We start from the raw sequence: 57671 nt of genomic DNA, 5'->3' as shown, positions 1-57671 counted from the left end.
GGCCCCGGCCATGCCATCCGCGTGCGCTCGCTGCACCCTGGCGTGAGCCTGGAGCAAGTGCAGACGGCCACGGGCTTTGCGCTGGCGAACACGCCGGGCGAGGCCTTGCCAGAGACGGCGCCGCCGACACTGGAAGAGCTGCGGCTGATCGCCCAGCTTGATCCGCACAACCTGCGCGCGGCAATCGTGCGCGGCAATCCTTCCGGACGCGTGTGAGGCCGACATGACAACGCCAGCTATCGAAGCCATCAGCCTTGGCCCCAATGCCGAAGTGCTCTACCAGGTCGCGGACGGCATCGCCACCGTGACCATGAACCGGCCGCAATTCCACAACGCGCAGAACTCAAAGATGACCTACGCGCTGGACGAGGCCTACCGGCGCGCCGCCGCGGACGATGCGGTCAAGGTGATCGTGCTGCGCGGGGCCGGCAAGCATTTCTCGGCCGGGCACGACATCGGCACGCCGGGGCGCGATATCAATGAAACGTTCGAGCGCGCCTCGCTCTGGTATGACCACGTCAACAAGCCCGGCGGCGAGTTCCTCTATGCCCGCGAGCAGGAGGTCTACCTGGGCATGTGCCGCCGCTGGCGCGAACTGCCCAAGCCGATCATTGCCATGGTGCACGGCGCCTGCATTGCCGGCGGGCTGATGCTGGCCTGGGTGTGCGATCTGATCGTGGCGTCGGACGATGCGTTCTTCGCCGATCCGGTGGTGCGCATGGGCATCCCGGGCGTGGAGTACTTCGCGCATGCCTACGAGCTGAACCCGCGCATCGCCAAGGAATTCCTGTTCCTGGGCGAGCGCATGGGTGCCGAGCGCGCCGAGCGCATGGGCATGGTCAACCGCGTGGTGCCGCGCGACGCGCTGGAAGACACCGTCTACGGCATGGCCGCCAAGGTGGCGCAGATGCCGCGGCTGGGCCTGACGCTGACCAAGCAAGCGGTCAACCATGTGGAGGACCTGCAGGGCAAGCGCACGGCGATGGATGCCGTCTTTGCCTGGCACCACTTCGCCCACGCGCACAACGAACTGGTCAGCGGCGACAAGCTCGGCGGCTATGACGCGCGCGCCATGGCCGCGTCGCAACGCACCGGCAGCGAGGACAAGGCATGAGCGCCGCGAGCCTGCACACCGTGCTGTGCGACCTGCTGGGCTGCCGCTACCCCATCGTGCAGACGGCGATGGGCTGGGTGGCGGACGCGAAGCTGGTCGCGGCCAGCGGCAATGCCGGGGCGTTTGGCTTCCTGGCCGGCGCGACGATCCCGCCGGGCGAGGTCGAGCGCGAGATCCTGCGCGTGAAGGCGCTTAGCGACCGACCCTTCGGCATCAACTTCCATATGTTCCAGCCCAACGCGGACGAAGTGATCGAGATGGCGATCCGCCACCGCCTGCGCGCCGTCAGCTATGGGCGCGGTCCCGACGCGAAGATGATCGGCAAGCTCAAGGCGGCCGGCGTGGTCTGCATGCCGACCGTCGGCGCGGCCAAGCACGCGGCCAAGGCCGTGGAACTGGGCGCGGACGTGGTCACCGTGCAGGGCGGCGAGGGCGGCGGCCATACCGGCGGCACGCCGACCACGCTGCTGCTGCCGCAGGTGCTGGACAGCGTCAGCGTGCCGGTGGTGGCGGCGGGCGGCTTCTACGACGGCCGCGGACTGGCGGCGGCGCTGGCTTACGGCGCGGCCGGCGTGGCCATGGGCACGCGTTTCCTGATGTCGGCCGAATCGCCGGTGCCGGCGCCAACGCTGGAGCGCTACGTCAAGGTGCGCGACCCGGCGCAGATCCGCGTGTCGCTGGCCATCGACGGCCTGCCGCAGAGAATGATCGACAACGACCTGCTGCTGGCGCTGGAGAAGGCCGGTCCGCTGCGGCGCACCTGGCTGGCGCTGGCGGCCGCGCGCAAATGGCAGGCGCGTACCGGCATGCGCAGCGCGCAGATGCTGGCCACCGCCTGGCGCGCGATGCGTGAGCAGGACTACAGCGCCGCCCAGACCCTGATGGCCGCCAACGCGCCGGTGCTGATCCAGCGCGCGATGGTGGAGGGATGCCCCGATGACGGCGTGCTGCCCAGCGGGCAGGCGGCCGCCGCGATCGGCGCCATCGAATCGTGCGAGCAGATCGTGGCCGGCATGGCCGCGCAGGCGCAGGCGCGGCTTGCGGCGCTGGCTGGCGCCGGACTGGCTGCAGCGGCCTGATCCACAGACAGAGGAAACCATGCAAATGAACCACAAGACCGCGCCGTTCCGCATCGACATTGCCGACGGCATCGCCGAACTGGTGATCGACCATCCGCCCGTCAACGCGCTCGACAACGCCGGCTGGCATGCGCTGGCCGCAGCCATCGACCAACTGGGCACCGATCCCGCGGTGCGCGTGATCGTACTGCGCGGCGAGGGCCGCGGCTTCTGCGCCGGCGTCGATATCAAGGAGCTGGCCGCGCACCCGCAGCGCATCGTCGATGTCAACGCCGGCAACTACGCCACCTTCCGCGCCGTGCACCGCAATCCCAAGCCGGTCATCGTGGCCGTGCACGGCTTCGTGCTGGGCGGCGGCATCGGCATCTGCGGTGCGGCCGACATCATCGTGGCCGCCGATTGCGCGCGCTTTGGCGTGCCCGAGATCGACCGCGGCGCCATGGGCGGCGGCGCCCACCTGCAGCGCATGTTCGGGGTGCAGAAGGTCAGGGCGATGTACTTCACCGGCGAGATGATCGATGCCGCCGAGGCATACCGCCTGGGCGCGGTCGAGCGCGTGGTGCCGCGCAGTGAATTGCGCGACGCCGCCATGGCGCTGGCCGGCCAGATCGCTGCCAAGAGCCCGGCCATGCTGCAGCTGGCCAAGGAGGCGCTCAACGGCGTGGAAGACGGCAACCTCGAGGACAAGTACCGCTGGGAGCAGGGCTTCACGCTGCAGGCCTATATGAGCGCCGATTCCGGCGAGGCGCGCGCGGCCTTTGTCGAAGGCCGCGAAGCCCGCTTTGCACCGGGGGAACGCGATGCAGCTTGAGTACACCAGCGCCCAGCGCGCCTTCCGCGCCGAAGTGCGCGACTGGATGGCCGCGCACGTGCCGCGCACGCCGCTGGCCAGCTTCGATACCGAAGAGGGCTTTGCCCAGCATCGCGCCTGGGAAGCCACGCTCAACCAAGGCCGCTGGAGCATGGTCACGTGGCCGGCCGAACTGGGCGGGCGCGGCTGCGACCTGATCGAGTGGCTGATCTTCGAGGAAGAGTACTGGCGTGCCGGCGCGCCGATGCGCGTCAACCAGAACGGCATCTTCCTGCTCGGGCCCACGCTGATGGAATTCGGCACCGAGGCACAGAAGGCGCGCTTCCTGCCGCGCATGGCCTCGGGTGAGCACATCTGGGCGCAGGGCTGGTCCGAGCCGAATGCCGGCTCCGACATGGCCGCGATCCGCTGCAGCGCGATCCGGCAGGGCGATGACTATGTGATCAACGGCCAGAAGATCTGGTCGACGCGGGCGGTGTGGGCGGACTGGCTGTTCGGCCTGTTCCGCACCGACCCGGCCTCGACGCGCCACCATGGGCTGACTTTCGTCCTGGTGCCGCTGGACACGCCCGGCATCACCGTGCGCCCGATCCGCCAGCTCAACGGCCAGACCGGCTTTGCCGAGATCTTCTTCGACGACGTGCGCGTGCCGGTGCAGAACCGCCTGGCCGCTGAAGGCGCCGGCTGGCAGGTGGCCATGGCCACCGCCGGCTTCGAGCGCGGCCTGATGTTGCGCTCGCCGGCGCGCTTCCAGGAAACCGCCCGCGCGCTGGTCAGGCTGTACCAGGCCAACCGCGAGGCGGCGGACCGCGACCCCTCGCTGCGCGAGGCGGTGCTGCGCGCCTGGATGGACGCCGAGGCCTACACGCTGTCCACCTACGCCACCGCGAGCCGCCTGGTGCGCGGCGGCCATATCGGCGCGGAGTCGAGCACGAACAAGGTGTTCTGGTCTGAGCTGGACATCCATATGCACGATACCGCGCTGGCCATCCTCGGCCAGGCAGCCGAAATCGCGCCCGCCGGCCAGCCGCCGGGCTCGCTCGGCCACTGGCTGGACGGCTTCCTGTTCTCGCAGGCCGGGCCGATCTATGCCGGCACCAACGAGATCCAGCGCAACATCGTCGCCGAGCGCCTGCTCGGCATGCCGCGCGCATGACGGCACCCGGGGAAAACACCATGGATTTCGCATTGACCGAAGAGCAGGAACAGTTCGCCGAGGCGATCCGGCGCTTCCTGATGACCGAGATGACGCCCGAACTGACGCGCGAACTGTGGGCCACTGAATCTGGCCGCTCCGACGCGCTGTGGCGCCAGCTTGCCGACCAGGGGCTGACCGCGGTGATGGTGCCGCAGGAGCAGGGCGGGCTGGGGCTGGGCGAGGTCGAATGGGCACCGCTGGCGCAGGCCTGCGGCTACTTTGCGCTGCCCGAACCTTTGCTCGACACCGCGCTGGTGGCGGTGGGGCTGCTGCGCGATGCGCTCGCGGCGGTGCCGAACGTCTCGGTGCGCGAGCGCTGCGCAACGCTGCTGGAGCGCATCGCCGCCGGCGAAGCCCGCGTGGCGGTGGCACATCCGCAAGAGCGGCTGGTCGCCGACGCCCATGTCGCCGACGCCATCCTGTGCGCGCACGAAGGCGCCGTGCACCTGCTGCGGCCCGACCAGGCCGCGCTGACGGCGCGCACCGGGCTCGATCCTTCGCGCCGCCTGTTCGAACTGGCGTGGACGCCGGCCGCGGCTACCGAGCTGATTCCTGCCGGCAGCGACCTGTGGGACAGCGCGCTGAACCGTGGCGCGCTCGGCGTGGCCGCGCAGCAACTGGGCCTGACGCAGCGCATGCTGGACCTGGCGATCGACTACGGCGCGCAGCGCAAGCAGTTCGGCAAGGCCATCGGCGCCTACCAGGCGGTCAAGCACCTGCTGGCCGACGTGGCGATCCAGCTTGAATTCGCCCGGCCGGTGCTGCTGCGCGCCGCCGCCGCGCTGGCGCATGGCCTGCCCGATGCGGGCCTGCATGTCTCCCACGCCCGCGTGGCCGCCGCGCGCTGCGCGTGGAGCGCGGCGCGCCAGGCCATCCAGGTGCATGGCGCGATGGGCTACACCTGGGAGCTGGACCTGCAGATCTTCACCAAGCGCGCCTGGGCCCTGGCGGGAAGCTGGGGCGACCGGGCCTTCCACAAGGCGCGCATGGGCGCGCACATCCTGGACGGCGCGCATGACATCGGCGCCGGCGCCACCTTCGCCTGAATCCAAAGAGACCAATGACCATGAAAGACGCCTATATCGTTGACGCGCTGCGCACGCCCACCGGGCGCCGCAAGGGCGGACTGTCGCACATGCACGGCGCCGACCTGGGCGGCTTCGTGCTGGCCGAACTGGTGCGCCGCAACGGCATTCCTGCCGAGGACTATGACGACGTGGTGTTCGGCTGCGTCGACACCATCGGCCCGCTGGCCGGCAATATCGCCCGCAGCGCGTGGCTGGCCGCCGGCCTGCCGCTGACGGTGCCGGGCGTGACCGTGGACCGCCAGTGCGGCTCCTCGCAGCAGGCCGTGCACTTTGCCGCGCAAGCGGTGATGAGCGGCACGCAGGACGTGGTGATCGCCGGCGGCGTGCAGACCATGACGCAGATCCCGATCTCGTCGGCCATGCTGGCCGGGCAGGCGCTGGGGTTCGCCGACCCGTTCTCGGGCAGCAAGGGCTGGCAGGCACGCTTTGGCGATGCGCCGGTGTCGCAGTTCCATGCCGCGCAGCGCATTGCCGATCACTGGAAGCTGTCGCGCGAGTCCATGGAGGCCTATGCGCTGGCAAGCCACCAGCGCGCCGCGGCGGCAAAGGAGGACGGCCGCTTCGCGCGGGAGATCGTGCCGTGCGAAGGCGTGATCCATGACGAGACGCCGCGCCCGGATACCACGCTGGCCAGGATGGCCGCGCTGGAGCCGCTGATGCCCGGCGGTGCGCTGACTGCCGCGGTGTCCAGCCAGACCGCCGATGCCGCCGCCGCGCTGCTGATCGTTTCCGAAGACGCGCTCAGGCGCTATCAGCTCACGCCGCGCGCGCGCATTGCGCATATGAGCGTGCTGGGAGACGACCCGCTATGGATGCTGACCGCGCCGATCCCGGCCACCAAACGCGCACTGGAGCGCAGCGGCCTGCGCCTGGCCGATATCGACGTGGTCGAGATCAATGAAGCGTTCGCTTCCGTGGCGATGGCATGGCTGGCCGAGACTGGCTATTCCCCCGAGCGCACCAACCCCAACGGCGGCGCCATCGCCCTGGGCCACCCGCTGGGCGCCACCGGCGCGCGCCTGATGACCACGCTGCTGCACGAACTGGAACGCACCGGCGGCCGCTACGGCCTGCAGACCATGTGCGAAGGCGGCGGCCTGGCCAACGTCACCATCATTGAACGGCTGTAAGGAGAGCGCCATGGGAATCTGCGACGCACGCACCGTCATCATCACCGGCGCCGGCGGCGGGCTGGGCCGCGCCTATGCGCTGGCCTTTGCCGCCGAGGGCGCCAACGTGGTCGTCAACGACATCCGGCGCGAGGCGGCCGAGGCGGTCTGCGCGGAGATCCGCGCGGCCGGCGGCAGTGCGCTGGCCAGCGACGACGACATTACGCAACTGGCCACCGCGCAGCGCATCGTTGATGCCGCGGTCGAGGCCTTCGGCGAGGTTCACGTGCTGGTCAACAATGCCGGCATCTGCCGCGACCGCATGTTCGTCAGCCTGACCGAAGCGGACTGGGACGATGTCATGCGCGTGCACCTGCGCGGCCACTTCTGCCTGGCCAACCTGCTGGCGCGGCGCTGGCGCGATGCCGCCAAGGCTGGCCGCGCCGTTGACGCGCGCATTATCAACACCAGCTCCGGCGCGGGCCTGCAGGGTTCGGTCGGGCAGTCCAACTACGCCACCGCCAAGGCCGGCATTGCCGCGCTCACGCTGGTGCAGGCCGCCGAGCTGGGCCGCTATGGCATCACCGCCAATGCGCTGGCGCCGGCGGCGCGCACCGGTATGACCGAGGACGTGTTCGCCGACATGATGCGGGCGCCGGCCGACGGTTTCGATTACTACGACCCGGCCAACGTCGCGCCGCTGGTGGTATGGCTGGGCAGTGCCGGCTCCGCGCATGTCAACGGGCGCATGTTCGAAGCGGCCGGCGGCATGGTCTCGGTGGCCGACGGCTGGCGCACCGGACCGAAGACCGACAAGGGATCGCGCTGGCAGCCGGCCGAACTGGGCGCAGCCGTGGCGGAACTGCTGGCGCAGGCGCAGCCGCCCCAGCCGGTCTACGGCAGCTGAGCGCGACGGCCATGGACTTTTCCCTTAGCGTCGAACAGCAGATGATCCGCGACAGCGCGCGCGACTACCTCGCCACGCACAGCGATTCGGCGGCGGTGCGGCGTGTGACCGAGGCGGGCCCCGCTCACGATGAAGCGCTGTGGCGCGCGGTCGCGGGCGAACTTGGCTGGTGCGGCATCGCACTGCCCGAAGCCGTGGGCGGTGCCGGACTTGGCGCGCTCGGCCTGGCGCTGCTGCAGGAACAACTGGGTCAGCGCCTGGCCTGCGTGCCGTTCTGGTCCGCCGTATGCGTGGCCGCGCCGTGGCTGCAGGCCAGCCTGGGCCCGCGCGGCAGCGCGCAGTGGCTGGAACGGCTGGCCTGTGGCGAGCTTCGTGCCGCCGCGGCGCTGCCGGACGATGGCGGCTGGCAGTACGACGGCGTCGCGATCAGCGCGCAGGCAAGCACGGATGGCTTCGTGCTGTGGGGCTACGCCGCCCAGGTGGCCGATGCCGTCGGCGCCGACTGGCTGATGGTGCCGGTCCGGCTCGATGACGGCGTGCCGGCGCTGTTCCTGCTGGAACCCGCCGCGCTGGCGCAGGACGCGCGCTTCCAGCTGGAGCCACTCGATACGCTCGACCGCACGCGGCCGCTGGCCGCGCTGCGGCTGGACGGGCTGCCCGTGCCCGCCAGTGTCTGCCTGGCGCGCGCGGACGCGGCGGCGCTGGGCCTGGCACAGGCCTGGTGGCACGGCAAACTGATGCTGGCGGCCGAGCAGCTTGGCGCGGCCCAGCAATGCCTGGACCTGACCGTGGCCCATGCGTCGGAACGGATCCAGTTCGGCCGCGCCATCGCCTCGTTCCAGGCGGTCAAGCACCGCTGCGCGCAGATGATGGTGCTGGTCGAGGCGGCGCGCTCGGCAGTGTATGGCGCGGCGCAGGCGTGGGAATCGGGCGATGTCATGGACGTGGCCGACATCCGTCTCGACATCGCCGCCGCCTCCGTGGCCGCCGACGACGCGCTGCGCTTCAGCGCGCAGGAGGCCATCCAGCTGCATGGCGGCGTCGGCTTCACCTGGGAATACGACCCCCAGCTCTATTTCAAGCGCGCGCAGGCCGCCAGCCACTGGCTGGGCGGTGCCGGCGCAGCGCTGGCGTACCTCGCGGCAAACGGCCCCCACGCCTGGAGGACAGCATGACAGCGAATCAAGAGGCGGCATTCCGCGCCGAGGTGGCGCAGTGGATGGACGCCAACCTGGCCGGCGAGTTCGCCTGCCTGAAGCACCGCGGCGGCCCCGGCGACGAAGAGGCCTATCCCGAACTGCGCAAGGCGTGGGAGCGCCGGCTGGCCGAAGGCGGCTGGACCGGCCTGGGCTGGCCGCGCGCGCATGGCGGGCGCGAGTTGCCGGTCATGCAGCAGGTGATCTTCCATGAGGAATATGCGCGGGCCGGCGGCCCGGGCCGCATGGGCCATATCGGTGAAGGGCTGATCGGCCCCACCCTGGTCGCCTTCGGCACCGAGGACCAGAAGGCGCGCCTGCTGCCCGGCATCCTCAATGGCACCACGTTCTGGTGCCAGGGGTATTCGGAGCCGGGCGCGGGCTCGGACCTGGCCAATGTGCGCACGCGTGCGGAGCGCGATGCGGCCAGCGGCGACTGGCTGGTGAGCGGCCAGAAGGTGTGGACCTCGCTTGCGCACGATTCGGACTGGATCTTCGTGCTGGCGCGCTGCGAGCCTGGCTCGCGCGGCAGCAAGGGCTTGATCTTCCTGATGCTGCCGCTGGATCAGCCCGGCATCGAGATCCGCCCGATCCGGCAGATGGGCGGCGGCGCCGAATTCAATGAGGTGTTCTTCGACGGCGCGCGTGCCGCCGCTGCCGACGTGCTGGGCGCGCCCGGCGATGGCTGGCGCATCGCCATGGCGCTGCTGGGCTTCGAGCGCGGCATCTCCACGCTGGGCCAGCAGATGCAGTTCACGCATGAACTGGAATGGGTGGCGCAGGCGGCGCGCGACAACGGCAGCAGCCGCGACGCGCTGGTGCGCCAGCGCATTGCGCGCGCCTGGGCGGGCCTGCGCGTGATGCGCGCCAATGCGTTGCGCATGCTGGCGGGGGCGGCGCAGGCGGGCCAGGATGGTGGCACCGCGCTGCAGCGCGAGGCGCTGATCTACAAGTACTACTGGTCCAACTGGCACCGCGACCTGGGCCAGCTGGCGCTGGACGTGCTGGGCCCGCTGGCCAATGTGCTCGACGCCGGCGAGACGGGCGACACGCGCCGCACGCGGCTGCAGCAGATGGCGCTGTTCTCGCGCGCCGACACCATCTACGCCGGCACCAACGAAATCCAGCTCAACATCATCGCCGAACGCGGCCTCGGCATGCCGCGCGAAGCCCGAGGACAGTCATGACCCTGAACACCGAAATCCCCAGCGCCCCGGCCTATGTGCCGGGCCATCAACTGCTCGCCGGCAAGAGCGTGCTTATCACCGCCGCGGCCGGCGCCGGCATCGGCTTTGCGGCCGCGCGCCGCTGCGCTGAGGAGGGCTGCCGCGCGCTGATGATCTCCGATATCCACCAGAAGCGGCTGGACGAAGCGGTCGAGCGCCTGCGCGCGGAAACCGGCCTGCAGGCGATCCACGGCCAGCTTTGCGATGTGTCGGATGAAGCGCAGGTGCGCGCGCTCGTGGCCGCCGCCGAAGAAGCACTTGGCGGCGCCGACGTGCTGATCAACAACGCCGGCCTGGGCGGCTCGCGCCGCCTAGTTGATATGGACGATGCCGAGTGGTCGCGCGTGATCGATATTTCCCTCACGGGCACCTTCCGCATGACGCGCGCGATGCTGCCGCACATGCAGGCGCGCCGGCGCGGCGCCATCGTCAACAACGCCTCGGTGCTGGGCTGGCGCGCGCAGAAGGAGCAGTCGCACTACGCCGCGGCCAAGGCCGGGGTGATGGCGCTGACGCGCTGCAGCGCGATGGAGGCCGCCGAATTCGGCGTGCGCATCAATGCGGTGGCGCCCAGCATTGCCCTGCACGACTTCCTGAAGAAGTCGGCGCCGGCCGACCTGCTGCGCCAGCTCAGCGAGCGCGAAGCGTTCGGGCGCGCGGCCGAGGTGTGGGAGGTAGCCAATGTGATGGTGTTCCTGGCCAGCGACTATGCCTCGTACATGACGGGCGAGGTGCTGCCGGTGAGCAGCCAGCGGGCTTGAAGCGAAACAGTTGGGACCGGGAACAACGCAGGAACCAGACATGCCAAGAATCTTCCGTTCTGCCGAAGACATCCACGCCGCCGTCGGCCAGCGCCTTGGTGAAAGCGCCTGGACGCGGATCACCCAGGAGCAGGTCAACCAGTTCGCCAATGCCACCGGCGACCACCAGTGGCTGCACGTGGACCCGGAGCGCGCCGCGCAGGGTCCGTATGGCGCCTGCATTGCGCACGGCTACCTGACGCTGGCGCTGGTCAACCAGTTCCTGCCGGAGCTGGTCACGGTCGAAGGCATGAAATGGGGCGTCAACTACGGCTGCGACAAGGTGCGCTTCCCGGCGCCGGTGCGCGTGGGCGCGCGCGTGCGCGGCGTGGGGGAACTGGTGCGGGCCGAGACCTTGCAGGGCGGCGTGCAGTCGGTGGTGCGCATGACCGTGGAAATCGAAGGCGGGGACAAGCCGGCCTGCGTGGCCGAGACCATCAGCCGCTATTACTTCTGAACAGGAATCCAGCATGAAAGAAGCAGTCATTGTCGCCGTCGCGCGCACACCGATCGGCAAGGCCTTCCGCGGTGCCTTCAACGATACCGAGACCCCCGTGCTGGGAGGCCACGTGGTGCGCGCGGTAGTGGAGCGCGCCGGGGTGGACCCGGCCGAGGTGGACGATGTGCTGATCGGCGCGGCCGCGCAGCAGGGCACCCAGGGCTACAACCTGGGCCGCCTGTGCGCGGTGGCGGCCGGCCTGCCGGACAGTGTGCCCGGCATGACCATGGACCGCATGTGCGGTTCGGGCCTGATGACGATCGCGGCGGGCGCTCGCGCGATCCAGTGCGGCGAGGCGGACATCATCGTGGCCGGCGGCGCGGAGTCGATCTCGCTGACGCAGAACAAACACAAGAACAGCTACCGCGCCCAGTCCGAAGCGGTGCTGGCGCACCAGCCGGCGGCCTATATGGCGATGATCGAGACCGCCGAGGTAGTGGCGCGCCGCTACGGCATCAGCCGCGCCGAGCAGGACGCCTACGCCTGGCGCAGCCAGCAGCGCACCGCCGAAGCGCAGCGGCGCGGCGCCTTCGATGACGAGATCGTGCCGCTGGAAACGCGCCGCGCGCTGTTCGACAAGGCCGGCACGCTGACCGGCCACGAGACCGTGCGGCTAGCGCACGACGAGTGCAATCGGCCCGATACCACGGCCAGCAGCCTGGAGGCCCTCAAGCCTGTCTGGAGCGGCGGGCAGGCGGTGGCAGCTGGCGAACATATCACCGCCGGCAATGCCTCGCAGCTGTCGGACGGCGCCGCCGCGGTGCTGCTGATGAGCGCCGATGAGGCGCGCCGCCGCGGCCTGCGCCCGCTGGGCCGCTACCGCGGCATGGCGGTGGCCGGCTGCGCGCCGGACGAGATGGGGATCGGCCCGGTGTTCGCCGTGCCGAAGCTACTGGCGCGCCATGGCATGACCGTGGCCGACGTAGGCCTGTGGGAGCTGAACGAGGCCTTTGCCTGCCAGGTGCTGTATTGCCAGCAGAAGCTGGGGATTCCGGATGCGCGGCTGAACGTCAACGGCGGCGCGATCTCGATCGGCCATCCGTTCGGCATGTCGGGTGCGCGCATGGCCGCGCATGCGCTGATCGAAGGCCGGCGCCGCGGCGTGCAGCAGGCGGTGGTGACCATGTGCATCGGCGGCGGCATGGGCGCCGCCGCGCTGTTCGACGTTCTGTAATCACAAGCAGCTCCTGCAGGAACCGGCCCGCAACGAGGCTGCCTGCCATCACTCCAACCGGAGGAGACATCATGAAACGACTGATCGGCGTCGCCATGTCGCTGGCCGTGCTGGCCACCGCAGTATGGGCCTTCGCGCCGCGCCCGCTGCCGCCGTTCGCGGCCACGACGCTGCGCCCGGACGGCCTGCAGGTCAACGGCATTGCGCGCGCCGGGGAGCGGCTGGTCGCAGTGGGCGAGCGCGGCCAGATCCTGCTCAGCGATGACCAGGGCCGCAACTGGCGCACGGCCGCCGTGGACCAGCCGCAAGGTGTCACGCTGACCCAGGTGGCCTTCGCCGACGGCCGCCACGGCATGGCGGTCGGCCACGGCGGCTGGATCCTGCGCACTGAAGACGGCGGTGCCCACTGGCAGCAGGTGGCGCTCGACGCGCGCTCGTCCGACCCGCTGCTGGGCGCCTGGGCGCAGGCCGGTGGGCCGTGGTTCGCGGTTGGCAGCTTTGGCCGCTTCCTGGTCTCGCGCGACCAGGGCAGGCACTGGGAAGAAGCCGCTGACAAGTCCATGCAGGACCGCCACCTCAACGGCATTGCCGGCGATGCGCAGGGACGCCTGATGCTGGTGGGCGAAGCCGGCCTGGTGCTGCGCTCGCCCGATGGCGGCGGCCGCTGGGAGGCGATGAAGTCCCCGTACGAGGGCTCTCTCTATGGTCTGCTGCCGCTGCGCGACGGCGCCTGGCTGGCCTTCGGCATGCGCGGCAACGCCTTGCGCAGCGAGGACTTCGGCGCCACCTGGCAGGCCGCCGACACCGGCCGCAAGACTTCGTTCTTCGGCGGCGCCGAGCTGCCCGATGGCCGCATCGTGCTGGCCGGGCAAGGCGGCACGCTGGTGATGTCCGCCGATGGCGGGCGCCACTTCACCGCATTGCCCGCCGGCAGCCCGCAGACCCTGGCCGCGCTGGCCCCTGCCGGCAAGGACACGCTGGCGCTGGGCGGCAATGGCGGCATCGCCGCCGCCACGCTCGCTGCCAACACCCGCTGACCCTGCCTGACCCTGGCTTACCGAATGCGAGAACGATCATGAACCGCCCTCAATCCTCCGGCCGCCTGGGCCGCTTTGTCGATGCCTGCGCCAGTGTGCTGATGCACCGGCGCCGGCTGCTGCTGGTGCTGTGCCTGGCCGTGACCGTCGCGTTGGGCGTCTCGGCCACGCGGCTGCGGCTCGATCCCGGCTTCAACAAGATGATCCCGCTGCAGCACCCGTACATGCAGGTGTTCACCAAGTACGCAAGCACCTTCTCCGGTGCCAATACCGTGCTGGTAAGCCTGCGCTGGAAGGGCGACGGCGATATCTACAATGCGCCGTTCATGGACAAGTTGCGCCGCGCCACCGATGAAGTGTTCTTCATTCCCGGTGTGGACCGTTCGCGCGTGTTCTCGCTGTTCACGCCCAATGTGCGCTACACCGAGGTGACCGAGGCGGGCTTTCGCGGCGACGTGGTGGTGCCGGGACGCTTCTCCGCCACGCCGGCGGAGCTCGACAAGGTGCGGCGCAACGTGGCGCGCTCCGGCCAGATCGGCCGGCTGGTCAGCAATGACCTCAGGTCCGCCCTGATCCGCGCGGAGCTGCGCGAGACCGATCCGGCCACCGGCAAGACCATCGACTACGGCTCGGTCGCGCGCCAGCTGGAGAAGATTCGCGGCGAATTCAGCGGCACCGATGTCGAGGTCAATATCGTCGGCTTTGCCAAGCTGGTGGGCGATGTCGAAGAGGGCATCTCAGGCGTGATGGGCTTTTTCGCGCTGGCCTTCGCCGTGACTGCACTGCTGCTGTGGCTGTACACGCGCTCGCTGCGCATCACGCTGCTGTCGCTGGTGGTGGCGCTGCTGCCCGTGGCCTGGCTGCTGGGCCTGCTGCCGCTGCTGGGCTACGGCATCGACCCGATGTCGATCCTGGTGCCGTTCCTGATCTTCTCGATCGGGGTCTCGCACGCGGTGCAGATGACCAATGCCTGGAAGCAGGAGGTGGTGCAGGGACACAGCGCGCTGGACAGCGCCAGCGCGGCCTTCCGCAAGCTGTTCATTCCCGGCACGGTCGCGCTGCTGACCAACGCGCTGGGGTTCATGGTCATCATGCGGATCCAGATCGACATCGTGCGCGAGCTTGGGATCACGGCCTGCCTGGGCGTGCTGCTGATGATCGTGACCAACAAGGTGTTCCTGCCGATCCTGCTGTCGTACACGCGGCTGGAGCCCTCGGCGCTGGCGTCGGCGCAGGCCCGGCGCGCGCAAGGAGCCGGCGGGCTGTGGCAGAAGTTCGGCGCGCTGGCGCGCCCGGGACCGGCGCTGGGGGTGTTCATGGCGGCGCTGGCGCTGCTGGCGGCCGGCGCCATCGAATCGCGCGGCCTGAAGATCGGCGATGTCGGCAGCGGCGCGCCCGAGCTGCGTGCGGATTCGCGCTATAACCGCGACAGCGCCAGCGTGGTGAGCCAGTACAACATCGGCTCGGATGCGCTCACCGTCGTGGTGGAACCCACCGGCTTCGATGACGGCTGCCTGCACTACCCGGTGATGAGCGCGGTCGAACGCTTCGAGATGCATATGCGCGGCGTGTCCGGCGTGCAGTCGGTGGTGAGCGTATCGTCGCTGGCCAAGGTGGTGATCGGCGCCTACAACGAGGGCAACCCGCGCTGGGAGGCGCTGCCCCGCAGCAGCGAGGGCCTGAGCCAGGGCGCCAAGGCGTTCGACCCGGACAACGGCATGAATACCTCGAACTGCCAGGCCATCCAGGTGCTGATCTACACGGCCAATCACGAAGGCGCGACCATTGCCCACATCATTCGCGAGATCCGCCGCTTCACTGCCGCCGACAAGACGCCCAACGTGGCGTTCCGCCTGGCGGGCGGCAATATCGGCGTGATGGCGGCCACCAATGAGGCGGTCGAGGAAGCCGAAGTGACGATGCTGCTGTCGATCTTCGGCGCGATCACGCTGCTGTGCCTGCTGACGTTCCGCTCGTGGCGCGCGGTGCTGTGCATCATCGTGCCGCTGACGCTGGTGTCGGTGCTGTGCAATGCGCTGATGGCGCGCCTTGGCATCGGGCTGAAGGTGTCGACGCTGCCGGTCATCACGCTTGGCGTGGGCGTTGGCGTAGACTACGGCATCTACCTGTACGAGCGCATCCAGCACCAGATCCGCGAGGAAGGACAGGCCCTGCCGCAGGCCTTTGCCGAGGCCATGCGCCAGCGCGGCTCGGCGGCGCTGTTCACGGCGCTGACGATGTGCATCGGCGTGGGGACCTGGGCCTTTGCCGCGCTCAAGTTCCAGGCAGACATGGGGATCCTGCTGGCCTTCATGTTCCTGGTGAACCTGTTCGGCGCGGTATCGCTGCTGCCGGCGCTGGCTGCGTGGCTGGGGGTGGAGGAAGAAGAGCGTGCCCGCGTGGCTGGTGCCGGTGGTGCCGGTACCGCCGCGCGCGGCGAGACGGTGCCGCCGGCGCACGCCTTGAAATCCGACGTGGTGTAAGGCCGATGGCCCGGAGAGACAGCATGCACGATAGCCAGGTTTCCGCAGCGGCGGCATTCACGCCGGTCCGCATCGGCCCGCTCACGCTGCGCAACCGCCTGATCAAGGCCGGCGCGAACGAAGGCATGACGCCGCAGGGCCTGCCGACGCAGGCGCTGGTCAGGCACCACCGCGAGCTTGCCGCGGGCGGGGTGGGCATGACCACGGTGGCTTATGCGGCGGTGGCTGACGACGGCCTGACCTTTTCGCACCAGCTCAGCATGCGCCCGGAGCAGGTTGCGCCCCTGCGCGTGCTGACCGAGGCCGTGCATCGCGAAGGCGCGGCGGCCTGCCTGCAGATCACCCATGCGGGGTCGTTCACCACCATGCGCCACGGCGGCAGCCGCGCGCCGGGCAGTGCTTCGTCCGGGCTCAATGCCTTCGGCATGCTGCATGGCGTCTATTTCCAGCGTGCCCTGCGCGAAGCGGACATGGCGCGCGTTGCCGGCCAGTTTGCCGCGGCGGCGCGGCTGGCACGCGAAGCCGGCTTCGACGCCGTGGAAATCCACATGGGGCATGGCTACCTGCTCAACCAGTTCCTGTCGCCGCTGAGCAACCGGCGGCGCGATGCGTTCGGCGGCAGCGTGGAGAACCGCACGCGCTTTCCGGCCGCGGTGCTGCGCCAGGTGAAGGATGCCGTCGGCGCCGACCTGGCAGTTTGCTGCAAGCTGAGCGTCAGCGATGGCGTCCCGGGCGGTAACGAACCCGCGGATTCCGCCGTGACCGCGCGCATCCTGGAGGCGGAAGAGGCCGATCTGCTGACCCTCAGCGGTGGCCGCAACGTGGAGAGCCCGTGGGCGCTGTTCGGCAGCCACATGCCCACGGCGCAGATGAAGGCCGCCGCGCCGACCGCGGTGGCGCGCTTCGGCATCACCATGCTGGAAAAGCGCACGCCGCGCGAGCTGGCCTTTCGCGAGCTGTACTTCCTGGAGGCGTCGCGCGTGGTGCGGCGGGCGGTGCGCATGCCACTGGCCTATATCGGCGGCGTCAAATCGATCGGCAACGTGGCGCAGCTGATGGAAGAGGGCTTCGACTGCGTCGCGCTGGCGCGCGCGCTGATCCACGATCCCGCGCTGGTGGCCAACTGGCGCAGCGGCGCGGTGGCGCGTTCGGCCTGCGACAGCTGCAATGGCTGCGTGGCCAGGATCTACGACCCGGCCGGCGTCAGTTGCGTGCATGGCCCGGGCAATGATCCGGCGCTGACACAAATTGCCGCGCTGCAGTAGTCCGATGAGACGATGAGCCGCCGGACAGACGCTCTTATCTTGAAGCTCCCACGGGAATTCAAGGAGACAGACGCCATGACCGCTGACGGCAACCAGACTGGCTACAAGACCGGCTACAAGATCGAATCACGCCCGCCCGAGGCCCGCTACGCGCGCGGCTGGCATTGCCTCGGCATGGCCGACGCCTACCGCGACGGCAAGCCGCATACCCTGAACATCTTCGGACAGCGGCTGGCGGCCTTTGCCGACTCGACCGGCGCCATTCGCGTGATCGACGGCTATTGCCCCCACATGGGCGCCGACCTCAGTACCGGCACCGTGCAGGGCGACAACCTGGTCTGCCCGTTCCACGGCTGGCAGTGGGGCGGCGACGGCGGCTGCAAGTCTATCCCCTACTGCAAGCGCGTGCCCCCCAAGGCACGTGTCGGCGCCTGGCAGACCAGCGAGCAGAATCGGCTGCTCTTCATCTGGCACGATCCCGAAGGCCGTCCGGCGCCTTCCGAGGTGGCGATTCCGCGCATCGAAGCCTGCTTCTCGCCGGAGTGGTCGGACTGGGCCATCGACGAGATGGTGATCAACACCAACTGCCGCGAGCTGGTCGACAACATCTCTGACATGGCGCATTTCGGCACGGTCCACGGCGCCCCGGTGGATTACTTTGCCAACCTGTTCGAAAACCACAAGGCCACGCAGCTGATGATCGGGCGCAGTGCCCGGCTGTCGGGTGATGCGCGCCTGACTGCGCTGTCGACGTATTTCGGGCCCGCTTACCACATTACCGACATGAGCGGCCAGATGGGTGACCAGCGCATCGAGTCGATCCTGCTCAACTGCCATGTGCCGATCGACCTCAACAGCTTCGTGCTGCGCTACGGCGTGCTGGTGAAGAAGATCCCGGGGCTGTCCGACGAACAGAACCGTGCCATGGCGCAAGCCTATGTGGAGCAGGCCAAACAGGCCTTCTACGAGGACGTGGCGATCTGGGACAGCAAGATACGCATCGACAACCCGCTGCTGTGCGAAGGCGACGGGCCCATGTACCAGATGCGCGACTGGTACCAGCAGTTTTATACGGACGTGGAACAGGTGCGGCCGTCCAGCGTGGCGCGGCGCGTGGTCGAGCTGAACCCGGGCGGCATCGAGCCGCCGGCGCTGCGGCATGTGTTCGAGGCCTGACGGAAACCTTCACGGAACCCAACCACATGAAAACCGTAATCATTACCGGTGTCGCGTCGGGCATGGGCGCGGCCGTGCGCCAGCGCATGCTTGCCGACGGCTGCCGGGTCATCGGCATTGACCTGCGCGATGCCGACATCCTTGCCGACCTGTCCAGCCAGCAGGGCCGCGCTGCCGCGATCGACGCCGTCCTGTCGCGGTCGGGCGGCCGCATCGACCAGCTGGTCTGCTGCGCCGGCCTGGGCCCGCATGTCGAACCCGCCACGCTGGTGGCATCGGTCAACTACTTCGGCGTGGTGGCGCTGCTGGATGGTTTGTTCGAGGCACTGCGCCAGGGCTCGGATCCGTGCGCCGTGGTGGTGTCGTCCAACTCGGCCACGCTCCAGTCCTGGGAGGGCAGCCCGCTGCGTGATGCCTACCTTGCCGGCGACGAGTCCGGGGTGCGCGCGATGGTGGACGCCGCCGCGGCGGTGGAAGCCACCCGGGACCAGGCTGGCTATATCGCCTATGCCAGCTCCAAGCATGCGGTGGCGGCGGCCGCGCGGCAACGCGCCGCGGCGTGGGGCCAGGCCGGTGTGCGCCTGAACGTGGTCGCGCCGGGCGCGGTGGAAACGCCGTTGCTGCAGGCCGGCCTGAAGGATCCGCGCTATGGCGACGCCATCCGTGATTTCCTGCCGCCGCTGGGGCGCCGTGCCCAGCCTGAAGAGGTGGCCGCGCTGATCGCCTTCCTGTGCGGGCCGCAGGCGGCCTACATCCATGGCAACGTGGTGTTCATCGACGGCGGCCTGGATGGTGCGCAGCGCCCGCTCGCCTTCTGAGCCGCGCAGCCGCCACGAGACGCGGCGGCCCGCCGGCAACGCCTGCATGCTGCCGTTACTCCCCCTTTGCCGCCTTGAACGGCCCCCCCGAAGCTGGAGACAACTTTGGGGGGCAGTTCACTAGGCTTCCATTACTTCGCCGAAGCGCTGCAGGTGATAGTCGCTGTCGCCCAGCAACTGGTCCAGCATGGTCAGGCGCTTGAAGTAGTCGCCCACCGACAGCTCATCGGTCATGCCCATGCCGCCGTGCAGCTGCACGGCCTGCTGGCCGACAAAGCGCCCGGCGCGGGCCACCGTGACCTTGGCCGCGGACAGCATGCGGCGGCGCGCCGCCGGATCGGATTCGTCCAGCGCCTGGGCGGCCACGTAGGCCATCGACAGCGCCAGCTCCTTCTGCACCAGCATGTCGGCCATGCGGTGCTGCAGGGCCTGGAAGCTGGCCAGCGGCTTGCCGAACTGCTGGCGCGTGCCGAGGTACTCGCCGGTGATCTGGATCAGCTTTTCCATGGCACCGGCGCCTTCGGCGCACAGCGCGGCGATGCCGTGTTCCAGGCCCACGCCCAGCGCAGCCAGGCCGTCGGCGGGCTGGCCCACCAGTGCACTGGCCGGCACGGTAACGTTCTGCAGCGACAGGTCGGCGGCGCGCAGGCCGTCGATGGTGGGATAGGCGGTGACGCCCAGGCCCTTGCTGTCGCGCGGCACCAGGAACAACGCGATCTCGTTGCTGCCGGCCACGCGCGCGGTCAGCAGGTAGGCATCGGCGGCGGCGCCGTGCCAGACCACGCTCTTGATGCCGTTGAGCACATAGCCGTCGCCGCTGCGCTCGGCGCTGGCGCGGGCCGATTCCGGACGGTAGCGGGTGGTGGGCTCCAGGTAGGCCAGCGTGACGATGCGCTCGCCCGAGGCGATCGCGGGCAGCCATTCTTCCTTCTGCGCGGCGCTGCCATGGGCGGCGAGGGTGGCCGCCGCCATCACGCCGCTGGGCGTGACCGGCTCGAGTACCAGGCCGCGGCCCAGTTCGCGCTGCACCACCAGCTGGCTGGCGGGGCCCTCGCCGAAGCCGCCGAAGTCGGCCGGCACGGTCAGGCCCAGCACGCCCATTTCGGCCAGCTTGTTCCACACGCCGCGATCTAGGCTTTCGCCCGCGCGCGCGCTCTTGCGGCGGGCCTCGAAGGTGTATTCGGTATCGATAAAGCGACGCAGGCTGTCCGCCAGCATCTGTTGCTCTTCGCTGTAGGTGAAGTCCATGTCAGCTATCCCTTCAGAAACCCAGGATCATCTTGGAGATGATGTTCTTCTGCACTTCGGTCGCGCCGCCGTAGATCGAGGTCTTGCGCATGTCGTAGTACGTGGAGGCGGCCGGCGCGGCCCATTCGGGGCCGGCCACCGGCTGCGTCGCGCCGGGCTCCAGCCAGTCCGGTGAATACGGCCAGGCGTTGGGGCCGGCCACTTCCATCATCAGCATGCCCAGGTCCTGCTGCACCTCGGAGCCGCGGATCTTGACGATCGAGGCCTCGGGGCCGGGCGTGCCGGCGGACTGCGTGGCCACGCGCAGCAGCAGCATTTCCAGCGCCATGATGTCCATCTCGACGCGGGCAATCTTGTCGCGCATGCGCACGTCTTCGATCAGCGGGCGGCCGGCGCCATCGGTAGCCTGGCTGGCGTAATGCTTGAGCAGGCGCAGTTCGCGGTTGCAATGGCCGATACCAGCGATGCCGGTGCGCTCATGGCCGAGCAGGTACTTGGCGTAGGTCCAGGCGCGGTTTTCTTCGCCGACCAGGTTTTCGACCGGCACTTCCACGTCCTCGAACCAGGTCTCGTTGACGTCATGGCCGCCGTCGAGCGTCTTGATCGGGCGTACCGTCACGCCGGGCGACTTCATGTCGATCAGCAGCATCGAGATGCCTTCCTGCGCCTTGGCCTCGGGATCGGTGCGCACCAGGCAGAAGATCCAGTCGGCGAAGTGGGCCATCGTGGTCCAGGTCTTCTGGCCGTTGACGATGTACTTGTCGCCCTTGCGTACCGCGCGGGTCTTCAGCGAGGCCAGGTCGGAGCCCGAGCCCGGCTCGGAATAGCCCTGGCACCAGAAGTCGTCGATATTGGGGATGCGGGGCAGGAAGCGCTGCTGCATCTCGGGGCTGGCGTACTTCATCAGCACCGGGCCGATCATGGTCAGGCCGAACGGCAGCATGCGCGGCGCGCCGGCGCGGAAGGTCTCGATCTCGAAAATCAGGCGCTGCAGCGCGGTCCAGCCGGTGCCGCCCCATTGCTTCGGCCAGGTCGGCGCGCCCCAGCCGTGCGCGTTCAGAATGCGGTGCCAGCGGACGTAGTCGTCCTTTTCCACGCGCTGGTGGCTGAACACCTTGTTGCGGATGTCTTCCGGCAGGTTGGCCTGCGCGAAAGCGCGGACCTCCTCGCGGAAGGCCTGTTCCTCGGCGGTGAAACGCAAATCCATCTCAATGTCCCCTGTGGTACGCGGGCCGTGCGGCGCTTGCATGCAGCTTGGTTGTGCAGTGCGTCATGGCAGCGGGCCCTCACTGTGCCGGCCGATTGTAGGGGCCGGGTGCGATTCTTTGCTTCTTCAATGATAAAGGCGTCCTTCGTGGAGGCGGAACCACCTGCGCCGGGTGGTGGCGCTGCGAACGGGGGCCAGTGGCGTTGACGAATACGGCCTTAGTGAATTCCAAATGGCTCCGGCGCGGGGCTTGCCGCAAACTGATGCAGCCAGTTTCATGTGGCCGGGTGCATTCCGCCGCATATCCGATTCAGCCCGCATCGAGAGATCCACCAGCGCCATGTCTTCCTTCCGCCCGCAATACATCCACGAGATCCCCCGCCACTGGGCCGCGCAGACGCCGCAGGCCCCGTGCCTGTACGAGAACGGCGCCGTCATCAGCTACGGCGACCTGTGGCGGCGCATTGAAACCGCCCGTGACTGGCTGGCGGCGCAGGGCGTGGGCGAGGGCGACCGCGTCATGGTGGTCGGCGAGAACTGCAACGAGATGGTAGTGACGCTGTTCGCCAGCAGCCTGCTGCATGCGTGGCCGATCCAGGTCAATGCGCGCCTGTCGGCGCGAGAGATCGACAACATCCGCGATCATTCGCAGCCGGCCCTGGTGCTGTTCACCGGGCATGTCTCCGACGTTGCCGCGGCACACGGCGAGCGGCTGGGCGCACAGGCCACCGGCTGCACGGTCTATGACGACGGGATGCGCGTGGCGCGCGCGGCTACCGCGCCGCAACGCGAGCCGGCCGAGCTGGCCCGCCGTGTCGCCACGCTGATCTATACCTCCGGCACCACCGGTGCGCCCAAGGGCGTGATGGTGCCGCACGCGGGCCTGACGCAGTTTGCGCGCATCTCCGCCACCTCACGCGCGATGAGTCCGGCCGACGTGGCCTACGGCGCGCTGCCGATGTCGCATATCTTTGGCATCGCCACCGTGCTGATGGCCACGCTGTACGCCGGCGCCAGCCTGTTCCTGCGCCCGCGCTTCGACGGCAATGAAGTGTTCGAGGCGCTGGCGTCACCCGGCGTCACCATCCTGCAGGGCGTGCCGACCATGTTCACGCGCATCATGGCCGTGGCGCCCACGGTCGGCGTGAAGCCGGGCGCGTATCCGCGCCTGCGCTACCTCTACACCGGCGGCGCCCCGCTCGACCCCACGCTCAAGCGCGACGTCGAGACCCTGTTCGGCCAGCCGCTGCATCATGGCTACGGCATCACCGAATACGCTGGCTCGCTCTTCATCACGCGCATGGACGCGCCGCGCGCCGACTGCTCGGCCGGCTATATCGTCGAAGGCGTGGAGATCGAGATCACCGATGCCGACGGCAAGCCGCTGCCCGCCGGCGAGCGCGGCCAGATCCGGGTGCGCGGCCGGGGCGTGATGCTGGGTTACTACCGCAACGCGGAGCAGACCGCCGAGGCGCTGCTGCCCGGCGGCTGGCTCAACACCGGCGACCTCGGCTACCTGGATGCCGACGGCGCGCTGTTTATCTCCGGCCGCTCCAAGGACCTGATCATCCGCTCCGGCTTCAACGTCTACCCGATCGAAGTCGAGTCAGTGATCAATGCCTTCCCCGGCGTGCGCCAGTCGGCCGTGGTCGGGCGCACCACCGGCGACGGCAACGAGGAAGTGGTGGCCTTCATTGAAATGCAGGACGGCGCTGAACTCGATCGCAAATCGCTGGACACCTACCTGCGCGAGAGCCTGGCCCCGTACAAACGCCCCGCCGAGATCCGCACCATCGACGTGATTCCGACCACGGCGAGCGGCAAGCTGCTCAAGCAGCCGCTGCGCGCCTTACTCGACTAAACGCCCGGCGGGCCTGCCGGCCCCGGGCACTACAGCCATACCTGGAGGAGACAACAATGAAGACATGGACGACACTGGCAGCACTGACTGCTACGCTGCTGCTGCAGGGCGGTGCTTGGGCTGCCGACGCCTACCCGTCGCGGCCGGTCAAGCTGCTGGTGGGCTACGCGCCGGGCGGCCCGGTCGACACCGCCGCGCGCATCTATGCCGAGCAGCTGGGCCGCGTGCTCAAGCAGCCGGTGGTGGTGGACAACCGCGCCGGCGCCAGCGGTGCGATCGCCGCCGACATGACGGCCAAGGCGACGCCGGACGGCTACACGCTGTACTTCGTCGCCAGTCCGACCATGACCATGACCCCGCTGATCCAGCACTCGGTCAACTTCAACCCGGTCAAGGACTTTACCTATATCGGCCTGATCACCGACTACACCAACGTGCTGCTGGTGAACAAGGACTTCCCGGCGAAGACGGTGGGCGAGCTGGTCGACTACGCGCGCAAGCACCCCGAGGGGGTCTCGTTCGGTTCCGCAGGCGTGGGCGCGTCGAACCACCTGTCCGCGGAACTGCTGGCGCAGATGAACAATGTGAAGATGCTGCACGTGCCGTACAAGGGCAACGCGCCGGCCATGGCCGACGTGATGAGCGGCAAGGTCACGTTCATGTTCGACATCACCGGCACGGCGATCGGCCATATCAACGGCGGCAAGGTGCGCGCGCTGGCGGTGACGTCGAAGACCCGCAACCAGGCATTGCCGAACGTGCCGACCATGATCGAATCGGGGCAGAAGGGCTATGACCTGACCGGCTGGTATGCGCTGGTGGGGCCGCAGAAGCTGCCGGCTGATGTGGTGGACAAGCTGGTCAAGGCGCAGAAGGCGGTTGGGGAGGATGCTGGCTTCCGGCAACGGATGACGGCTGGGGGGTATGACGTCAATATCAGCATGCCCAAGGCGCTGGGGGATCGGATTCAGCGGGAGCTGGCGTTGTGGGGTGGGGTGGTGAAGGCGGCGAAGATTCAGGCGGATTGAGGGGGGAGGTGTTGGATGGGGGAGGGGGGCTTGGGGGGGCTTCCTGCTCGTTAGCTTGGGTATGTAGGTCGGGTTTGATGTTGTCGTAGGATTAACCGCCTGGTTCTGCCCTGCTGGGCGGGTCACTTTTTGTCCGAGCGACAAAAAGTAACCAAAAAACGCGTCGCCTCAGGCGGCTGGCCATCAATTTGGTGGTGTTGGTGGTTCGGGCGGTGGTGGTTTCCGTTCGATGGGGTCGGTGGTTCGGGCCTGCTACGCACCCTGTCTGTGCCCACATCGACGGACTATTGGACGAACCCGACTTTAGGCGGTTGGCAGCCTGCTAAGTACCGCGTCGGTGGGACGCCTTCGGCTGCGCTTCGCGCCGGCCCTAACGTGGCAGGCGGACGACCACGTCCCGATTTGCGCTTTTGGCCCGGCAATACGACAGCCCCGTGCGAGCGCAGCGACGCACTCCGTGCCAGTGCCTTCGACCTACGATACTGAGTGCGCGTAGCGCAGCCGAAGGCGTCCTACCGATGACCTCGTTAGCAGGCTGCCAACAGCCTAAAGTCGGGTTCGTCCAATAGTCCGTGGACGTAGGCACCGGACAGGGTGCGTAGCAGGGTCGAACCACCAACCCCATCGAACGGAAATCACCACCGCCCGAACCACCCACACCGTGGAATGGATGGCCAGCCGCCAGAGGCGACGCGTTTTTTGGTTACTTTTTGTCGCTCGGACAAAAAGTGACCCGCCCAGCAGGGCGGAACCAGGCCGTCGACCTACGACAACATCGAACCCGACCTACATAACCAGACCAACGACCAGCAGGCCCGCCGCCTTCGCCGAGTCGTGACCCGAGCCCGCAATAGTCCGCTACATGGAGTTTGGCAGCTTCTGCGATCGACTTGACGTATCGATCCTTCACAATCTGCGCCTTGATTGTGAACGGCAGGGTTCTCTAGACTGGATGGGCTCCTGATACAGCAGGAGCCGGGAGTGAGAACCCGGTCCACGCTACCTCGTCTTCTACACTATGGAGGTCAGCAATGCACCAGTCCAACATCGAACCCGACGCCTTCACCCCACCTCGACTTGATGATTCGCTTTCGCGGTTCAGTCCCGAAACCCGGCGTGCAGCGCGTGAGGACGCGCTGCCTGTTCCTCGGCAACTCTTGCTATTGAATCTGTTGGATCAGGCCGATGCAGTTGCGCGAGGCGCGGCCTGCGTACTGACGTTGGTTACGCACAGCGAATGTGACGCACAGGAAGAGGGGAGCGTAGCCCTGCAGGCGGCTACGTTGGATGCGTTGCGAGGGCTCTGTCGGGCCTCCCTTGGATTGCTGGCCGACAGGGTAGAAGCAGTCGCGGAGGGAATTGAGGACGCGATGGTCGGGTAGCCAATCGCCGCCCATGGGGTCGGGTTGGCGGAAGCAGTTGGCCTTAGTCAGGCCTTCCAAAGGCCCAGAGATGACTGCATGCGACGCATGTCGCATGCAGTTGGCAATCAATGGGAATCCATGCCTCCGACAGATTATCGACGCGGAGGTATCAGGTTAGAACCTGTGGTGTCTGCATGGGTTCCGCTGGCCGCAATTTTGGTATAAAATTTTATACGGATTGTGGGATGGAGAAAGAGATTTGTTGGGTCGGGTCAGCCTACGACGACCTGCTCGCTTTATCGCCAACGCGAGGAAAGGCAAGTCATGAAGATCGACACTGAGATCCGCCACGTAACCAAGCCAGGCGCCAATCTGTTCCTGGAACTGGGGTTTGCGCCCGAGGAAGCCAAGCGGCTGCAGGCGGCGTCGAAAAAGCAGATCAACGACACGAAGCTGCTCAAGGAACAGCTCATGGCCGAACTGGCGGCATGGATTGAGCAACACCACCTGAAACAGGCAGAGGCCGCCGAGATCCTGATGGTGTCTCGTCCGCGCGTGTCGGACGTAGTGAACCGAAAGACGGCCAAATTCACCATCGACACATTGGTTGAAATGTTGAGTCGCATTGGCAAGCCCGTCCGCCTGGCAATCGGCCAGTAAGCCAGGGGCGCGCAGTAGCGGCGCGGCGCAACCCTGGCAAACGTATCCGCGGCCCTTGCCTTTTACCCTTCCACCTCCGCCCACCCCTGCATCGCCTGCCCACCAGCATCATCCCCCGTCCACAGCACCAGCCGCCCAGCCTGTGCCGGATCCGCCGCGCCGCCAACGATGATGGTGTCCTGGTCGAACAGCGGCGCCAGCCCGCGGAAGCCAAAGCGGCGCACGCGCGCCTGCGGTTGCTCGCGCGCCACCAGATCCAGCATCAGCATGGCCTGCATCGGCCCGTGCACCACCAGGCCGGGGTAGCCCTCTACGTCGCGCGTGTACTGGCGGTCATAGTGGATGCGATGCCCGTTGAAGGTCAGCGCCGAATAGCGGAACAGCATCACCGGGTCCGCCTGCAGCGTGCGCTGCCATTGCGCGGTCTGCTCCAGCCGCGGGCGCGGCGGCTGCGGCTTGGTCGGGTCGGGCATGGCGCGGTAGACGATATCGTGCCGCTCGCTGACCGCGGTCTTGCCGTTGACGGTCAGCTCATGGTCGACCGCGACAAACCACAGTTCACCGGTGCGCCCGGTCTTGTACTGCACGTCTTTGATGGTGGAGGTGCGCGTGACGGTATCGCCGATATGCAGCGGATGGCTGAAGGTCAGCTCGCTGCCGGCCCACATGCGGCGCGGCAGCGGCACCGGGGGCATGAAGCCGCCGAGCGTGGGATGGCCGTCGCGGCCGATGTCGCGCTGCGGCGCGCGCGGCAGGAAGTAGAGCCAGTGCCACAGCGGCGGCAGCGGGCCGGCGGCGACGGCCTCGGGGTCGAGGTCGAAGGTGGCGGCGAGCCCGATGACCGGTTCCGGCGACAGCGTTTCGGTGCGCGATTCGCTGCGGCCGATCCAGCCGCGCAGGCGTTCGAGTTCAGGAATGGCGTCAGTCATGGCAGTAAGCCTTGTAATGCGTGAAGGTTGTCGGGCGGCGGGTTATTGCGCCAGCGCCAGCAGCCGGCGGGCCTGTTCGATCACGGGCCGGTCGACCATCTTGCCATCGACCTGCACCGCATGGCTACCGCTGGCGGTGGCGTCCAGCACGCGCCGCGCCCAGTCGAGCTGCTCGGGGCTGGGCAGGAAGCCCGCGCGGACCGCGCCCAACTGCGCCGGGTGGATGCAGAGCTTGCCGGCAAAGCCGAGTTCGCGCGCATAGGCGACGTCGCTGGCCAGCACGGCTTCGTCCTTCAGCGCGGTGGTCACGCCGTCGACCGGTGGCGGCAGACCCGCCACGCGCGACGCCAGGACGATGCGCGCACGCGCAAAGGCGAGCGCGTCGCGCGTATGGCTGCAGCCCAGGTCGACCGCATAGTCGAGCGAGCCGAAGGCAAGGCGCGCCACGCCGGAGGCCGAGGCCACGCCGTCGATCTGGTGCAGGCCGAGCGCGGTCTCGATGATGGCGACCAACTCGCCCCGCGGGTTGATCGCGTGCAGGGCCTGCGCGATGGTGGCCAGTGCCACGGCATCTTCTGCCTTGGGCACCAGCAAGCCGGCCAGCGCGGTGCCCGGCGGCAGCGCGCGCAGCCAGGCCAGGTCGGCGGCAAACGCGGGCGAGGCACTGTCGTTGATGCGGACAAAGGCGTTGGCGGCGGGCCGGCCGGCCAGCCACGCGGCGATGGCTTCGCGCGCGGCGGGCTTGGCCTCCGGATGGACCGCGTCCTCCAGGTCCAGGATCATCACATCGGGGCCGGCGGCCGCGGCCTTGTCGAAGCGTTCCGGCCGGTCGCCCGGCACGAACAGGTAGGTGACTGCAGTGGACATAGCGTGATTCTCAGCGTGCTGCGGGCAGCCAGTCGTTGACGTTGGGGGCCTGCTCCAGCGCCCAGACGCGCTGGATGATGGCGCGCATCTCGGCCTCGGTCGCGCCCTGGCGGAACGCGCCCAGCTGCAGCGCCTTGGCTTCCAGTTCCGGGCGCGACAGCGTGTTGTCGGGATCGCCCTTGGGCACGTCGACGCGGGCAGCCAGCGTGCGGCCGTCGGTGGTCTTGACGGTCACGCGGCCGATCCACTGGCGCGGATAGGCGGCGTTGATCTCGGCATCCAGTTCCATGCCGACCTTGCCGCGGAAGGCGACCACCTTCGGGTCCTGCAGCGCATGCTGCTCGAACTCGCCCAGCCCGGCATGGCCGTGCACGGCCACCAGCCCCAGCACCGTGCCCATCGAGAACTTGGCCTGGTGGATGGTAGTGGGGTTGACCACGGGGCCGAGCACGTCGATGGCGCCCTGGTGCACGTGCGTGGTGACGCTGGCGACCTGGTCGGCGGTGATGCCTTCACGCTGCATCAGCGCCTTGAGCGCATCGGCGGCCGGGTGCGTATGGCGGCACGAGGCGAAGAACTTGAACGAGGTCTCGGCGGTGGCCCAGCGTGTGCCCAGGCCGTCGGTCAGGCAGGCGGGGTTGGCATCGCTCGACATGCCGGCGGCCATGCCCTGCGCGCCTTCGAGGATCTGCTTCGCGCCGGTGAAGCCGGCACGGGCCAGCCAGGCCGACTGCAGGCCGTCGGCCGCGGCCTTGGCGGTGTGTAACTGCTTGGAGTCGGCGGCGTCGCGCAGGAATTCCCACAGGCCGGCGGCCTGCGTGCCGGCCGAGCCCAGCGCCTGGTTGATGCCTTCGGCATCCAGGCCGTACAGCTTGGCCACGGCCGCGGCGGCGGCCAGGGTACCCACCGTGCCGGTGGTGTGGAAGATGCGGTAGTGCGAACGGCCCATGAACTCGCCGATGCGGATACCTGCCTCATAGCCGGCGATCGAAGCCAGCAGCACTTCGGCACCGGTCTTGCCTTCGGCTTGCGCGGCGGCCACCACGGCGGGGAACACCACCGCAGCCGGGTGCAGCACCGAGCCGTTGTGTACGTCGTCCTGCTCGACCACGTGCGAGGAGGCGCCGTTGATCAGTGCGGCAAAGTAGGGCGAGGTGCGGCGGCGGTCGACCAGGACTTCGGCGTCGCCTTGCGTCGGGCCCATAGCCGCGGCGAATTCCTGCAGCTTGCGCACGGCCGGGGCGTCCTTGCCGGCGATGGCCGAGGCGATCCAGTCCAGGAACAGGTCCTTGGTGCGCTCGATCACGGGCGCGGGGACGTCGGCCAGCTTGAAGTTGGCCAGGAAGTCGCAAAGCTGGCGGGTGGGGTAGATGGTGTCTGCGGGTTGGCTCATGCCGGCTCCGGAGATTGAACAGGGACTTGCGGAAAAGGAAAAAGGCGCCCGGTCTTCCCGGGCGCCGGCATTGGGTCAGATGGTCTGCTTGTCCGCCAGCGCGGCGATGTCGCTGTCGGCGTAGCCAAGTTCGGCCAGGATCTGGCGGCTGTGCGCGCCCAGTGCCGGGACGTCGCCCATCACCGGCTCCACGCCCGACAGGTTGGCCGGCGGCAGCAGCGCGCCGATGGTGCCGCCGGGCACCGCGACCTCGCGCCAGCGGTTGCGGGCGGCCAGTTGCGGGTGGTTCCAGACGGCCTCGATATCGTTCATCGGCGCGTTGGCGATCTGGGCGGCGTCCAGCAGCGCCTCCGCTTGCGACACGGTCATCGAGGCGAAACGCTGTTCGATGATTTCGGTCATCGCGGGGCGGTTCTTGACACGGCCGGAGTTGGTGGCGAAGCGCTCGTCCTGCAGCAGTTCGGGCTGCTCCAGCACCTTCTCGCAGAAGGCGCGCCATTCGCGCTCGTTCTGCAGCCCGAAGATCACGCTGCCGCCGTCGCCGGTGCGGTGCACGCCGTATGGGGCGATGGCCGGGTGCGAGGCGCCGAAGCGCGCCGGCGGCGTGCCGCCGTAGTGGCCGAAGTAGAGCGCGTAGCCCATCCATTCGGACAGTGCTTCGAGCATGGTGACTTCCACGCGCACGCCCTCGCCGGTGCGCCCGCGCTGCAGCAGCGCCGACAGGATGCCGGTGTAGGCATACATGCCGGCGGCGATATCGGCAATCGAAATACCCGCGCGCGACGGCTCGTCCGGGCCGCCGGTGATGCCGATCAGGCCGGCGGCGGCCTGGATCAGCAGGTCGTAGGCCTTCTTGTCGCGATAGGGGCCGGCATCGCCATAGCCGGAGATATCGCACACGATCAGCTTGCCGTAGCGCGCGTGCAGGGTGTCGAAGTCCAGGCCCATGCGCGCGGCGGCGCCGGGGGCGAGGTTCTGCACCAGCACGTCGGCATCGGCCAGCAGCTGGTGCAGCACCTTCTGCGCTGCTTCCTGCTTCAGGTCCAGCGTCAGGCTTTGCTTGCCGCGGTTGAGCCAGACGAAGTGCGAGGCCTGGCCGTGCACGGTCTCGTCATAGCCGCGGGCAAAGTCGCCCGCGCCGGGGCGCTCGACCTTGATCACGCGTGCGCCCAGGTCGGCCAGCTGGCGCGTGGCGAAGGGCGCGGCCACGGCGTGCTCGAGCGAGACCACGCGGATGCCGTCGAGCGGACGGATGCCTTTGGGGGATTGGGACATGTAGGGTTCTCAGAACGAACGCGGCAGTTCGAGCACGTGCTCGGCCACGTAGGACAGGATCAGGTTGGTCGAGATCGGCGCCACCTGGTACAGGCGCGTCTCGCGGAACTTGCGCTCGATGTCGTACTCGGCGGCAAAGCCGAAGCCGCCGTGCGTCTGCAGGCAGACGTTGGCCGCTTCCCACGACGCGTCGGCGGCCAGCAGCTTGGCGATATTGGCTTCCTTGCCGCACGGCTTGCCGGCGTCGAACAGCTGCGCGGCCTTGTAGCGCATCAGGCTGGCGGCCTCGACGTTGATGTACGAGCGTGCGATCGGGAACTGCACGGCCTGGTTCTGGCCGATGGGGCGGTCGAACACGATGCGGTCGCGCGCGTAGTTGCTGGCTCGCTCGACAAACCAGTAGCCGTCGCCGATGCATTCGGCGGCGATCAGGATGCGCTCGGCGTTGAGGCCGTCGAGGATGTACTTCAGGCCCTTGCCTTCCTCGCCGATCAGGTTTTCGGCGGGGACTTCGAGGTTGTCGAAGAACAGCTCGTTGGTCTCGTGGTTGACCATGTTGCGGATCGGCTTGACCGTCAGGCCCTTGCCGATGGCATCGCGCAGATCGACCACAAACACCGACAGGCCTTCGGACTTGCGCTTGACCTGGTCCAGCGGCGTGGTGCGCGCCAGCAGCAGCATCAGGTCCGAGTGCTGCACGCGCGAAATCCACACCTTCTGGCCATTGACGATGTACTTGTCGCCCTGGCGCACCGCGGTGGTCTTCAGCTTGGTGGTATCGCTGCCGGTGGTGGGCTCGGTCACGGCCATCGACTGCATGCGCAGATCGCCCGAGGCGATGGCGGGCAGCCAGCGCTGCTTCTGCGCTTCCGAGCCGTGGCGCAGCAGGCAGCCCATCACGTACATCTGGCCGTGGCAGGCGCCGGAATTGCCGCCGCTGCGGTTGATTTCTTCCATGATGACCGAGGCCGCGGTCAGCGACAGGCCCGAACCGCCATAGGCTTCCGGGATCAGCGCCGACAGCCAGCCGGCCTGGGTCAGCGCCTGGACAAAGGTTTCAGGAAAGGCGTTCTGTTCTTCCACCCGTTGCCAGTACGCCGAATCGAAGCCGGCGCAGAGATCGCGCACCGCTTCGCGAATTTCGGGGTAGAGCTGGTCTGGATCCTGTTCTGCGTGCATGGGGTAGCCCCGGGTCAATTTGAACTGGGGCCATTATTCCCGAGCCCCCTTCACGCTGAAATTCGGATTTGCGAAAGAGCGGCTTAGGTGCGGCTTAGGTGCGGCTCAGGTGGGCCGCAAGCTAGTGCAGGAAGGGACATGCCGCGGCGGGCAAGCAAGACGCCCGGCACTGCCGGGCGTCCTGGGGTGGTGCGAGGTCGCGCCAGGGCCTGCGGATCAATGGACAAACAGCCAGATCAGGACCAGGACGAGGGCCGGGACGCCAAGTAGCCAGGCGAGGATGTAAGGCATGGTGTTGCTCCTGTTGAGGGCGGTAATCGGTAATTCCAATATAGGAACGCTGCCGTGGCAGGGCTGTCGGGGAGCTTCCGCTTAGTCTGTAGGACGCCACCGCCCGGCGTGCGCCGGTCTGTGCGCTTGCGCGCCGATAACCGCCATTTCCTGGCCCAATGCGCGCCAGCGCACGCTGCCCGCGCGCGGCGCGCCCTATGCTGTGGCACAGGTTGCGCCGGGAACCAAAGGCGCAGCCGCGGCAGAGCAGGAGGAGGTTGGCATGACAGCATCGATCCGTGACGACGCGGCACTGGCCGCATTCGTGGGCCCGCGTTACGCGTACTACAGCGGCCGCTGGTCCCTGGCCGAGACCCGCGGCGGCATGTCGTGGAACTGGGCGGCCTGCCTGCTGGGCCCGTTCTGGATGGCCTACCGGCGCATGTACTGGCAGGTGGGGGTCTATGCGCTCATCGTCGGCGCCGAGCCGGTGCTGCATGCGCTGTTCGGGCTGAAGCTGCCGATGGCGGGCCGGCCGCTGCTGTATGCCATGGCGCTGCTGCTGGGCATGTATGGCAACGAGCTCTACCGCTGGCATGCCGAGGCCACCATCCGGCATCTGCGCGAATACCACTATTCACCCGAACTGGTGAATGATTCGCTGGCCCGCTGTGGCCGCACCAGCTGGCCCGGCGTGTTCGCCATGGGCCTGCTGCTGCTGGCGATGGTGGTGTCGCTGCGCCCGCTGGCAGGGCTGCTGGCGCAGGCTCGCGGCTGAGCCGCGCTTGCCTCGCTTACACAGGCTCGCGCGCCGCGTCGACCAGGTACTGGATCAGCGTTTCAGCGAACTGGGGCAGTTCGCGACCGGGCCGGCGGACCAGGCGCAGCTCGCGCTTGGCCCATTCGTCCTCCAGCTGGATAAAGCGCAGCACCTTGCGGCTGGCGTAGCGGCGCGCGCAGCTGTTGGGCACGATGGCGATGCCCGCGCCGGCCTCGACCATGCGGCACACCGCGTCGAAGCTGCCGACCTGGATGCGCAGGCTGATGCGCTTGCCCATGCCGCCGGCAATGCGGTCCAGGAACGACTGGATGGCGCTGAACTGGTTCAGGCCGACAAAGCGGCAGGTATCGAGCAGGTCAGCGAAATGCAGCCGCTTGAAGGCCGGCAGCGGGTGGTTGACCGGTGCGATCACGATCAGCTCATCGCTGCACAGGTGCATCGCGTCCAGGTCCTGGGTGGCGACTTCGCCGGCCACGATGCCCAGGTCGGCCGCGCCGGCGCTGATGGCCGAGACGATTTCCTGCGACAGGTGCTCTTCCAGTTCGATGTCCACGTCCGGGTTTTCGCTCAGGAAGCGCGATACGCCGGTGGCCAGGAACGAGTTGGTGGCGGTGGTGTTGGCCAGCAGCCGCACGCGGCCCTTGACGCCCTTGGCATAGGGCCGCAGGTCCGCGTGCAGGCATTCCAGTTCGCGGAAGACCTCGCGCGCGTGGTGTAGCAGGGCGTCGCCCGCCGGCGTGAGCCGCACGCCCTTGACCTGCCGGATCAGCAATTGTGTCTGGAACGCCTCTTCCAGCTGCTTGATCCGCGTGCTGGCGGCGGGCAGCGACAGGAAGCTGCGCTCGGCCGCACGGGTCAGGTTCTCCGTCTCGCCGACATTCAGGAAGAGGCGGAGGTCGGTCAGGTCGTAATGCATGGGCTTCCGTCAGGCCAAAGGCCAGTTTTGTGATTCGTGAATTCCAAAGTCTCGTCCGTCAATTTATCGTATCCACTGCGGCATGGACATCCGGATTGACCGCATCGGCGGGCCATGGGCCCGCGGCGCAGGGGTGTTCACCGGGTTTGCGGTCGGTGACCGCACAAAAAGTATCCAGAGGAGCAACGCAATGAGCGGTTTGATGGCAGGCAAGGTCGCGCTGGTGACGGGCGCAGGCGGTGGGATCGGGCGCGGTATCGCGCTGGCAATGGCCGCCGCTGGTGCAAAGGTCGTGGTCAATGACCTCGGCGTGTCGATGACCGGCGAGGGCGGCGATGCCGGCCCCGCACAGCGCGTGGTGGAAGAAATCCGTGCCGCAGGCGGCGAAGCCGTGGCCAATACCGACAGCGTGTCGACCTGGAACGGCGCCAACGCCATCGTGCAATGCGCGCTGGACAACTTCGGGCGCATCGACGCCGTGGTCAACAACGCCGGCAACCTGCGCGACCGCATGTTCTTCAAGATGAATGAAGAAGAGTGGCGCTCGGTGATCGACGTGCACCTGCACGGCACCTTCTTCGTCAGCCGCGCCGCGGCCAACTACTTCAAGGACCAGGAGAGCGGCGCCTTCGTGCACATGACTTCGACCTCGGGCCTGATCGGCAACCTGGGCCAGGCCAACTACTCGGCGGCCAAGCTGGGCATCGCCGCGCTGTCCAAGTCGATCGCACTGGACATGCAGCGCTTCAACGTGCGCTCGAACTGCATCGCACCGTTCGCCTGGAGCCGCATGACCAGCTCGATCCCGGCCGAAACCCCGGAAGAGAAGGCACGCGTGGCCAAGCTGCAGAAGATGGAAGCCGGCAAGATCGGGCCCGTGGCCGTCTACCTGGCCAGCCCGGCTGCGAGCGAAGTCAACGGCCAGATCTTCGCGGTGCGCGCCAACGAGATCATCCTGATGAGCCAGCCGCGCCCGGTGCGCTCGGTCCACATGAGCGAGGGCTGGACCCCGGAGACGGTGGGCGAGATCGCCATGCCGGCCATGCGCAACAGCTTCTTCAAGCTGGAGCGTTCGCCTGACGTGATCAGCTGGGACCCGATCTGATGGCGGGCGGTCAGGCCCCGACGCGCGGCGCGCTTGACGGCGTGCGGGTGCTGGACCTGTCGCGCATCCTGGCCGGCCCCTGGTGCGCGCAGAACCTGGCCGACCTTGGCGCCGAAGTCATCAAGGTGGAGCGGCCCGGCGCGGGCGACGACACCCGTTCGTGGGGGCCGCCCTGGCTGCCCGGCGCGGACGGGCAACCGTCGCGCGACGCCACCTACTTTGCCGGCGCCAACCGCGGCAAGCAGTCGGTCACGCTGGACATCGCCAGCCCGCAAGGGCAGGAGATCGTGCGGGAACTGGCTGCGAAGTCGCAGATCGTGCTGGAGAACTACAAGGTCGGCGACCTGAAGCGCTACGGGCTGGACTATGACAGCCTCAAGGCGATCAACCCGGCCATCGTCTACTGCTCCATCACGGGCTATGGCCAGACCGGCCCGAGCGCGCACAAGCCCGGCTATGACTTCATCTTCCAGGGCCTGGGCGGCCTGATGAGCGTCACCGGCGAGCGCGACGACCTGCCCGGCGGCGGGCCGCAGAAGGTCGGCGTGGCGGTGGTCGACATGCTCACCGGCATGTACGCCACCGTGGCCGTGCTGGCCGCCTTGCGCCATGCCGAACGCACCGGCGAGGGCCAGCATATCGACATGGCCCTGCTCGACGCGGTGGTGGCGGTCGGCGCGACGCCGATCATCGCCCAGCGAGTGACCGGCAAGGCCATGCCGCGCTTCGGCAACGCGCACGCCAACATGGTGCCCTACCATGTGTTCGCCACCGCCGACGGCTACATGATCGTGGCCGCCGGCAACAACGGGCAGTGGCAGGCATATTGCCGCGGCGTCGAGCGTCCCGATCTGGCCGCCGACGAGCGCTTCGCCACCGGCCCGGGCCGCATCATCCACCGCGACACGCTGGTGCCGCTGCTCGAGGCGCATATGCGTACGCGGCCGACTGCGCACTGGGTGCCGGCGCTGGAAGCGCAGGGCATTCCGTGCGGGCCGATCAACGACTACGGCCAGGTGCTGGAAGACCCGCAGGTGCGGCATCGCGAGCTGCAGGTCGACCTGGTGCGCGAGGACGGCAGCCTGTGCCCGACCGTCAAGAGCCCGCTGCGGCTGTCGGCGACCCCGGTGCAATACGACGCGCCGCCGCCGCGGCTGGGCGAGCATACCGTGCAGGTGCTGGAATCGGTGCTGGGTTTGTCGGCCGAGCGGATCGCGAAGCTGCGCGAGCAAGGCGTGGTCTGACGGGCGAGGGGTGCCTGGCAGGCAACTGCCGGGCACCACCCGTCAACCGGCCGGATCACCGGGCCTCTGCACAAAGTCCCCCCATCGCCTAGGCTGTCTGGGTAGCGCCCCGAACCGTTTGCCCGGTTCCCCCCAGGAGACAGCCATGAACGAAGAGACCTTCAACCTCAGCATCCGCAAGTTCCTGAAGGTGGTCGGCGTCAGCTCTCAGCGCGAGATCGAGCAGGCGATCGCCAAGGCTGTGGCCGACGGCACGATCGCCGGCAACGAGCGCTTTCCGGTGTCGGTGACGCTGGAACTGGCGGCGGTCAAGCTCCAGGCGCGCTTCGATGGCGAAATCCAGCTCGAGTAAGCGCGCCGCACTGGCTAGGCACCCGGCACGGCCTCTGCGCGCATCCCCCGCATCCGGTATTCCCCTGGCGCCACGCCGGTCCATTTCTTGAAGGCCCGGTGAAACGTGCTCGGCTCGGAGAAGCCGAGCCGCAGCGCCACGTCCTGCAGCGTCATGCCGGGGCGCTCCATCATGCCGATGGCCACGTCGCGCCGCAGGCTGTCCTTGATGCTCTGGTAGCCGCACCCCTCGTCGCGCAGGCGGCGGCGCAGGGTCTGGGGCGTGAGCCGCAACAGCTGCGCCATCTGCTCCAGCGAGGGCAGTTCGTCGTCCAGGTGCGAGCGCAGGTGCTGCCGGATGCGTTCGGCCAGGCAACTGTTGTCACGGTAGCGGATCAGCAGGTTGCGCGGGGTCTCGCGCAGGAATTCGCGCAGGCTGGCGGCGTCCTGCATCACCGGCAGGCGCAGGCAGGCGGCGTCGAAGTGCAGCACGGAGACCGGCTGGCCGTAATGCACGGCGGTCTTGAATACGCGCTCGGTCTCCGGGCCACCCTGCGACGGCGCGGCGCTCAGGTCGACGCGCGTCAGCGGGATCTGCCCGGCGACCAGCCAGTTGACCAGCGCGTAGGCATGGAAGACGAAGGTCGATTCGGCAAAGCTGCGGCAGGCCGAGGCCGGCGCGCGCGGATGCAGCACCACGGTGGCGGTCTTGCCATCGGCGCTGACATGCAGACGCGGCACGAAGGCGTCGATATGCAGGCGGTACAGGTGCAGCCCGGCGCGGATGGCGTCTTCCAGGGTCGCGCAGTGGATCAGGTTGCGGCACACCTGCGCGAACACGCCTGGGGTCACGGGCCGCTCCAGCAGTCCCCACAGTTCATCGCGCATGACGCGGCGCAGCGTGCGGATCAGCGCCGCGTACTGGCCTTGCGTGACGCGCGCGCTGGGCGAGGCCAGCAGCGCCGGCGAAATTCCGGCCCGGCGCAGCAGTGCGGCAATGTCTTGGCCAAGCCGGCGCGGGCCCAGCAGGATGTGATCGACATGCTGGATCGCTATGGTGTGGCGCGCCGAGGCCTGTGGCGCGGCTTGCGCCGTGGCGGCCGGGGCATCGGCACGGCCTGCGGCACGGCCGCGCCCGAGCGCCGGCGGCAGGGCGCTGCCGGCGAGGTGCGGCTTGCCCTGCACGGGCGGGCGCAGCGATGGCAGGACAGCGGTGTGCATGGGTCTCCTCATCACGGTGACGCGTCGGCCCCGGCACCACGGAACAGCTGGTTCCGCGGGCGTTCCCGGGCGTTTCGCCACATCGTCTTGCCACCTTAGCAAGCGGCGACCGCGCCGCACAATCGGGATTTGCCAAAGGCTGCCTTCCATCTGAGCGATTCGGCCAATCATTTTGGCTTGTCTGGTCATTGTCCAAGCACTGCAGCATCGCGCACTCTCCGGCTAATACCTATGCAAGGTCGGCACACCGGCCCGGACGGGGCCAGAAACGGGGCAAAGACCCGTTCCCGCCTCAGAAAAAACAATGGAGACAACACATGCAGGCAGATCGTCGTAGTGCGTTGTGGCGCCTTGGGGCCGGGTTGCTGGCCGTGGCCGGGGTGCTGGGTGCGGGTGCCGCCTCTGGCCAGGGGCAATTTCCGTCGAAGACCGTCCGGCTGGTTGTGCCGTATCCGGCCGGCGGCGCGACCGACGTGCTGGCGCGTGCCATTGCCGACGGGCTTGGCAAGGCCTGGTCGCGCCCGGTGGTGGTGGAGAACCGCCCCGGCGCCAGCAGCATGATCGGTTCCGAGGCCGTGGCCCGCGCCGAGCCTGACGGCCATACCGCATTGCTGACGATCACCACCCTCGTGCAGGCGCCCAGCCTGTACACGAAGCCGCCGGTGGACCCGGTCAAGGACTTTGCCGCCGTGTCCGAGCTGGGCACCACCAACCTGGTCTTTGCCGTGCACAACTCCGTGCCGGCCACCAGCCTGAAGGAATTCATCGAGCTGGTCCGCGCCAAGCCCAGGCAGTTCTCCTACGGTTCCTACGGCACCGGCTCAAGCGGCCATCTGTACGGCGAGATCTTCAAGGAGTCCGCCAAGCTGGACATGGTCCATGTCTCATACAAGGGCGAGGCACCGGAGTTGAACGACCTGCTGGGCGGGCAGGTGCCGGCCGCCATCATCTCGGTGATGGGCGCCAAGCCGCACAACGCCTCGGGCCGCCTGCGCGCGCTGGCGGTGACCGGCGGCAGCCGCTCGCCGCAGTTGCCGGATGTGCCGACCTTCCGCGAGGCGGGCGTTGCCGGCATGGACGGGCTGGGATGGTTCGGCCTGTTCCTGCCCGCCGCCACGCCGCGGGCCATCGTCGACAAGTACTCGGCCGACGTCAATCGCATCCTGACCCAGCCAGAGATTCGCAAGCGCATGAACGAGATGGGCATCGTCCTGACCGGCAGCACGCCGGATGCGTTCGCACAGACCGTCCAGGCTGACTACGTTCGCTGGGGCAAGGTCATCCGCACCAACAACATCCGCCTGGACTGAGTGTTTCCCGACTGACCTGTATCGATTGCTGCAAATGAAGCCTGCTACCAGTACCAACCAGCCGTTCCGTTCCCCCGCCTGGCCGCCCGGCCTGCCGGCCACGCTGCATACGCCGCGCACCAGTCTGTTCTACAACGTCGAGGCGGCGGCGCACCGCTATCCGGACAAGGCCGCGATCCAGTATTTCGGCACCGCGATCACCTACGGCCAGCTGCAGGACGAGATCGAACGGATGGCGGGTTACCTGCAGCAGGCCTGCGGCATCCAGCCGGGCGACCGGGTGGTGCTGTTCAGCCAGAACTGCCCGCAGTTCGTCATTGCCTACTACGCCATCCTGCGTGCCGAGGGCGTGGTGGTGCCGGCCAACCCGATGTGGCTGGAGGCCGAACTGGCCCATGTGGTCCAGGACAGCGGCGCGGTTGCCGCCTTTGCCGGCAGCGAGCTGTACCAGCGCGTGGCTCCGCTGCACGGCCCGGCGCTGCGCCATGTGATCCTGCACGACTACGGCGGCATGCTGCGCGACGACGGCGGCCTGGCCGTGCCGGCCTGGCTGCGTGAGCCGGCGCCCGCGCCGCAGGCGGCGCCGTCCGGCGCCATGCCGGTGGCCTGGGATGCGGCCAGCGCCGCCGGACACCGGCCGCTGCCGCACCAGGCGGGCTACGACACCCTGTGCATGCTGGCCTATACCTCCGGCACCACCGGCAACCCCAAGGGCTGCATGCATACCCACGGCACGCTGATGACCGCGGCGGCCGGTTCGGTGATCTGGCGCGGGGCCACGCCCGAGTCGGTGGTGCTGGCGGTGGCGCCGATGTTCCACCTGCTGGGCATGCAGAACTGCATGAATTCGCCGCTCTACCTGGGCGCCACCGTGGTGCTGATGCCGCGCTGGGACCGCGCGCTGGCCGCGGACCTGATCGAGCGCTACCGCGTCTCGGTCTGGGGCGCGCCGCCGGCGATGATGGTCGATTTCTTCTCCCAGCCGGGCATCGACGCGCGCGACCTGTCGAGCCTGGCCTACGTGGGCGGCGGCGGCGCGGCCATGCCGGAAGCGGTGGCCAACATGCTGCAGGAGCGCTTCGGCCTGCCCTACGTCGAGGCCTACGGCATGACCGAGACCGCGGCCTTCATCCTGTCGAACCCGCGCAACCAGCCCAAGCGCGAATGCCTGGGCATCGCCACCTTCGGCGTGGACGCGCGCGTGGTCGACCCCGAGACGCTGCAGGAGTTGCCTCACGGCGAGACCGGCGAGATCGTGGTCCATGGCGGCCAGGTGATGCAGGGCTACTGGCACAACCCGGAAGCCAACGCGGCCACCTTCATCGAGCTTGGCGGCAAGCGCTTCCTGCGCACCGGCGACCTCGGCTTCATGGACGAGGATGGCTATTTCTTCATGCGCGACCGCCTCAAGCGCATGATCAACGCGTCCGGCTACAAGGTCTGGCCGGCCGAGGTGGAGAACCTGCTGTACGGCCATCCCGCCATCCACGAAGCCTGCGTGATCGCCGCGCGCGACGAGCGCCGCGGCGAGACCGTCAAGGCCGTGGTGGCGCTGCGCCCGGACGCGCGCGGCACGGCCGAAGCCGACCCCGAGCGCATCATGGCCTGGTGCCGCGAGCACATGGCCGCGTACAAGGTGCCGCGCATCGTCGACGTGGTCGATGCGCTGCCCAAGTCGGCCACCGGCAAGATCCTGTGGCGCGCCCTGCAAGAGCGCGAGATGCAAGTGGACAACCCGCGCAGCTGACGCCAGCGGGGAATACAAGAAAGAGAGAGGCAGCATGCAGCAAAGCAGACGCAACTGGCTGGCACAGGCCGGCACCCTGGCCGGCGCGGCCATCCTCGGCGGCGCGGGCCAGGCCTTCGCCCAGCAGCCGTACCCCGGCAAGCCGATCCGCATGATCGTGCCGTACCCGGCCGGCGGCGGCACCGACACCGTGGGCCGCCTGATCGGCCAGCGCCTGGCCGAAAGCCTGGGCCAGGCCGTGGTGGTGGAAAACAAGCCCGGCGCCAGCGGCATGCTCGGCAACGACACCGTCGCCAAGGCGCCGGCCGATGGCTACACCCTCCTGCTGGCGATCACCGCGCTGATCCAGTCGCCGGCCCTGTACAAGCGCACGCCGTACGACGTGGCCAGGGACTTCACGCCGGTCTCGCTGATCGCCAAGTCGTCCGACCTGTTCGTGGTGCCCAACCGCGTGCCGGCCAACAATATGCGCGAGTTCCTGGCGCTGGCCAAGGCAGGCAAGCTCAGCTATGGCTCCTATGGCAACGGCACTTCGTCGCACCTGCACGGCGAACTGCTCAGGCAGCAGACTGGCATCGAGATCGCGCATATCCCCTACAAGGGCGCGGCGCCGCTGATGAGCGACCTGCTCGGCGGCCAGGTGGACAGCGCCTTTGTCGACGTGACCTCGGCCAACCCTTACCTGGGCAGCCACAAGTTCAAGATCCTCGGCATCACCGGGACCCAGCGCTACAAGGCGCTGCCCAATGTGCCGACCTTCACCGAACTGGGCCTGCCGGGGTTCGAGCCCAACGGCTGGTTCGCGCTGTTCCTGCCGGCCAATGCGCCCAAGGACGTGACCGCGAAGCTCGCGGCCGAGACCGCGCGCATCGTGCGGCTGCCCGAAGTGACGCAGAAGCTGGCCGGCATGGGCCTGCAGCCGGTCGGGTCCGCGCCGCAGGAACTGGCTGCCGTGGTTGCGGGCGACACGCCCAAGTGGGCCAAGATCGTGCGCGACGCCAATATCCAACTGGACTGAGACCCGCCTACCGGAGCCCATCGATGGAAACCATCCGCTTTGCCGTCGAGGACGGCGTCGCCACGCTGACGCTGGACTCGCCGGCGCGCAAGAACGCGCTGTCCTTGCCGATGCGCGACGAGATCGGCGAAGTGATTCGCCGGGTACGCGCCGACGACAGCGTGCGCGCCCTGATCCTGACCGCCGCCGGCACCGATTTCTCGTCGGGCGGCGACATCAGCTCGATGCAGGTCGAGATCAATGCCGCGCAGGGCCGACGGCGCCTGCGGAATGTGCACGGCTGGCTGGAAGACCTGATCCAGCTCGACGTGCCGGTCATCGCCGCGGTGGACGGCGCGGCCTATGGCGCGGGCTTCAGCCTGGCGCTGACCGCCGACATCATCCTGGCCACGCCGCGCGCGCGCTTCGGGTTGCCGTTCCTGCGCATGGGGCTGGTCCCCGACTGTGGCGTGTTCTACACGCTGCCGCGGATGATCGGCCTGCAGCGGGCCAAGGCGCTGATGTTCTCGATGCGCGAGCTGAACGCCCAGGCCGCGCAAGACCTTGGCATCGTCATGGAAATCGTGCCGGCCGACAGCCTGCAGGAACGCGCGCGGGCGCTGGCGCATGCCTTCAACGAGGCATCGCCGGTGGCGGTGGGCCTGACCAAGCAGGCGCTGAACGCGTCCCTGAACCAGGACCTGCACACCATGCTGGCGATGGAAGCGGACGGGCAGGGCATTGCCTTCTCCACCGCCTATCGCCGGGAGGCCGCCGACCGCTTCATGGCCAAGGAGCCGCTGCGCTACCGCTGGCCGGACTGAGCGGCCGGGCCGGTCATGCTGCTCCGCAGCATCCGGCAGAGCGGCCGCTTCATTGTTTACCTATATAGGCAGGCGCCGGCAGCAGGTCGCCGCTTGCCTGCTCATCTTCACGTTTACCCTGATACCAACGCATTATGGGATCCCACGACCAGAACGCGGCGCCCGCCGCACGCCAGACCCCCTGGATGACCGAAGACCTGGAGATGTTCCAGGAAACCGTGCGCCGCTTCATCGAGCGCGAACTTGCCCCCAACGAGGCCCGCTGGGCCGAGCAGGGCTATATCGACCGCGACATGTGGCGCCGCGCCGGCCAGATCGGGCTGCTGTGCGCCAGCATCCCCGAGGAATACGGCGGCGGCGGCGGCACCTTTGCCCACGAGGCCGTCATCACCCAGGAAATGTCGCGCGCGGTCTGCACCAGCCTGGGCAATAACGTGCACAGCGGCATCGTGGCACATTACCTGCTCAACTACGGCATGGAGGAGCAGAAGAAGAAATGGCTGCCGCAGATGGCCAGCGGCGAACTGGTGGCCGCCATCGCCATGTCGGAACCTGGCGCCGGTTCCGACCTCAAAGCAATACGCACCCGCGCGGTGCGGGAAAAGACCGAGAATGGGGACTGCTATCGCATAAACGGTGCAAAGACTTTCATTACCAACGGGTATCACGCCGAACTGATCTGCGTGGTGGCCAAGACCGATCCTGAAGCCGGTTCGCGCGGCGTGTCCCTGGTCATGGTGGAGACGCGCGACCTGCCGGGCTTCCGTCGCGGCCGCATTCTCGAAAAGATCGGGCAGAAGGGCCAGGACACCGCCGAACTCTTCTTCGATGACGTGCTGGTGCCGTGCTCGAACCTGCTCGGCACGCAGGAAGGCCAGGGCTTCTACCAGCTCATGCAGCAACTGCCGCAGGAGCGCATGATCATTGCGCTCGGGGCCGTGGCGACGATGCAGCGCGCCATCGAACTGACCACCGAATACGTGCGCCAGCGCCAGGTGTTCGGCCAGCCGCTGGCCGACTTGCAGAACACTCGCTTCACGCTGGCGGAGTGCAAGACGGTGGCCACCATTGCCGCGACCTTCGTCGACGACTGCATGCTGCGCCTGATGGACGGCAAGCTCGATGCGGCCACGGCGGCCATGGCCAAATGGTGGTGCACCCAACAGAACTGCCAGGTCATCGACGAGTGCCTGCAGTTGCACGGCGGCTACGGCTACATGCTGGAATACCCGATCGCGCGCATGTACGCGAACGCACGCGTGAGCAAGATCTTCGGTGGCTCCAACGAGATCATGAAGGAGCTGGTCGCGCGCACGCTCTGAGGGCTGCGAATCAGGGCTCCGCTATCAGCACTGTCCGCGTGCTAGTGCGCGCCAACGCGTAAGAAAATGCGGAAATTTGAAAGCCGGCACCTGTGCCGGCTTTCGTGCTTATGGTTACAAAACCGGATGTGCACGGATGGCGGGAAAGGTGTAAGGTGTGTCACAAGCATGGTCAATGGCCCGTCGCGCGCGGGGGTGAAGCCGAGCCAAATCAGCCAAAAGCTGACAGCGAAATCCGGCAGGAAATGCAGCGGGAAACAAGCGTTGCATCAATGCAAGATTCGTCAACTCGGACTCCACCATCGCCGTTATTTGACTATGATGAAGTAAAGACTTCGCAACATGACAGGTCGCCAGGCCGGGGTGGTGCACCGCGAACGTTGCGCGAAGCCTTTGGGGTAGCACTACCTACGCCTCGGACGTGAACTCTGACGGGAGTGAGGTATGGACATTTTTGGCCATTACGCTACGCGGTTCGAAGCTCGCAAGGAAGAGGAATACAGCATCCAGGAATACCTGGAGATCTGCAAGAAGGATCCCACTGCCTACGCGACCGCTGCCGAACGCATGCTCGCCGCAATCGGCCAGCCTGAGCTGGTGGACACCCACCACGACCCCAGGCTGTCCCGCCTTTTCTTCAACAAGGTCATCCGCATCTATCCGGCCTTCCGAGATTTCTACGGCATGGAGGACACGATTGAGCAGATCGTTGCGTTCTTCAAGCACGCGGCGCAGGGCCTGGAAGAGCGCAAGCAGATCCTCTACCTGCTCGGGCCTCCGGGTGGTGGCAAGTCCTCGCTTGCTGAAAAGCTCAAGGCGCTGATGGAGGAGATCCCCATCTACGCGCTCAAGGGTTCGCCGATCCATGAGTCGCCGCTGGGGCTGTTCGCGCCAGAGGAAGACGGCAAGATCCTGGAAGAGGACTACGGCATTCCGATCCGGTATCTGAACACCATTGCCTCGCCATGGGCGGTCAAGCGCCTGCATGAGTTCAACGGGGATATCACCAGGTTCCGGGTGGTCAAGCTGCGCCCTTCGGTGCTGTCGCAGATTGCGATCTCGAAGACGGAGCCTGGCGATGAAAACAACCAGGATATTTCCTCGCTGGTCGGCAAGGTCGACATCCGCAAGCTGGAAGATTTTCCACAGGACGATCCGGACGCCTACTCCTATTCCGGCGGGCTCTGCCTGGCCAACCGCGGCCTGCTCGAGTTCGTCGAAATGTTCAAGGCGCCCATCAAGGTCCTGCACCCGCTGCTGACGGCAACGCAGGAAGGCAACTACAAGGGTACCGAAGGCTTCGGCGCGATCCCGTTCGACGGCATCGTCCTGGCGCACTCGAACGAGGCGGAGTGGACGACCTTCAAGGCGGACAAGAACAACGAGGCTTTCCTGGACCGGATCTATATCGTCAAGGTGCCATACGTGCTGCGCGTGTCCGACGAGGTGAAGATCTACGACAAGTTGCTGCGCAGCAGTTCGCTGTCGGCCGCGCCATGCGCGCCCAACTCGCTGAAGATGATGGCGCAGTTCGCGGTGCTCACGCGTATCAAGGAGCCCGAGAACTCCAACGTCTTCTCGAAGATGCGCGTCTATGACGGCGAGAGCCTGAAGGACGTGGACCCGAAAGCCAAGTCGTACCAGGAATACCGCGACTACGCCGGCATCGACGAGGGCATGAACGGGCTGTCGACGCGCTTTGCCTTCAAGGTCCTGTCCAAGGTCTTCAACTTCGACAATACCGAAGTGGCGGCCAACCCCGTGCACCTGCTGTACGTGCTCGAGCAGCAGATCGAGCGCGAGCAGTTCCCGCCGGAGCAGGAAGCCAAGCTGTTGTCGTACATCAAGGAGTACCTGACCACGCCGTTCGTGGAGTTCATCGGCAAGGAGATCCAGACCGCCTACCTGGAGTCGTATTCCGAGTATGGCCAGAACATCTTCGACCGCTATGTGGTGTTCGCCGACCTGTGGATCCAGGACCAGGAGTACCGCGATCCGAATACCGGCGAGATCCTCGACCGCAATGCGCTGAACGACGAGCTTGAGAAAGTGGAAAAGCCCGCGGGTATCTCGAACCCGAAGGACTTCCGCAACGAGATCGTCAATTTCGTACTGCGGGCGCGGGCCAACAACGGCGGCAAGAACCCGGTCTGGACCAGCTATGAAAAGCTGCGGATGGTGATCGAGAAGCGCATGTTCTCCACCACGGAGGACCTGCTGCCGGTGATCTCGTTCAACGCCAAGTCTTCACGCGAAGACCAGGACAAGCACGAGAACTTCGTCAACCGCATGGTCGAGAAGGGGTACACGCCCAAGCAAGTGAGACTGTTGGTGGAGTGGTATCTGCGCGTAAGAAAGTCATCGTAACGGCGCCGCGGAACAGGTCTCTCAACGAGGGCAACATATGGCTACGGTCATCGATCGGCGCGAGAACGGCGGCAACAAGAGTGCCGTCAACCAGCAACGTTTCATCAAGCGCTACCGCGAGCAGATACGGCAAGCGGTGGCAAAGGCGGTGTCCGGCCGGAAGATCATGGACATCGAGCAGAGCGGCCAGGTGTCCATTCCGGTCAAGGACATCAGCGAACCGATTTTCCACCACGGCCCGGGCGGGCGGCGCGAGTGGATTCACCCTGGCAACAAGAAGTTCGTCAAGGGCGATTCCTTCGACCGCCAGCAGCAGGGCGGTGGCGGGTCCGGTTCGCGGGCCAGCGACAGCGGCGAGGGCGAGGACGATTTCGTCTTCACGCTGTCGCGCGAGGATTTCCTGAACTTCTTCTTCGAGGACATGGCGCTGCCGGACCTGGCCAAGCGCCACCTCGCCAAGATTGCCGAGGTGCGCAAGGTGCGCGCCGGCTATTCCATCGATGGCACGCCTGCCAACCTGTCGATCCTGCGCACCATGCGCAGCTCGCTGGGGCGGCGCATCGCCTTGTCCAGCCCTTACCAGAAGCGCCTGCGCGAACTGGAGCTGGAATACAGCGAGGCGCTGGAAAAGGACGGCCCCTATGCCGAAGGCACGCTCGAGGTGATGGAGAAGATGCGGCACCTGCGCGCCTGCATCGACCGCGTGCCCTTTATCGAGAAACTCGACCTGCGCTACAACAACCGCGTGCTGAAGAAGCGCCCGCAGGCCCAGGCGGTGATGTTCTGCCTGATGGACGTGTCCGGCTCGATGGACGAGAGCCGCAAGGACCTGGCCAAGCGCTTCTTCATGCTGCTGTACCTGTTCCTGAAGCGCAATTACGAGCGCATCGACGTGGTGTTCATTCGCCATCACACGGTGGCGAAGGAAGTCGAAGAGGAAGACTTCTTCCACTCGCGCGAATCCGGTGGTACCGTGGTGTCCAGTGCGCTGAAGCTGATGGTGGAAGTGATCCACGACCGCTATCCGCCGAGTCAGTGGAACATCTACTGCGCGCAGGCTTCGGACGGTGATAACTGGGCCGGCGATTCCGAGCTGTGCGGACGCCTGCTGCGCGAGTCGATCCTGCCACTGGTGCAGTACTACGCATACGTGGAAGTGGCCTCCGAGGAGCCGCAGAACCTCTGGGAAGAGTACCTGACGGTCAAGGGCCAGTTCGATCACTTTGCGATGCAGCGCATCATCGGCGCGGACGAGATCTACCCGGTGCTGCACGACCTGTTCCAGAAGCGCGCGGCATAATCGGTGTCGATCGAGGCCTTCCGCCGGAAGGCCGCGGTGAAGGCTGCAGTCGGAAGGCAACTGGCGAGGCAAGGGAACCACGCGGCGCGGCCATGCCGTGCGCACGGTCTGCTGCCTTGCCCGGGCAAAAGGGGCGAAGATGGCTTATCTCTCCACGGGTTCGGAATGGACCTTCGAGCTGATCAAACGGTATGACCGCGAGATCGCCCGCATCGCCGGCGAATTCGGGCTGGATACCTATCCCAACCAGATCGAGATCATCACCGCCGAGCAGATGCTCGACGCCTATGCGTCGTCGGGGCTGCCGGTCGGCTACAGCCACTGGTCCTACGGCAAGCACTTCCTGGCGTCCGAGCGCAGCTACCAGCGCGGCCACATGGGGCTGGCCTACGAGATCGTCATCAACTCCAACCCCTGCATCGCCTACCTGATGGAGGAGAACACTATGCCGATGCAGGCGCTGACGATCGCGCACGCCTGCTACGGCCACAACTCCTTCTTCAAGGGCAACTACCTGTTCCGCACCTGGACCAACGCGGACGCCATCGTCGACTACCTGCTGTTTGCCAAGAATTACGTGGCCGAGTGCGAGCAGCGCTACGGCGAACGGGAGGTGGAGCTGCTGCTGGACTCCTGCCACGCCTTGCAGAACTATGGCGTGGACCGCTACAAGCGGCCCAAGAAGCTGTCCATCACCGAAGAGAAGGCGCGCCAGGCCGATCGCGAGAACTACCTGCAGATGCAGGTCAACGACCTGTGGCGCACTCTGCCCAAGAGCCGGCCGCATGCGCTGTCGTCGGAGGACGACGCGTCCGAGCCGGATATCATGTTCCCGCCGGAGCCGCAGGAGAACCTGCTGTACTTCATCGAGAAAAATGCGCCCAAGCTGGCGTCGTGGCAGCGCGAGATCGTGCGCATCGTGCGCAAGATCGCGCAGTACTTCTATCCGCAGCGCCAGACCAAGGTCATGAATGAAGGCTGGGCCACGTTCTGGCACTACACCATCATCAACCAGCTGTACGAGGAAAAGCTGGTCAACGACGCCTTCATGATGGAGTTGCTGCAGGCGCACACCAATGTCATCTACCAGCCGCCGTACCACAGCCCCTACTACAGCGGCATGAACCCTTACACGGTGGGTTTCCTGATGTTCCAGGACCTGCGCCGCATGTGCGAGCACCCGACCGAAGAAGACTACCGCTGGGCGCCGGAGATCGCGGGCACCGACTGGCACAAGACGCTGGACTTCGCCATGCGCAACTTCAAGGACGAGAGCTTCCTGCTGCAGTTCCTGTCGCCGCGTGTGATCCGCGAGCTGAAGCTGTTCTCTGTGCTCGACGATGACCGCGAAGGCAAGCTGCGCGTCACCGCGATCCATGACGACGAGGGCTACCGCGGCATTCGCCAGCTGATGGCCGCGCAGTACGACCTGTCCAGCATGGAGCCCAATATCCAGGTCACCAACGTTGATGTGGGCGGCGACCGCTCGCTGACGCTGCGCCACCTGCAGAATGACCGCCGGCCGCTGGCGCACAACTTCGACGAGGTGATACGGCACGTGACCCGGCTGTGGGGCTTCACCGTGCGGCTTGAGGTGGCCTACGAAGACGGCCGCACCGAGCTGAAGTACGAGTGCAAGCCTGAGCGGCGCCACCGCCGCCCGCACGGCGGCCTTAGCCTGGCCGCCTGACCCCGCCGACCGCGGGGTCAGGCCCCGCGGCTCAGGCGACGGGCGCGGGCTCGCACCAGTCGCGCACCAGTTCCACCGCGTTGCGGCCCTCGCTGGCGCACACTTGTTCGCCCAGCACACGGCTCCACCAGCGCTCCGACCCGTCCGCCACGCGCCACGCATGCAGCCGGCGCGTATAGAGCTGCAGGTCGTACTCCTCTGTGATCCCGATGGCGCCGTGCACGGCGTGGGCGATGGCGGCCACCGGCGTGACCGCGTCGCTGGCGCGCAGCTTGCCGATCGCCGTGCGCAGCCGCTCGGGCGTGCCGGTGCCGCTGTCGCAGGCCAGCTGTGCCGCCACGCGTGCCGCGGCGACATGCTCGGCCATCTCGCTGACCTGGTGCTGGATCGCCTGGAACTTGCCGATGGCGCGGCCGAACTGCTGGCGGTCGTTGGCGTACTGCAGTGTCATGTCGAGCACGTGCGACAGCGCGCCGGCCAGTTGCGCCGCGTGCAGGCAGGCGCCCAGCGTGCGCAGGGTGCCGGCGGGCAGCGAAAATGCCGCTGGTGCCGAGGCGCCAGGGCGCGGCACGCGCAGCGTCAGGTCGTGATGTGCGCCCGTGGGTTCGGCGCGGGCATCCGCAGCAGGCAGCAGCAGGCAGCGCTCGCCGTCCTGCAGCAGGAACCACTGCGCATGGCGGGCATCGGCAACCAGTGCCGCGCCGGCGCAGTCTTCAAAGCCCGCAAGCGCAATCGGGCCGCCAGGCAGGGCGATGCCGCTGGCCTGCAGCAGCGCGCGGGCAAAGATGGTCTGCCCCAGCGGCAGCGGCAAGGCGTGGCGGCCGGTGACAAAGAGCACCGGCGCCAGGTCGCGCAGCGGCAGCGCGGCGCCGCCGGCGGATTCGGGCAGCAGGCAATCAGCAAAGCCGCTTTCCAGTAGTGCTTGCCACAGCGGCTGCGGATCGCCCTGCTGTTCCAGCGCGCGCACGGTGGCGGGGGGGCAGCAGTCGCGCAGCAGGGCGTCGAGGGCGTCGGAGTAGGCGTTATGCATGATGGATCTCGTTCAGGATGGCGGTCGACGGGGGCGGATTCAACGCAGGCCGAGCCCGCGCGCGATCATGCCGCGCAGGATTTCGCGGGTGCCGCCGCGCAGCGAGTACGACGGTGCGATCTGCGTGACATAGGCCAGGGTGCGATACAGCGCCCCGTCGGCCGCCAGGGCGGGTTCGTCGCCGAGCGCGGCCTCCACCAGTGCCGGAATCGACTGCTCGAAGGTGGTGCCCAGGTCCTTCACCAGCGCGGCCTCCACCACCGGGCTTTCGCCGGCGACCAGCCGCGACGTGACCGCCAGCGACATGGCGCGCAGCACCGCCAGGTGGCCGGCGAGCCGGCCTGCGGTCACCGTGTCGCGCCGCGCGGGTGGCAGCCGGCGCATGGCGTCGAGCCAGGTGTCGAGCAGCACCACGCTGGAATAGAGGCGCTCGGGGCCGCTGCGCTCGAAGGCCAGCTCGGCGTTGACCTGCTCCCAGCCGCTGCCTTCCTGGCCGACCAGCGCATCCGGGGCCAGCGCCACGTCGTCGAAGGTGACTTCAGAGAAGTGCGCATCGCCGGCCAGGTCGTGGATCGGCCGCACCGTGACCCCCGGCGCGTGCAGGTCGACGATGAACTGCGACAGCCCGGCCTGCCGGTCCTGCGGCGTGCCCGAGGTGCGCACCAGCGCGATCATGTAGTGGCAGCGGTCGGCATTGGTGGTCCAGATCTTGCGGCCGTTCAGGCACCAGCTGCCGTCCGGCTGGCGCACCGCGCGCGTGGCCACGCTGGCCAGGTCCGAGCCGGAGTTGGGCTCGCTCATGCCGATGCAGAAGAACGCCTCGCCGCGGCTGATCGCGGGCAGGTAGCGCGCCTTCTGCGCGTCGTTGCCGTAGCGCAGGATCAGCGGGCCGCTCTGGCGGTCGGCAATCCAGTGCGCCGACACCGGCGCGCCGCAGGCCAGCAGTTCTTCCACCAGCACGAAACGCGAAAACGGGTCCAGCCCCGCGCCGCCGAACTGCGCCGGCAGCGTGATGCCGACCCAGCCGCGCGCGGCCAGCGCCCGGCTGAAGCCGGCATCGAACCCCATCCACGAGCGCGCCCGTGTTTCCGGCGGCAGCGCGGGCAGGTGTTGGTCCAGGAAGGCCCGCACCTCGCCGCGGAAGGCCACGGCGTGCGGCGGCAGGGAGGTCAGGCCGAAGGTGGAAAGCAATGCGGTCACGGTGAAATCCTGTAGGTAGATATTGCGAAGCCGTTGTTCAGCGCCCCGCCAGCAACCGGCGCGCGGTATAGGTCATGACCTGCTCGCCGCGCTGGTTGAATACCTCGATGCGTGAATCCACCACGGCGCGGCCGCTGCGCGAGGTCGGGCGGATGCCGGTCACGGTCACGGTGGCGTGGATGGTGTCGCCCACCACCACCGGGGCGAGGATCTGCTGCGTGAGTTCCAGCATGGCCAGCCCGGTGCCCTGGATCATGGTCTGCAGGATGAAGCCCTCGATCAGCGTGTAGGTCAGCGCCGCCGGCACCGGCCGGCCCTGGATGGCGCCGCCGTCGTAGCCGGCTTCGATAAAGATGGCCTCGACCATGCCGGTGACGGAGATGAAATTGACCAGGTCGGTCTCGGTCACGGTGCGGGCGAAGGTGCGGAAGGCCTGGCCTTCCTGCAGGTCCTGCCAGTAGAAGCCCTGGCCCAGGCGCGGCAATTCTGCGTGCGTCATGATGTCTCCCTGGCGGGTGCGCAGCGTGCGGCACCGCTCTGTTGCAGTTGTGCGATCTCTTCGGCGGACAGGCCCGCCTGCGCCAGCACGGCCCCGGTGTGCTCGCCCAGCCGCGGCGGGATGCCCAGCGGCGCGCGCTGGCCATTGAAACGCACCGGCGCGCCGGGAAAGCGCAGCGTGCCCATCGCCGGGTCCTCGACGGTCTCGAAGAAGCCGGTGGCGGCCAGGTGCGGATCGGCTGGCAGGTCGTCGAGTGCATTGATGCGCGCCACCGGGATCTGCAGGCGTTCGCACAGCGCCACCCAGTATGCGGTCGAATGTCCTTGCACGATCTCGCCGGTGAGCTCGTACAGCGTCTCGATATGCCGCGTGCGTGCCGCGATGTCGGCAAAGCGCGCATCGGCGGCCAGCTCGGGGCGCCCGGCGGCATGGAAGAAGTCGCGCCAGTGCGCGTCGGTGTACGGCATCATGCAGACATTGCCGTCGGCGCTGCGGTACGGGCGGCGCAGCGGCGCCAGCACGCGCGGATAGCCGCTCGGGCCGCGCGGGGGCTCGAAGTGGCGGCCGTAGAAGTGCTCGACCAGGTTGAAGGCGACCATGGACTCGAACATCGGCACCTCGACCAGCGTGCCATGGCCGCTGCTGCCATCGGCGGTGCGCCGCGCGCGCCCGGCCAGCGCCGCGCAGACCGACAGCGCGGCCACCAGCCCGCTGGTCTTGTCCGCGGCGATCGTGGGGAAATAGCGGCTGTCGCCGGTTTGCGCCGCCATCAGCGCGGCATTGCCCGACAGGCCCTGGATGACGTCGTCATACGCTGGCCGGCCCCCGTAGGGGCCGTCCTCGGCAAAGCCGAGCAGGCTGACAAAGACCAGTTCCGGGTGGCGTGCCCGCACGTCGTCGGGCGCCAGCCCAAGCGCGGCCAGCTTCTGCGGGCGCATGCTGTGCATCAGCACGTCGGCGCCGGTCAGCACGCGGTCCAGCGCGGCCTGCGCGGCGGGCTGCTTCAGGTCCAGCACCACGCTGCGCTTGCTGCGGTTGACGCCCAGGAAGATGGCCGCCATGCCGGGCTCGGTGGCGGGGCCGGTGCGGCGCGTGGAATCGCCCTCGGGCGGCTCGACCTTGATCACCTCGGCGCCTAGGTCGGCCAGCCACTGGCTGGCATACGGCCCCATCACCACCGCGGACAGGTCGACTACGCGGATGCCTGCAAGCGGCAGCATGTTGTCTCCGATCTTTTGTACTGTGGGGCACAGGGTAGATCAGCGGACGCGGCCTGGTCTAATATTAGTTTTTTAGAAATCGATATCTATTGGATATTACCGAGACATGGACTTCCGCCAGCTGCAGCAGTTCGTCGCCCTGGCCGAGACGGGCAACTTCCACCGCGCCGCCGAACGCCTGCACATGGCACAGCCGCCGCTTTCGATTTCCATCCGCAAGCTCGAGGACCAGCTCGGCACGGCGCTGTTCGTGCGCACCTCGCGCGGGGTGCGGCTGACGCAGGCGGGCGAGGCGGCGCTGCACGATGCGCGCCGCGCGCTGTTCCATGCGCAGCAGGCACGGGCAGCGGCGATTGCGGCGGGGCAGGGCGAGCGCGGTGCGCTGCGCATCGGCTTTATCGGCTCGGCCACCTATGCGCTGCTGCCCAAGCTGATCCCGGCGTTCCGCGCGGCGCATCCCGGCATCGAGCTGATCCTGCATGAATCCACCACGGCCGCGATCCTGGACCGCCTGGAGAAGCATCAGATCGATGCCGGCCTGGTGCGCTTCCCGGTCCTGAGCAGCGGTGCCTATTCGCTGACGCCGCTGGAGAATGATGTCTTTGTGGCAGCGGTGCCGGCCGACAGCCCGCTGGCGCGCGAGGAATCCATCCCGCTGCGCGCGCTCGCCGACGAGCCGTTCATCCTGTATCCGGCGGCGCAGGTGCCCAACCTGCATGCGGTGGCGATGATGCTGTGCCAGCAGGCGGGCTTCGTGCCGCGGGTGACGCAAGAGGCGGTGCAGGTGCAGACCCAGGTCAGCCTGGTGGAAAGCGGCCTTGGCGTGGCGCTGGTGCCGAGCGTGGCGGCGCGCTACGCCAACCAGCGCGTGCGCTTCCTGCCGTTGTCGAGCCCGCGGCCGGCTGGGCGCATCGGCATTGCGCTGGCGTCGCGGCCCGATGACGGCGATCGGCAGGTACAGCGCTTCCTGGCGGCGGCGCAGGCTGCGGTGAAGTGAAAGGAGGCGGGGACCGCCGCTTCAGGCGACGCGCGGGCGCGGTAAGCGCGGCCGGACCGCCGGGGTCACGCCGGCGCGCTCCAGGTTCACGCCTGGCAGCAGGTGCAGCAGCCGCACCAGCTCGGACTGGCGGTGCGTGCCGGTCTTGCGCAGCGTGTCGCGGATATGCACGCGCACGGTATGGGGCGACAGGAACTCGCGCTCGGCAATTTCATTGAGGGTTTCGCCGGCGGCCAGGCGGATGGCGATGATGCTCTCCTTGCGCGACAGCCCGAACAGCGAGGTCAGCACGCCCGCATCCAGCACCGAGCGCGATTCCGAATTGCCCAGCAGCAGCATCGCCGCCGGCAACTGCCACGGTCCTTCCACCGGCTGGCGCGAGACCAGCGGCGTGACGATGATCGGCACCGGCTGCCCGCCGGAGGTGATATGCATCCACGAACCAGAGGCGGCCTCGGCACCGCGGCCCCGCATGGCGCCGTCGAGCAGCTTGCGCAGCACTGCCTGCAGCGTGTCGCTGTGGGCGCGCAGCACGCCGTCCTGCAGCGACAGGTGGCTGTCGGCCTGCACCAGCGCCTCGGCCCAGCTATTGGCATAGCGCACGCGCAGGTCGGCCTGCAGCACCATCACGCCGAAGTCCAGGGTATCGAGCCCGGCCAGGCCCAGGCTGGCCAGCCCGCTCAGTTCGAAGTTGCGCTGCTGCATCCGCGCGGCGCGCACCCAATGCGGCATGACATGCGCGAGGCGCCGCTCGCGCTGGCCCGCGCTGCTATGGCCCGCGTCGGTGCCGCTCATCAGCACGCATACTTCGGCGTTTTCAATCAGGCGGATACCTTGTTCCAGTTCGCTGCAAGCCAGCGCAGCCGTGGGCGAATCCGCGATGCCACCGTCGTGCGCGGCAGCAAACGCGGATGCGCCGTCGCAGGACAGCGCCGGCGCGTCATGGGGGGCACAGCAAGTGCCTGGGGGCAGGTCGAGCGGTCCGGTCAGGCAGTCGGGCAGGCTGGCACCGCTGGTGAAGCAGCCATGCGGGGTCACGCCAAGGCGGGCATGGCCGGCCAGCTTGTCCCAGATCAGGTAGCGCGGGCTGCATGTGAAGGTGTACCGGGAAAAGAGGTCGAGGGCGGCGGGCATGGCCGCGACGTCCAGCGCGGACTCATAGATGGAGTCGACCAGACGATGGAAGTCCTCGTCCGTAGTCGGGTGTTCGCCCATGTTCAGATCCCCCCGTTGGCAAACGCCTCTTGCTCTGCGCCACGGCAAGTGGCTACATCCCTTTATCGGCTCCGTTCTGGCGTTCTGTAGATGCGCCGATACGGATGCTGCTGGCAGCGCGATTTGTCCCATCGCGTTTGCCGCCCCCAATCATGCCAAACAATGTTGTTTGTTTTATCCCCCGTGTCGGGGGGGAAAACACCGATTGTGCGGCGCAACTTCCCGCCAGGCCTGGCCTGGCGCGCTTATGCCGCGGCGCGATGGTAATACGGTTGCGGGAAATATCAAAATTTTCAGCGCTGAAATTGTGTACTAAGTTTCACATGCGCGAGGCCTCGGCGTCGTTGTGGCCTTGGGCAGAGGCCGGCCCAGGCGAGACGCTTGTGATCGGCGGTACTATTGCAGTCAAGCTGCATGGACAAAGGTGACGATGCCGATCCTGACCGTGAGAAATGTGCCCGACGACGTGCACCGCGCATTGTGCGCCCGAGCTTTGCAGAACGGACGCACCGTCGAGGCGGAGCTGATCGAGATTCTGGCTGACGCAGTCTTGTCCGCCGGGCGCCTGCAACTGGGTGATGCGCTGGCGGCGCTCGGTCGCGAGCTCGGCCTGTCGAATGCAGATATCGAGGCGATCGAGCACGCAAACGTCCGCTGTCAAGGAAACCGCCTCCATTTGGACTGATGCGGCCTCAGTCGGTGCACCCGTTAGCGGGCATCGGCAGTGCGATCACTGCTGTGCCTGGGTTGGCGTTACCTGTTCCACCCCCGCCAGTTGCGCCACCCCGCCATCCACCTGGATCGTCAGGCTCGGCGATGCCATGCGGATGCCGTTGGCGTCGAAATTGCGCTTGAGCCGCACGTTGAACGCGCGCGTGATTTCGGCCTGCATCAGCGGGCGCGTCTTGATCTGCGCCATCACGACCGGCCCGTTCGGGTCGAAGCGGTCCAGGCCCAGGATGTCCAGCCCCGACATCAGGTTGCGCGCGTAGCGGTGGTCGCGTGCGAGTTCTGCTCCGGTGGTGCGGATCAGTTCCAGCGCCCGGTCCAGGTCGCTCTGGTAGGTGATGCCGATATTGAACACCGCGTAGCCGTAGCCGCGCGACAGATTCTTGACCGCCTTGATCTGGCTGTACGGCAGCGTGTGCAGCGCGCCGCGGCCATCGCGCAGCCTGACGGTGCGGATGGTCATGGCTTCGACCACGCCGGCATGGTCGGGCAGTTCGATCGAGTCGCCGATGGCGATGGAGTCCTCGATCACGATGAACAGCCCGGTAATCAGGTCCTGCACCAGGCTTTGCGCGCCGAAGCCGATGGCCAGCCCGACCACGCCCGCGCCGGCCAGCAGCGGCGTGACGTTGACGCCCAGGTTGGCCAGCACCGCGATCACGGTGATGACCAGCAGGCCGATGAGCGAAGCATTGCGCACCAGCGGCAGGATGGTCTTGGCCCGCAGGCTCGGCTGCGCGCTGCGCCCGGGCGCCGGCGACAATGACTGCATGATGGCCGTGTCGATCAGCAGCCAGACCAGCCAGGCCAGCAGCACGGTGCTGGTGACCCTGAAGATGGTTTCGGTCAGGTGGCGGCCGGCGGCCGATGAATCGGCAAGCCGCACCAGCGAAGAGCCCCAGATGCGCATGACCATTTCCAGGAACACCGCCCAGATCAGCACGCGCGCCAGCGCCAGCGCAAAGCGCCCGAAGCGCTGCAGGTAGGCCGAGCGGCGGCGGTCGCGGATGCGCGGCGCGCGCGCGGTGGCCTTGGGCGAGCGCCCCACTACCATCGTCAGCAGCAGCGCGGCGAGGAACAGCGCCACCGACGCCACCGTGCGGCGCAGCAACACATCGGCATTGCCGGTGGCCAGGACGGTGCCGACCACCGATGCCACCACCACCGCCAGCACCGGCAGGTGCCAGGCCTGGCCGGCCAGGCGCAGCAGGTCAGTCACCGCGGGGTGCGCCTGGCGGAAGGCCAGCGGCCGCTGGCCGATCAGCTGGCCGATCTGGCGCCGGAAGCACAGCGCGAACGCGCCGATCCCCAGGGCCGCGGCAATGTTGGCCAGGGTGGCGATCAATGCGGACAGGTTGTTGCCGAG

The 57671-nt window shown here is 67.8% G+C and carries 51 protein-coding genes (2 of these 51 cut by a window edge); 36 read left to right on the top strand and 15 right to left on the bottom strand.

The features are described from left to right. The 18 genes from DN412_RS16655 to DN412_RS16570 all read left to right on the top strand — a co-directional run. Positions 1-216: the 3' portion of a CoA-transferase subunit beta gene (locus DN412_RS16655; protein ID WP_115212637.1), read on the top strand. The gene continues 585 nt to the left of window position 1, outside the view; 216 of the gene's 801 nt are visible here — the last part of the coding sequence; its start codon lies beyond the left edge, outside the window; the stop codon is at positions 214-216. A gap of 7 nt (positions 217-223) precedes the next feature. Beyond that, entirely contained in the window at positions 224-1114 is an 891-nt protein-coding gene (locus DN412_RS16650) for an enoyl-CoA hydratase (RefSeq protein ID WP_115212636.1), read from the top strand. Further along, positions 1111-2193 carry a nitronate monooxygenase gene (locus DN412_RS16645; protein ID WP_115212635.1) on the top strand — a complete coding sequence of 361 codons (1083 nt, stop codon included), beginning with the start codon at positions 1111-1113 and terminating at the stop codon, positions 2191-2193. The genes DN412_RS16650 and DN412_RS16645 overlap by 4 nt, the downstream gene beginning before the upstream one ends. A 19-nt stretch (positions 2194-2212) precedes the next feature. Continuing rightward, positions 2213-3004 carry an enoyl-CoA hydratase family protein gene (locus DN412_RS16640; protein ID WP_115212653.1) on the top strand — a complete coding sequence of 264 codons (792 nt, stop codon included), beginning with the start codon at positions 2213-2215 and terminating at the stop codon, positions 3002-3004. Continuing rightward, positions 2994-4160: an acyl-CoA dehydrogenase family protein gene (locus DN412_RS16635; RefSeq protein WP_115212634.1), complete on the top strand. Its 1167-nt coding sequence runs from the start codon at positions 2994-2996 to the stop codon at positions 4158-4160. The genes DN412_RS16640 and DN412_RS16635 overlap by 11 nt, the downstream gene beginning before the upstream one ends. 20 nt (positions 4161-4180) lie before the next feature. Next, complete coding sequence (locus tag DN412_RS16630) at positions 4181-5248, top strand: acyl-CoA dehydrogenase family protein (RefSeq protein ID WP_115212633.1); 1068 nt, start codon at positions 4181-4183, stop codon at positions 5246-5248. A gap of 20 nt (positions 5249-5268) precedes the next feature. Continuing rightward, on the top strand, positions 5269-6420 hold the full coding sequence (locus DN412_RS16625) for an acetyl-CoA C-acetyltransferase (RefSeq protein WP_115212652.1): 1152 nt from the start codon (positions 5269-5271) through the stop codon (positions 6418-6420). A gap of 10 nt (positions 6421-6430) precedes the next feature. Beyond that, entirely contained in the window at positions 6431-7306 is an 876-nt protein-coding gene (locus DN412_RS16620; protein WP_115212632.1) for an SDR family oxidoreductase, read from the top strand. An 11-nt stretch (positions 7307-7317) separates the two neighbouring features. Further along, positions 7318-8481 (top strand): acyl-CoA dehydrogenase family protein, encoded by a 1164-nt coding sequence (locus tag DN412_RS16615; protein WP_115212631.1) that lies wholly within the window; start codon positions 7318-7320, stop codon positions 8479-8481. Next, entirely contained in the window at positions 8478-9689 is a 1212-nt protein-coding gene (locus DN412_RS16610; RefSeq protein WP_115212630.1) for an acyl-CoA dehydrogenase family protein, read from the top strand. The genes DN412_RS16615 and DN412_RS16610 overlap by 4 nt, the downstream gene beginning before the upstream one ends. Further along, entirely contained in the window at positions 9686-10489 is an 804-nt protein-coding gene (locus DN412_RS16605) for an SDR family oxidoreductase (RefSeq protein WP_115212629.1), read from the top strand. Before DN412_RS16610 ends, DN412_RS16605 begins: the two co-directional genes overlap by 4 nt. Positions 10490-10529: 40 nt before the next feature. After that, positions 10530-10985 (top strand): MaoC family dehydratase, encoded by a 456-nt coding sequence (locus DN412_RS16600; RefSeq protein WP_115212628.1) that lies wholly within the window; start codon positions 10530-10532, stop codon positions 10983-10985. 13 nt (positions 10986-10998) lie between these two features. Continuing rightward, the gene (locus tag DN412_RS16595) at positions 10999-12201 is read left to right on the top strand and encodes an acetyl-CoA C-acyltransferase (protein ID WP_115212627.1); all 1203 of its coding nucleotides are present in this window, start codon (positions 10999-11001) and stop codon (positions 12199-12201) included. 71 nt (positions 12202-12272) lie between these two features. Next, positions 12273-13238 carry a WD40/YVTN/BNR-like repeat-containing protein gene (locus DN412_RS16590; protein ID WP_115212626.1) on the top strand — a complete coding sequence of 322 codons (966 nt, stop codon included), beginning with the start codon at positions 12273-12275 and terminating at the stop codon, positions 13236-13238. Between the two features lie 38 nt (positions 13239-13276). Next, the gene (locus tag DN412_RS16585) at positions 13277-15721 is read left to right on the top strand and encodes an efflux RND transporter permease subunit (protein ID WP_115212625.1); all 2445 of its coding nucleotides are present in this window, start codon (positions 13277-13279) and stop codon (positions 15719-15721) included. Positions 15722-15792: 71 nt separating this feature from the next. Beyond that, a complete protein-coding gene (locus DN412_RS16580) occupies positions 15793-16986 on the top strand; it encodes an NADH:flavin oxidoreductase (protein ID WP_425267424.1) in 1194 nt (397 codons plus the stop codon). Between the two features lie 75 nt (positions 16987-17061). Further along, positions 17062-18162 (top strand): 3-ketosteroid-9-alpha-monooxygenase, oxygenase component, encoded by a 1101-nt coding sequence (locus DN412_RS16575; RefSeq protein ID WP_115212623.1) that lies wholly within the window; start codon positions 17062-17064, stop codon positions 18160-18162. 26 nt (positions 18163-18188) lie between these two features. Beyond that, on the top strand, positions 18189-18980 hold the full coding sequence (locus tag DN412_RS16570) for an SDR family oxidoreductase (protein WP_115212622.1): 792 nt from the start codon (positions 18189-18191) through the stop codon (positions 18978-18980). Between the two features lie 120 nt (positions 18981-19100). On the opposite strand, the gene DN412_RS16565 is transcribed toward DN412_RS16570, so the two are convergent. Both DN412_RS16565 and DN412_RS16560 read right to left on the bottom strand, forming a co-directional pair. Next, positions 19101-20228, bottom strand: coding sequence for an acyl-CoA dehydrogenase family protein (locus tag DN412_RS16565; protein ID WP_115212621.1), 1128 nt, complete (start codon positions 20226-20228; stop codon positions 19101-19103). 13 nt (positions 20229-20241) lie between these two features. After that, entirely contained in the window at positions 20242-21435 is a 1194-nt protein-coding gene (locus tag DN412_RS16560; RefSeq protein ID WP_115212620.1) for an acyl-CoA dehydrogenase family protein, read from the bottom strand. Between the two features lie 340 nt (positions 21436-21775). On the opposite strand from DN412_RS16560, the gene DN412_RS16555 reads away from it, so the two are divergent. The 4 genes from DN412_RS16555 (at position 21776) to DN412_RS16540 (ending at position 26348) form a co-directional block, all read left to right on the top strand. Beyond that, positions 21776-23296 (top strand): class I adenylate-forming enzyme family protein, encoded by a 1521-nt coding sequence (locus DN412_RS16555; RefSeq protein ID WP_115212651.1) that lies wholly within the window; start codon positions 21776-21778, stop codon positions 23294-23296. A 56-nt stretch (positions 23297-23352) separates the two neighbouring features. Continuing rightward, positions 23353-24324, top strand: a complete 972-nt coding sequence (locus DN412_RS16550; RefSeq protein WP_115212619.1) for a Bug family tripartite tricarboxylate transporter substrate binding protein — start codon at positions 23353-23355, stop codon at positions 24322-24324. Between the two features lie 1031 nt (positions 24325-25355). Continuing rightward, the gene (locus DN412_RS16545; RefSeq protein ID WP_115212618.1) at positions 25356-25706 is read left to right on the top strand and encodes a hypothetical protein; all 351 of its coding nucleotides are present in this window, start codon (positions 25356-25358) and stop codon (positions 25704-25706) included. A 306-nt stretch (positions 25707-26012) separates the two neighbouring features. Continuing rightward, positions 26013-26348: a helix-turn-helix domain-containing protein gene (locus DN412_RS16540; protein WP_115212617.1), complete on the top strand. Its 336-nt coding sequence runs from the start codon at positions 26013-26015 to the stop codon at positions 26346-26348. Between the two features lie 62 nt (positions 26349-26410). On the opposite strand, the gene DN412_RS16535 is transcribed toward DN412_RS16540, so the two are convergent. From DN412_RS16535 to DN412_RS16515, 5 genes are all read right to left on the bottom strand, one after another. Then, complete coding sequence (locus DN412_RS16535; RefSeq protein WP_115212616.1) at positions 26411-27277, bottom strand: HTD2 family dehydratase; 867 nt, start codon at positions 27275-27277, stop codon at positions 26411-26413. Positions 27278-27319: 42 nt separating this feature from the next. Further along, a complete protein-coding gene (locus DN412_RS16530) occupies positions 27320-28144 on the bottom strand; it encodes an HpcH/HpaI aldolase/citrate lyase family protein (RefSeq protein WP_115212615.1) in 825 nt (274 codons plus the stop codon). Between the two features lie 10 nt (positions 28145-28154). Next, entirely contained in the window at positions 28155-29537 is a 1383-nt protein-coding gene (locus tag DN412_RS16525) for an MmgE/PrpD family protein (protein ID WP_115212614.1), read from the bottom strand. A gap of 75 nt (positions 29538-29612) precedes the next feature. Next, positions 29613-30812: a CaiB/BaiF CoA transferase family protein gene (locus tag DN412_RS16520; protein WP_115212613.1), complete on the bottom strand. Its 1200-nt coding sequence runs from the start codon at positions 30810-30812 to the stop codon at positions 29613-29615. 9 nt (positions 30813-30821) lie between these two features. Then, positions 30822-31991, bottom strand: coding sequence for an acyl-CoA dehydrogenase family protein (locus tag DN412_RS16515; protein ID WP_115212612.1), 1170 nt, complete (start codon positions 31989-31991; stop codon positions 30822-30824). A 553-nt stretch (positions 31992-32544) separates the two neighbouring features. On the opposite strand from DN412_RS16515, the gene DN412_RS16510 reads away from it, so the two are divergent. Continuing rightward, the gene (locus DN412_RS16510) at positions 32545-33039 is read left to right on the top strand and encodes a DUF2628 domain-containing protein (RefSeq protein WP_115212611.1); all 495 of its coding nucleotides are present in this window, start codon (positions 32545-32547) and stop codon (positions 33037-33039) included. A 16-nt stretch (positions 33040-33055) separates the two neighbouring features. On the opposite strand, the gene DN412_RS16505 is transcribed toward DN412_RS16510, so the two are convergent. Beyond that, the gene (locus DN412_RS16505; RefSeq protein ID WP_115212610.1) at positions 33056-33958 is read right to left on the bottom strand and encodes a LysR substrate-binding domain-containing protein; all 903 of its coding nucleotides are present in this window, start codon (positions 33956-33958) and stop codon (positions 33056-33058) included. A 190-nt stretch (positions 33959-34148) separates the two neighbouring features. Here DN412_RS16505 and DN412_RS16500 point away from each other — a divergent pair, with 190 nt between their 5' ends. The 3 genes from DN412_RS16500 (at position 34149) to DN412_RS16490 (ending at position 36659) form a co-directional block, all read left to right on the top strand. After that, positions 34149-35063, top strand: coding sequence for an SDR family NAD(P)-dependent oxidoreductase (locus tag DN412_RS16500; RefSeq protein WP_115212609.1), 915 nt, complete (start codon positions 34149-34151; stop codon positions 35061-35063). Continuing rightward, a complete protein-coding gene (locus DN412_RS16495) occupies positions 35063-36307 on the top strand; it encodes a CaiB/BaiF CoA transferase family protein (protein ID WP_115212608.1) in 1245 nt (414 codons plus the stop codon). The genes DN412_RS16500 and DN412_RS16495 overlap by 1 nt, the downstream gene beginning before the upstream one ends. 145 nt (positions 36308-36452) lie before the next feature. Next, complete coding sequence (locus DN412_RS16490) at positions 36453-36659, top strand: DUF6494 family protein (protein ID WP_078199452.1); 207 nt, start codon at positions 36453-36455, stop codon at positions 36657-36659. Positions 36660-36673: 14 nt separating this feature from the next. On the opposite strand, the gene DN412_RS16485 is transcribed toward DN412_RS16490, so the two are convergent. Next, the gene (locus tag DN412_RS16485) at positions 36674-37858 is read right to left on the bottom strand and encodes an AraC family transcriptional regulator (protein WP_115212607.1); all 1185 of its coding nucleotides are present in this window, start codon (positions 37856-37858) and stop codon (positions 36674-36676) included. Between the two features lie 317 nt (positions 37859-38175). Between DN412_RS16485 and DN412_RS16480 the strand changes: the two genes are divergently transcribed. The 8 genes from DN412_RS16480 (at position 38176) to DN412_RS16445 (ending at position 49415) form a co-directional block, all read left to right on the top strand. Continuing rightward, positions 38176-39168, top strand: a complete 993-nt coding sequence (locus DN412_RS16480) for a Bug family tripartite tricarboxylate transporter substrate binding protein (RefSeq protein ID WP_115212606.1) — start codon at positions 38176-38178, stop codon at positions 39166-39168. Positions 39169-39202: 34 nt separating this feature from the next. Continuing rightward, a complete protein-coding gene (locus DN412_RS16475; protein WP_115212605.1) occupies positions 39203-40915 on the top strand; it encodes a long-chain fatty acid--CoA ligase in 1713 nt (570 codons plus the stop codon). Between the two features lie 34 nt (positions 40916-40949). Further along, the gene (locus DN412_RS16470; RefSeq protein ID WP_115212604.1) at positions 40950-41933 is read left to right on the top strand and encodes a Bug family tripartite tricarboxylate transporter substrate binding protein; all 984 of its coding nucleotides are present in this window, start codon (positions 40950-40952) and stop codon (positions 41931-41933) included. A gap of 23 nt (positions 41934-41956) precedes the next feature. Further along, entirely contained in the window at positions 41957-42736 is a 780-nt protein-coding gene (locus DN412_RS16465; protein ID WP_115212603.1) for an enoyl-CoA hydratase/isomerase family protein, read from the top strand. Between the two features lie 134 nt (positions 42737-42870). After that, on the top strand, positions 42871-44058 hold the full coding sequence (locus tag DN412_RS16460; RefSeq protein WP_115212602.1) for an acyl-CoA dehydrogenase family protein: 1188 nt from the start codon (positions 42871-42873) through the stop codon (positions 44056-44058). A 444-nt stretch (positions 44059-44502) separates the two neighbouring features. Further along, the gene (locus DN412_RS16455; RefSeq protein WP_078199459.1) at positions 44503-46425 is read left to right on the top strand and encodes a PrkA family serine protein kinase; all 1923 of its coding nucleotides are present in this window, start codon (positions 44503-44505) and stop codon (positions 46423-46425) included. Positions 46426-46462: 37 nt separating this feature from the next. Further along, on the top strand, positions 46463-47725 hold the full coding sequence (locus DN412_RS16450) for a YeaH/YhbH family protein (protein WP_115212601.1): 1263 nt from the start codon (positions 46463-46465) through the stop codon (positions 47723-47725). A 139-nt stretch (positions 47726-47864) separates the two neighbouring features. Beyond that, entirely contained in the window at positions 47865-49415 is a 1551-nt protein-coding gene (locus DN412_RS16445; protein ID WP_115212600.1) for a SpoVR family protein, read from the top strand. Between the two features lie 31 nt (positions 49416-49446). On the opposite strand, the gene DN412_RS16440 is transcribed toward DN412_RS16445, so the two are convergent. The 4 genes from DN412_RS16440 to DN412_RS16425 are packed head-to-tail and all read right to left on the bottom strand — an operon-like array spanning position 49447 to position 53364. Then, complete coding sequence (locus tag DN412_RS16440; RefSeq protein WP_115212599.1) at positions 49447-50445, bottom strand: acyl-CoA dehydrogenase family protein; 999 nt, start codon at positions 50443-50445, stop codon at positions 49447-49449. Positions 50446-50484: 39 nt separating this feature from the next. After that, complete coding sequence (locus tag DN412_RS16435; RefSeq protein ID WP_115212598.1) at positions 50485-51645, bottom strand: acyl-CoA dehydrogenase family protein; 1161 nt, start codon at positions 51643-51645, stop codon at positions 50485-50487. A gap of 37 nt (positions 51646-51682) precedes the next feature. Continuing rightward, complete coding sequence (locus tag DN412_RS16430) at positions 51683-52144, bottom strand: MaoC family dehydratase (RefSeq protein WP_078199464.1); 462 nt, start codon at positions 52142-52144, stop codon at positions 51683-51685. Continuing rightward, positions 52141-53364 carry a CaiB/BaiF CoA transferase family protein gene (locus DN412_RS16425; RefSeq protein ID WP_115212597.1) on the bottom strand — a complete coding sequence of 408 codons (1224 nt, stop codon included), beginning with the start codon at positions 53362-53364 and terminating at the stop codon, positions 52141-52143. The genes DN412_RS16430 and DN412_RS16425 overlap by 4 nt, the downstream gene beginning before the upstream one ends. Before the next feature lie 106 nt (positions 53365-53470). On the opposite strand from DN412_RS16425, the gene DN412_RS16420 reads away from it, so the two are divergent. Next, entirely contained in the window at positions 53471-54361 is an 891-nt protein-coding gene (locus DN412_RS16420) for a LysR family transcriptional regulator (protein WP_115212596.1), read from the top strand. Positions 54362-54382: 21 nt separating this feature from the next. Here DN412_RS16420 and DN412_RS16415 read toward each other — a convergent pair whose 3' ends face one another. Continuing rightward, on the bottom strand, positions 54383-55576 hold the full coding sequence (locus DN412_RS16415) for a helix-turn-helix transcriptional regulator (protein WP_115212595.1): 1194 nt from the start codon (positions 55574-55576) through the stop codon (positions 54383-54385). A 430-nt stretch (positions 55577-56006) separates the two neighbouring features. Between DN412_RS16415 and DN412_RS16410 the strand changes: the two genes are divergently transcribed. Further along, entirely contained in the window at positions 56007-56261 is a 255-nt protein-coding gene (locus DN412_RS16410) for a FitA-like ribbon-helix-helix domain-containing protein (RefSeq protein ID WP_115212594.1), read from the top strand. Between the two features lie 45 nt (positions 56262-56306). Here the strand turns inward: DN412_RS16410 and DN412_RS16405 are convergent, their stop codons facing one another. Then, a protein-coding gene (locus tag DN412_RS16405) for a mechanosensitive ion channel family protein (protein ID WP_115212650.1) crosses the window boundary here: on the bottom strand, positions 56307-57671 show its 3' portion. It continues 975 nt past the right edge of the window; the window shows 1365 of its 2340 coding nt (coding positions 976-2340); the start codon falls outside the window, past its right edge; it ends in the stop codon at positions 56307-56309.

The sequence above is a fragment of the Cupriavidus lacunae genome (assembly GCF_003353055.1).
Lineage (GTDB): Bacteria > Pseudomonadota > Gammaproteobacteria > Burkholderiales > Burkholderiaceae > Cupriavidus > Cupriavidus lacunae.
The sequence above is the reverse complement of the archived record's forward strand: the minus strand, read 5'-3'. Positions and strand labels throughout refer to the sequence as shown.

Coding starts and splice junctions, on each gene's coding strand:
- DN412_RS16640 (WP_115212653.1), top strand. CDS start 2,213: ATGCAAATGAACCACAAGACCGCGCCGTTCCGCATCGACATTGCCGAC.
- DN412_RS16545 (WP_115212618.1), top strand. CDS start 25,356: ATGCACCAGTCCAACATCGAACCCGACGCCTTCACCCCACCTCGACTT.
- DN412_RS16525 (WP_115212614.1), bottom strand. CDS start 29,537: ATGAGCCAACCCGCAGACACCATCTACCCCACCCGCCAGCTTTGCGAC.
- DN412_RS16570 (WP_115212622.1), top strand. CDS start 18,189: ATGAAAACCGTAATCATTACCGGTGTCGCGTCGGGCATGGGCGCGGCC.
- DN412_RS16510 (WP_115212611.1), top strand. CDS start 32,545: ATGACAGCATCGATCCGTGACGACGCGGCACTGGCCGCATTCGTGGGC.
- DN412_RS16500 (WP_115212609.1), top strand. CDS start 34,149: ATGAGCGGTTTGATGGCAGGCAAGGTCGCGCTGGTGACGGGCGCAGGC.
- DN412_RS16605 (WP_115212629.1), top strand. CDS start 9,686: ATGACCCTGAACACCGAAATCCCCAGCGCCCCGGCCTATGTGCCGGGC.
- DN412_RS16620 (WP_115212632.1), top strand. CDS start 6,431: ATGGGAATCTGCGACGCACGCACCGTCATCATCACCGGCGCCGGCGGC.
- DN412_RS16515 (WP_115212612.1), bottom strand. CDS start 31,991: ATGCACGCAGAACAGGATCCAGACCAGCTCTACCCCGAAATTCGCGAA.
- DN412_RS16560 (WP_115212620.1), bottom strand. CDS start 21,435: ATGGATTTGCGTTTCACCGCCGAGGAACAGGCCTTCCGCGAGGAGGTC.
- DN412_RS16465 (WP_115212603.1), top strand. CDS start 41,957: ATGGAAACCATCCGCTTTGCCGTCGAGGACGGCGTCGCCACGCTGACG.
- DN412_RS16425 (WP_115212597.1), bottom strand. CDS start 53,364: ATGCTGCCGCTTGCAGGCATCCGCGTAGTCGACCTGTCCGCGGTGGTG.
- DN412_RS16615 (WP_115212631.1), top strand. CDS start 7,318: ATGGACTTTTCCCTTAGCGTCGAACAGCAGATGATCCGCGACAGCGCG.
- DN412_RS16530 (WP_115212615.1), bottom strand. CDS start 28,144: ATGTCCACTGCAGTCACCTACCTGTTCGTGCCGGGCGACCGGCCGGAA.
- DN412_RS16535 (WP_115212616.1), bottom strand. CDS start 27,277: ATGACTGACGCCATTCCTGAACTCGAACGCCTGCGCGGCTGGATCGGC.
- DN412_RS16540 (WP_115212617.1), top strand. CDS start 26,013: ATGAAGATCGACACTGAGATCCGCCACGTAACCAAGCCAGGCGCCAAT.
- DN412_RS16565 (WP_115212621.1), bottom strand. CDS start 20,228: ATGGACTTCACCTACAGCGAAGAGCAACAGATGCTGGCGGACAGCCTG.
- DN412_RS16645 (WP_115212635.1), top strand. CDS start 1,111: ATGAGCGCCGCGAGCCTGCACACCGTGCTGTGCGACCTGCTGGGCTGC.
- DN412_RS16610 (WP_115212630.1), top strand. CDS start 8,478: ATGACAGCGAATCAAGAGGCGGCATTCCGCGCCGAGGTGGCGCAGTGG.
- DN412_RS16440 (WP_115212599.1), bottom strand. CDS start 50,445: ATGCATAACGCCTACTCCGACGCCCTCGACGCCCTGCTGCGCGACTGC.
- DN412_RS16635 (WP_115212634.1), top strand. CDS start 2,994: ATGCAGCTTGAGTACACCAGCGCCCAGCGCGCCTTCCGCGCCGAAGTG.
- DN412_RS16595 (WP_115212627.1), top strand. CDS start 10,999: ATGAAAGAAGCAGTCATTGTCGCCGTCGCGCGCACACCGATCGGCAAG.
- DN412_RS16625 (WP_115212652.1), top strand. CDS start 5,269: ATGAAAGACGCCTATATCGTTGACGCGCTGCGCACGCCCACCGGGCGC.
- DN412_RS16505 (WP_115212610.1), bottom strand. CDS start 33,958: ATGCATTACGACCTGACCGACCTCCGCCTCTTCCTGAATGTCGGCGAG.
- DN412_RS16585 (WP_115212625.1), top strand. CDS start 13,277: ATGAACCGCCCTCAATCCTCCGGCCGCCTGGGCCGCTTTGTCGATGCC.
- DN412_RS16420 (WP_115212596.1), top strand. CDS start 53,471: ATGGACTTCCGCCAGCTGCAGCAGTTCGTCGCCCTGGCCGAGACGGGC.
- DN412_RS16550 (WP_115212619.1), top strand. CDS start 23,353: ATGAAGACATGGACGACACTGGCAGCACTGACTGCTACGCTGCTGCTG.
- DN412_RS16480 (WP_115212606.1), top strand. CDS start 38,176: ATGCAGGCAGATCGTCGTAGTGCGTTGTGGCGCCTTGGGGCCGGGTTG.
- DN412_RS16410 (WP_115212594.1), top strand. CDS start 56,007: ATGCCGATCCTGACCGTGAGAAATGTGCCCGACGACGTGCACCGCGCA.
- DN412_RS16555 (WP_115212651.1), top strand. CDS start 21,776: ATGTCTTCCTTCCGCCCGCAATACATCCACGAGATCCCCCGCCACTGG.
- DN412_RS16415 (WP_115212595.1), bottom strand. CDS start 55,576: ATGGGCGAACACCCGACTACGGACGAGGACTTCCATCGTCTGGTCGAC.
- DN412_RS16630 (WP_115212633.1), top strand. CDS start 4,181: ATGGATTTCGCATTGACCGAAGAGCAGGAACAGTTCGCCGAGGCGATC.
- DN412_RS16460 (WP_115212602.1), top strand. CDS start 42,871: ATGGGATCCCACGACCAGAACGCGGCGCCCGCCGCACGCCAGACCCCC.
- DN412_RS16590 (WP_115212626.1), top strand. CDS start 12,273: ATGAAACGACTGATCGGCGTCGCCATGTCGCTGGCCGTGCTGGCCACC.
- DN412_RS16575 (WP_115212623.1), top strand. CDS start 17,062: ATGACCGCTGACGGCAACCAGACTGGCTACAAGACCGGCTACAAGATC.
- DN412_RS16600 (WP_115212628.1), top strand. CDS start 10,530: ATGCCAAGAATCTTCCGTTCTGCCGAAGACATCCACGCCGCCGTCGGC.
- DN412_RS16475 (WP_115212605.1), top strand. CDS start 39,203: ATGAAGCCTGCTACCAGTACCAACCAGCCGTTCCGTTCCCCCGCCTGG.
- DN412_RS16455 (WP_078199459.1), top strand. CDS start 44,503: ATGGACATTTTTGGCCATTACGCTACGCGGTTCGAAGCTCGCAAGGAA.
- DN412_RS16490 (WP_078199452.1), top strand. CDS start 36,453: ATGAACGAAGAGACCTTCAACCTCAGCATCCGCAAGTTCCTGAAGGTG.
- DN412_RS16430 (WP_078199464.1), bottom strand. CDS start 52,144: ATGACGCACGCAGAATTGCCGCGCCTGGGCCAGGGCTTCTACTGGCAG.
- DN412_RS16495 (WP_115212608.1), top strand. CDS start 35,063: ATGGCGGGCGGTCAGGCCCCGACGCGCGGCGCGCTTGACGGCGTGCGG.
- DN412_RS16450 (WP_115212601.1), top strand. CDS start 46,463: ATGGCTACGGTCATCGATCGGCGCGAGAACGGCGGCAACAAGAGTGCC.
- DN412_RS16470 (WP_115212604.1), top strand. CDS start 40,950: ATGCAGCAAAGCAGACGCAACTGGCTGGCACAGGCCGGCACCCTGGCC.
- DN412_RS16485 (WP_115212607.1), bottom strand. CDS start 37,858: ATGCACACCGCTGTCCTGCCATCGCTGCGCCCGCCCGTGCAGGGCAAG.
- DN412_RS16520 (WP_115212613.1), bottom strand. CDS start 30,812: ATGTCCCAATCCCCCAAAGGCATCCGTCCGCTCGACGGCATCCGCGTG.
- DN412_RS16445 (WP_115212600.1), top strand. CDS start 47,865: ATGGCTTATCTCTCCACGGGTTCGGAATGGACCTTCGAGCTGATCAAA.
- DN412_RS16650 (WP_115212636.1), top strand. CDS start 224: ATGACAACGCCAGCTATCGAAGCCATCAGCCTTGGCCCCAATGCCGAA.